Here is a 57,671-nt window from a genome sequence, read left to right as displayed (position 1 = left end):
TTGTAATTGGTATGGGATACCACTTCATCACTAAAAACATTGATAAACCTGATACCTTAAATCAATTATTTGATAACGCACAGTTCTTTTCAGCTTGGCCAAGTCTTATATTGTTATTTATTTTAGGTGCCATTAGTTGCGCACTTATCATCTTCATGGTGGTTATTCGCAGTCAACAATCAGAACCTAAAACAGAAGTAAGTGAATTTAGAGAAAACTTACAAGAGTCTGTTCATCCTAACGAAGTTTTTATTAATATTGAAAATATCGTATTAGCCAATCGCCGCTACAAAGAGATACCAAACCGAACTTATCTTAATTTTGATCCCGTATTAAATGAGCAAAGCCAAGGTAAAGGCTCTTTCTCTGGTGAGTTACTCATAGAAACACAGCCTGAGTTTAAACCGACAGAACATAGTAAAAACTTTAAGTTAGTGCGATTAGCCGCCACCATTTCTGCTCAAGTATTGCTGGTCATTGCTGCATTTGTATTTTTTAGCTTAACAACAGATATTGCTATGGTTGTTGAATATGTACAAAACATGATTAATAACCCTCCTCAGTTATCTGGACAACAAGGGCAATCTGTACTTTCTGACATCATAGCGCAAGGCTCTGTTATTGGCGTTGGCTTAATTACAACATTATTTATGTGGCAAATTGTTGTAACTATTGGTCGTCTGATGGAAAACTTCTCTCATATTTTTTGGGCTGAAATGCAGTTTGATTCTTTATTAATGTATATGAAAACTGAAGGTACATTTGCAGAGTCTAAAATATCAACCGGTATGTCTATTCATGATTCAACGCGAAGCGAAAATGTTGTTGTAAAATCATCAATTACACCTTGGGTTGTAAGCTCACGTATCACAACAAGCACTTTTGCATCTAGCGGCAATAATAATATTGAGATGCAACGTTATGTTATGTCTATGGAAAAAAATGAAAGTGAACTGCAAAGTATTATTAATGAGATTAGAGATTTCTTAAAAGCGCGTGAAAATATCGCAGGCTTTACCAATACTGCTGATTTACAACATGCTGAAAATATTTTAAAAGTTAATCAAGCATCAAGAAATACGCCTGAACAGTTATCATCTCAAGGTGAAGCGGCTGGATTTTTACGAAATGAAAGTGACAGCCAAGCTGATAATGAACGTATCACAGAAGGTGAAAAGTAAACCTTAATTCAATAAGAGATAATAAAAATCAGTGTTTTATTATCTCTTTTTTCAAACTAGCCATTAAACTTATTAAGTGCCGCCGTTAATTTTTCCCAATCAAATTCTTGTTCGATACTATTCGCTAAATGATTAATGCTTTGCTCACGTAATGCTTGGTAATCAACATGTTTAAATTCACAGCCATCCTTTGCATCTGTCGTCCAATTTAAAATTGCAGTCAATGCTGCTGGCGTATCCATTAATCCGTGCCAATAGCTGGCAAATATTTGGTTATCATCTGATATCACACCTGAGCCGAATGATGCTTTTAATTTATCGTTATCAAATACCACTTGTTTAATATCTGCTGTATTTATTGAATTATTTATTAAAGTATCACCTGCATGAATTTCATATCCTTGAATATCGACCTTACTTTGACCAGGCAAGTCTAATATGCCATTTTTTAAGCTCAGTTCTTTATTCGCTTTTAATGTCGTAACAAACGGTAATAAACCTAAACCTTGTGTGGTTTTACATTGTAGGCTTTCGATACCATCAGGGTCTTTAATTTCTTGCCCTAACATTTGCAAACCACCACAAATAGCCAAGACCTTACCGCCATATCTTAAATGGCGTTTTAAGTAGTCTTCCCAGCCTTGCTCTTTAAACCAAGCTAAATCTGCTTGCGTATTTTTAGAACCCGGTAAAATGAGTAAATCAGCTTGTGGTTTATTTGACTGTAATTCACTGTTTGTTACTTGTGCACCAATGAGCTGTGGCCCAACTAATTGTACATTTACATCAGGATGAGCGCGCAAAGAGTCAAAATCGTTGTGATTACTAGCTCTTGGATAAACTGGGATCACAACATTCAATTTAGGTTTATCTACTACTTGCTCTAGCGCAACAGAGTCTTCACTGTCTAAGTGTAAACCTTGTAAATAAGGTAAAACCCCTAATACTGGTTTACCTGTTTTTTCTTCAAGCCAATCTAAGCCTGATGTTAATAAAGCGGGGTCGCCCCTAAAACGGTTGATCACAAAACCGATCACCCGATTTTGTTCAGACTCACTTAAACAGGCTAAAGTACCCGTTAAATGTGCAAATACCCCGCCTTTATCTATATCTGCAATTAAAATGACTGGGCAATCAACTTCTTCAGCAAAACCCATATTAGCAATATCACGATCACGTAGATTGATTTCTGCAGGACTCCCAGCCCCTTCAACTAATATACTTTCAAAATCAGTAGATAAACGTTGATGTGCTTTAAGCACCGCTTCCATCGCTGTTGGTTTGTAATCGTGGTAGTTTTGCGCATCTAATTGTGCTGTAACTTTACCGTTAATAATCACTTGGCAGCCAATATCTGAGCTGGGTTTTAACAATACAGGGTTAAAATCACAGATAGGCTCTAAATCACAGGCTTGTGCTTGTAATGCTTGCGCACGCCCAATTTCACCACCATCAATGGTAACTGCGCTATTAAGCGCCATGTTTTGCGGTTTAAACGGCGCTACCTTAATACCTTTACGTTTAAATACTCGCCCTAAACCACACACTAATGTCGTTTTCCCGGCATCAGAAGTCGTGCCCTGAACCATGAGTGTTTTTGTTTCTATGAGTGTTTTAATATTCATATTTAGCGTTCACACTTAGGTCTAGGGTTAAACTCACTGACTCTAACAGGTAACTTAATAACAGTGCCACAGCCAGGTGGCGCTTGTTTGCCAGTCTCTTCATTTACAAAGGCCCATTTAATCGTGTTTGGTCGTGTTTCAGCAATTGATTCAGGATTCAGCTGTTTTAAATAACGAATATAAAGCTCTAATGCACCGCTGCTACCCGTCAGTGAAGTCGATTTATTATCATCACGGCCTACCCAAATTACAGTAGCTGTATTTTGGTCAAACCCTGCAAACCAGCTATCTCTCAAATTGTTTGTGGTGCCTGTTTTACCTGCTAATTGCATTGTAGGAAAATGAGATTTCAAGCGTTTTGCGGTACCTTCACGCGTTACTTTTTTCATTGCATATCGCGTTAAATAGCTAGATTCTTGATCAAACACTTTTTTAGGTTTTGCTTTATGTTGATGCAATATATTACCAACCGAATCGGTAATGGCAGCAATTGAAGTGAGTTTTTGGTAATAACCCGATAAACCTAGAGTTGTATACATTTGAGCGACTTCAAAGCTCGACATTTCAACCGCACCTAACAATAAAGAAGGGTATGTTTGAATTTCTTGTTTTGCACCGAGCTTGTTTAAAGTGTTAGCAATATTTTCAACGCCGACTTCTAAACCTAAATGCACGGCAGGCAAATTAATACTATTACTAAATGCTTTATACAGCGGCATAGGACCACGGAATTTTCTATCATAATTTGCAGGCTGCCAGTTGCGCCCTGTTTCATCATTAAGTGTTATTGCTTCATCTTGTAATAAGCTCCCTAAGCTATATTCAGGCTCCTGTAAAGCTGTTAAATAAACTGCAGGTTTAACTAAAGAGCCAATATTGCGTTTAGCATCTAATACGCGATTAAAACCTGAATACCCAGTTTTACGCCCTGCAACTAAAGCGGAGACCCCAGCATGTTGTAAGTTCACTGAAATCATAGCCGCTTGCAATTTGTCGGCTTTTTTACGTTTTTCTAAATAATACAGACTATTTACAACAGAATTCTCCATAGCAGTTTGTTTTTGCAGATCAAAATAAGTAAATACTCGCACACCTGCATCTATGGTATCTACATCAGGTAATAAAGTTTTTAGATGACGACTCACTAAATCTAAATACCCAGGATGCGCTACTTTGGCACTGCGCTTTAACGATTGGATATTAAGAGGACGATTTAATGCCTGTTTATATTCTCGTGGGCTAATAAGTTGATTTTCGGCCATTAAACGCAGCACTAAATCACGGCGTTTCATAGCACGTTCAGGATAACGTCTTGGGTTATAAAATGAAGGGCCTTTAACCATGCCGACTAATAAAGCAACTTGATCAAATTCAAGCTCATCTATTGGTTTAGCAAAGTAAAAATCACTGGCTAGTCCCATACCGTGAACACCTTGATTATAAGCTTGCCCTAAATACACCTCATTTAAATAAGCCTCTAAAATCTGATCTTTGCTATAACGGTAATCTAATATTAACGCTATAAAAGCTTCATTGATTTTACGCCTTAAAGTACGCTCACGTTTCTCATATAAATTTTTAGCTAATTGCTGCGTTAATGTGCTGCCACCTTGAACGGTTCTGCCCGCTTTTATATTGGTATATAAAGCACGTAAAATAGAAAAAGGCGATACACCATGATGGGTATAAAAGTCTTTATCTTCTACAATCTGTAATGTCTCTTTTAGCATGTCGGGCATATGTTCTAGCGGCACAAATTCACGATCTTGCCCTGTTGCGTTGCTCAAGCGAGCAATTTGCACTGGTTCTAGTTTTGCACCACCTAGCTGTCTGCCTCTACTATCTTTAATTGTCACCAAACGCTTAGAGCCAAATACTAACTCAATAATAATATCTGACTCAGTACCGGTATGAAATTCAAAAGCACGGCGATGAATACGAATTCGATGCCCGTTCTTACTTTTATTTATGACGTATTGCCCTGTATTGGTAATATGATTCACTTCAGAATAATTAAGTCGGTTTAGCTCCCATATCACTTCATCACTAGATAAATATTGCCCCGGATAAAACGTCATAGCACGGGCATATATTTGTGCTGGTAGCTGCCATTTATTACCTTCAAATTGGCGGGTTATTTTAGAATCTAAATATATAAAATATAAAATGGCACACAAAGAAACTGCTAAAGCCGACTTCCAAGTAACAGAAAAAATCCAACTAAAAATGCGCGACTTTAACGGTGCTTTAGATATTTTTTTGTTAGTTGTTTTTTTTTGAGTTGCTTTTTTAACGGGTGATTTTTTTGCTGTTTTTTTAGCTGCAGGCTTTTTTACTGATTCTTTTTTTTCAGCTGTTTTTTTCACTGCTTTTTCTTTTGCAGGAGCATTTTTATCTGATGTTTTTTTAGTTGCCATCTATTTTATATTACGTCTTTTATTTACTAGATAAAATAATTTGAAACAAAAAAATGTAACCATTTTGCATCACTATTTAAATTTAGTGTCTAGGATACAGATGTTTTAGCAGATAGAATAGATTTGCTTAGCTGCTCAAGAAAATAATTAAGGAATACGCATGAAATATGTTCGTTTAGGTAGTAGCCCATTAGAGGTATCCCGCATTTGTTTAGGCAGTATGACTTGGGGGTTACAAAATAATCAACAAGATGCTAATGCCCAATTAGATTACGCTCAAGAACAAGGTATTAACTTTATTGATACAGCAGAAATGTATGCAGTACCGCCATCTGAAGAGACTTACGGAAAAACAGAAGCAATAATAGGTAATTGGCTTAATGCTAACCCATCTCGCCGTAAAGAAATCGTACTGGCATCAAAAATTGCTGGTCCTGGTTTTTCTTATATCCGTGAAGGCAGTAAAATTAGTGGTAAAACCGTAGTACAGGCGGTAGAAGACTCCCTAAAACGACTACAAACTGATTATATCGATTTATATCAATTGCATTGGCCAAACCGTACATCGCCACATTTTGGCAATCAATGGCCTGGCAATATCACTTACACAGATGTAAATGCCACTGAACAAACAGAGCAAATGTTAGATATTTTGCAAGGACTTGATAAATGCGTAAAAGCCGGAAAAATAGGTTATTGCGGTTTATCTGACGATACGCCTTGGGGAATAAATCAATATTTACGTTTAAGCGAGCAGCATAACCTACCTCGCATGGTATCAATTCAAAATGAATTTAGCTTATTACATGCTAAAGACTGGCCATATTTAATTGAAAACTGTGTAAACGAAGATATCGCTTACCTTCCTTGGTCACCGCTTGCTACTGGTTTATTAACGGGTAAATATCAAAATGGTGCCCGCCCAGAAGGGAGCCGTTGGACCTTCATGCAACGCAATGGTTTATTTAGAGATACCGAACATTCAAGTAAAGCCGTTGATGCTTATTTAGAAGTTGCAAAACAACATAATATTTCTCCAGCAAAGCTTGCATTAGGTTGGTGCGACCAAGTAAATGGTGTGACTTCTACCATTATTGGCGCCACTAATATGACACAACTTGAAGAAAATATAGCAGCATTTAGTGAGCCGCTGAGCGATGCTGTGTTATCGGATATCAAACAAGTATTAAAACAATACCCTATGCCTTTCTAATTTATTTAAACTTGTTAAAACCCTAGTATTTATAGGGTTTTAACCTATATTCACCTGATTCTTAAATTAATACATATTTTTAAATTAAACACTGTAAAAATAGCTCGCAGACACGTAAAATGCGCGGGTTTATTGATTTCAGGTACCTAAAAATTAGCTATGTTAGATTTTAATCCGTTAAGAGCTCAACCAAAACCAATTCATATTGGTATTATTGGTGGTGGAATAGCAGGTTCAACCATAGCATTACGTTTAGCTGAACTTAATATTCAAGTGACACTTATCGAGAAAGGTCCTTCATTAGTAAATGGTCCGCCAATTTGCCATTTACACGCGGGCGGTAATTTATATCGAGAGATATCAGAAGAGCAATGCATCACGCTTTTACGCCAATCAATTGATACTTTAAAGCTTTATAAACACAGCGCAAATATTCGCCCTACCGTTGTAGCTATCCCTAAAGCAGATAAAGGCAACCCTGAAGATTTAATGTCACGTTTGGAAAAGCTAAGAACTGAGTATGCACAATTGATCACTCAAGATGACTCTAATCAGGTTTTAGGCCCAGCAAACGATTATTTTGCGCTGTATAGTAAAAGTAAATTAATAAAACTGGCTAAAAAAGACTTACCTGAGCAAGCTGAAACTTTAGATGATTGGATGATACCTGTAGCCAAAAACATCGATTTTGATGCTGTTAAATTCCCATTAGTGTTAGTTCAAGAATATGGTTTAAGTGCCTTTAGACTCGCAGCCTCAGCTATTTTAGCCACAGAAAAACTAGAAAGTTGCCAAGTGCTTACAAACACCAAAGTAATTAATATAACTAAAGAAGATAAACATTGGCTATTAGAAACGGATAATCAAGCATCTATAAAAGTAGATTATTTAGTTAATGCATGTGGTTTTAAAACAGGTGAAATTGATGACATGCTAACGTTAAAGCGTGAACGTATGGTGGAGTTTAAAGCAGCTTATATAACCCATTGGCAACAATGTGAAGGTCAGTGGCCTGAAGTTATTTTTTATGGTGAACGCGGCACACCTCAAGGTATGGCGCAATTAACTCCTTACGCCAATGGTTATTTTCAACTACATGGCATGACACAAGATATTACTTTATTCAAAAATGGCTTAGTTGCAACAACTTCAAAAAGTGCTCAACCTCAGTTAGAACAAGAGTTTATTACAAAGATAGAAGATGCTTGGCAAGCTGAAAATATTTATGCCAGAACAAATAAATCGATTTCACATATGAGCCAATTTATACCTAATTTTAGTAGTGCTGAAATGGGCGGAAACCCTTTATTTGGCGCACAACAAATACCCGGTGCTGATGCTGATTTACGCGCTGCTGATGTGACTTTCAGTGGAAATAGCTACGCAAGAGCTGAGATTGTAAAAGCTTCATCGGCGATAGATGGTGCAAACTTAATTGTTGAAAAGTTAGTAGAAGTTGGTTTATTAGATTCAAAATTAGCATACCAAACGGAACACTATCCAGTGACCGATTCATTAAATCAAAGTGAAGTAACAAACCTTGCAGTTAAATTAGCAAAACAAAGAAATTACCCCATTGATTTAGCTAAAGTGGTAGGTCAACTTAACAAGTAAACAGCTCAATAATGGGTATATAATTAATTTATAAACGCTTGCGCTGTATCTGCTTTTTAGAGTGCGCAATTATAACTGCTGTATTAAATAATCAGAGCCAATTACGTCCCATTAGATTGTGCTTATTTTTATAAACACAATATCATATCAACGCCGACTTTACACAACTCAAGCCAAGCGCTTATACTTGACTTATAAGCGTCTTATCCTAACCTTAATATCATAATAGTTAGTCATTAACTAACTAATTTCCGTCAAGTTTCAAGCATTATAAAAATCAATTTCAAAACTGCGATTTGTTGATTTAAAGAGAAAATATGACTCAAAAGCATCAAAAAATTAAATCGAGAACTTTGGTATTGTTAAGCACATTTTTGGTTAATTCATATTGTATTGCACAAAATAATGAATTTGATATGTTGCTTAATCTTAGTTTAGAAAACTTGCTTGATGTAAGCGTATCATCTGCCTCTGGTGTAGAAGAAACCCTGCGAGATGCACCCGCAGCAATGGTGATCATTACATCAACAGATATAAAACAACGCGGATACACCAGTATTGATGAAGTCATTGTTGATTTACCCGGCTTTGACAGCACGGTTACCAATGGTAATGGCGGTGTCATTACTTATCAACGGGGATATCGTACACCCTTAACACAACGCACCTTAATGTTAGTCAATGGCATTGTAGATAATCACTTGTGGTATCACGAAGCAACGCTTTCAAAAAACTACCCTTTATCAAACATCGACAGAATTGAGGTCTTATATGGCCCTGCAGGTGCAGTCTATGGGCCTAATGCATTTTTAGGGATCATTAACATAATTACATTTGATGCCAAAGATACCCACCCGAACGACGATTTTATAAAAGTAAATATACAGTCGGGTAGCTATGATAGCCAAAGTGTTGATTTAACTGCTGGCGGCAACAATGATAATTTCACCTATAACTTTTCAGCTAAATATTACTCAAGTGATGAAGCTGGTATTGATGATTTATCGTCTTGGGGCTTTGTTAATGAAGATCTTCTGAGCAATAAGGATATTTGGGGCCCTGTTATCTACGACACCGCACTGGCCAGCAATTGTAATGCTGATGGCTGTCCGCATAGCTCAAAAAATAATGACTTTGGCAGTTATCATGATCCGCAAAACGAATGGGGCATTCTTGCTGATATTAGCTTCAATCATTTTACTTTAGGTATGATTATGTGGGATATGCGCCACAGCTGGGGACCACAATATCCGCATGATAGAGCCCAGCCCGGCGCACAATGGTACCGAGACTCTCAACAATATTATGTACGTCATCAAAAACCTTATAACGATAAACTGCAGATTAATACGCTTTTACTAACAAGAAATAGTGGCAATGGTGGTTATTGGGTAGAGTCTTTTCCTGGTTCTGATGCTTTAACTGGTCCAGATGTCGTGTCATACCTGACTATTTCAGATTGGCGAACCAGTAATGAAAGCTGGTTATTTAAGCAAGATTACGAATATGACTTTAGCGATACTTTAAAGATAAGCGGTGGTATTAAATTTGAAAGTAAAGAATTAACCAAAGCTTATGATGCATGTGGGTATTATGGGGAAGCTTTTTGTTCATCTGATACGCCAGACACCGCAGGTAATGGCGTGGCACTGAACACAGATGACACAATTAATATTCAGCCAGATACCTTAAGTAAAATGCCGGATGAAAATTTAGCAACACTCAATGATAGAGGCGTTTACGCACAGGGTATTTGGAATATAAACGATTGGCGGATAAATGCAGGCCTGCGTTATGATAAAAATAGCTTATATGGCAGCACATTTAACCCTAGGATCTCCGCTATTTATTATCTTTCTGACAAATCTACCGCTAAATTAATATATGGTTCTGCTTCTCAAGAGCCAGCTCCAATACAACTTTGGGGTGGCTGGAGCGGTCGTTCAGCAAACCCTAATTTAAAACCTGAAAAGGCGCAGAACCTTGAATTTATTTACATGTATCAGCAAGAAAACTGGTTACATGATTTATCAATATTTACCGCTAGATACGATGATGTTGTAAAAGAAGAAGCTGAAAATGCAGGTGAACGCAGTACTATCGGTTTAGAGTATAGAGGTAAATTTCAATACCCTAACTTTATTGATGGCGCCAACAATATAACAGGTCACTTTTATTATACTTATACAAAATCAAAAAGCAGCGTACGCTATGACCATACGTTAGGTTTATGGGTAGGGCAAGGCATTGAAAACTGCCAGGAAGTGTCACAAAATAATACGATAACATATAACCCTTGTGCTGATATGGATGCGGAACTTGGAGATATTTCTCCGCACAAGGTAAATGCAAGTATCAATTTGCCAATCAACGAGTCTCTCAATGTAAACGTTAAAGCTAATTGGATAGCAAGCAAGCCGCTTTATTTAAGGAATGCATTGCGTGCAAAAAATACAGAAAACAAAGCTTATTTAACAGTAGATGCCAATATTACTTATCGATTTGAGCCGTTTCAAATTGGATTTAAAGTGAAGAACTTATTCGATGAAGATTATTATCATTCTGGTGCTGAGGCTGCCGCTAGTGGTGACGATTTTGAAAAACGCTCACAAGGTTGGGCTAATTCGCTGATCCCTCAAACAAAACGTAACTTCATGTTAACTATGAGCATAGTTTTTTAATTGCTAAATAAAGCACTATGTTAGAAAGCCCGATAACAGCTTACATACTGTAACCGGGCTTCAAACTAAAATACCGACTTAAAATTAAAAATTAAAGCACAGTTAATAAGTCTGCAAAATCAGTTAAAACTAGTTCAGGCTGATAAACATCTATCGCTTCACCATAGTTATAACCATACGTTAAACCAACACTTTGCATATTGGCCGCTTTGGCAGCCAAAATATCATTTTTAGAATCGCCTATCATAATACATTCATTAGCAGTAACGGCTAGTTGTTCACATGCAAAATTTAACTGTAACGGATCAGGCTTACGTTTAGCTAAAGTATCACCACCTATTATTAGCTCAAATAAACCATTTAAACCTAAACCCGATAAAATTGGCGCAATAAAACGCTCTGGTTTATTGGTAATAATCGCTAATCTAAAACCTTTTTCTTTTAATGCTTTTAACGTGTCACCTACGTTGGGGTAAGTCACAGTTTCCACACATACATTCGCTTCATAAGCTGCTAAAAAAATAGCTAATGCTTTTTCACTCAGTGCCGAATCAAGTGTTTTAGATACTTCAACTGAGCTTGATAAAGCGCGATTGATTAATACTTGTGCGCCATTACCAACCCAACCATGAATGATATCTTGATCAAATGTCGCCATACCAAGTTCAGTTAATGTTTGGTTTACCGCTAATGCTAAATCAGGTGCGCTATCAACTAAAGTACCGTCTAAATCAAAAAGTAATACATTTTTATTTTCAAATTTCAATTTGGTTTCTCTGATAAAAGAAGTGTGTATATATTAACATCAGGAAGCTAAATTTATATGACATTGTTAATACTAAAGCTCTTTTTGCCGTTTTATTTTAAAACACTTTTAAATCGTTACGCGATAAACCCGTGTTTTAATAAAATAAATACTTTATTATCTAGGTTAATAAAAAAAATAATTTTACATTTGGATAATTTCAAAAATGAGCAATAAATCTATATTCCGCAGCCCTGAAATGATTATCGCTTTATCAGCACTCTTTATCAGTATTATCACAGCAGGTGTTTCTATCTATTCAGCAGCAACTGATCGTGCTTATGCTAAAGCTTCAGTTTGGCCTAGGCTTGAAATATATAAAAGCTTTCATCCAGAAAATTTTTTTGAATATGGCGTGACAAATAACGGTACTGGACCTGCATTAATCAAATATGCAAAAGTGAGCCATGATTCAAAAATAATTAAACAATGGACAGACATATCTAACTTTAAGAACTTCATTCAATCACATACTGGCACTCGTATTTTACCTTCTCAGGGCGTAATAACATCACTTAGATATAAAGGAAAAAATACAAAGTTTTTTTTTGATGCTGATAAAAAAATATCTATCGAACTTTGTTACTGTTCTATTTATGATGAATGTTGGGTAACAGATAGAAGCAATCAACCTACAACTGTCGAGCAATGTATTATCGATGACAAAGAGAAGTTCTTACAGTAACGTTTTTATTCACATTAAAGAAAACAATGAAAAATCAATTATCAATCTACAAAACTTTTACTGTGATATTTTTACCAATAGCAGTGGTTTATCAACTTTTATGGGGTCAAATTTTCACTCATGTATTAGCTGAAAACTGGACGCAAGATAAACAAAATTTATTAACGCAAATAAAGTTCTCTAGTGAGCTCATGATTTATAGTTTAATGCTGTTTATTTTAGTTAAATTTACACACAAACCAAATAAGTACATGGCATATAGTATTTATAGCATTTTGATATTGGTATTATTTATTACAGCTAAAGCCTTAGCTGTATCGCTTAAATTGATATAACTATAAGGAAACCATTAGAAATGGACATTCAAATTAGACATAGTAATCAATCTGATTTTATCGCTATTAAGCAAATTTATGAACAAAAAAGTTGCTATGCTGGTACTTTACAGTTGCCTTTTCCTAGTGAAGATATTTGGCAAAAAAAGTTAGAAAACTGGCCTGATAATGTTCACAGCTTAGTTGCCATGGTAGATAAAAAAATATGTGGTCAAATTAACATTGAACACTTTATCTCTCCAAGGCGAAAACATGTCGCCAGTCTTGGCATGGGTGTCAGCGAAGCTTATCAAGGAAAAGGAGTAGGCTCAAAATTATTAGAGGCAATTTTAGAGCTAGCAACTAATTGGCTTGCAATTACTCGTATAGAGCTTGAGGTTTATACTGATAATCAAGCAGGGATAGCACTTTACGAAAAATTTGGCTTCAGCATCGAAGGTACAGCAAAATCATATGCTTTTCGAAATGGTGAATACGTTGATGTTTACTTTATGGCTAAGGTCACACTTTAAAAATGGACTTAGAATTTATACAAGCCACTACCTCAGATAAAGCCTATTTAATGAGCTTACGTAAGCTCACTATGACTGAGCACCTTGAACGTGCTGGAAGAGTTTATTCTGATGAACAACACCTCGCCCGTATTGAAATGCATTATGAATTTGCCAAGATAATTTTTTATAAAAATAAAAAAGTAGGCACGATAAAATATTTAACTCATGATGCAGCGTTCGAAGTTTTGCAAATTCAAATTCATCCTGAATATCAGGGCAAAGGTTTAGGAAAAATAGTTATAAACTACATAATAAATCAAGCCAATAACAAACCAGTTAAGCTAAGTGTTTTAAAAGGAAATCCCGCTAAAAAACTATATGAAAGTTTAGGGTTTAAAGTAATAAATGAAAATGAACAAGAGTGGTTTATGCAAACTTAACTTTGTTTGTTAAGTTATAAAAAACTAATACACGGAATCAATAAACGGAAAAAAACATGATAAGAACAATCAGCTTCATCCTCTCTATATTTTTTATTTTGCTAAGCCAAAGTACGCTAGCAACTCACTTTAACTTAGGTGAAAGAGTTAAAATCAACTCAAAAGTTTTGAATGAACAACGTGAGCTTCAAGTTTTATTACCTGAAAACTACCAAGCGAACCCAACTGCAACTTACCCAGTGATCTATTTATTAGATGGCGATTATAACTTTCATGCGGTTTCTGGCATGTTAGATTTAATGGCAAATAAAGCACAGTTAATACCTGATGTAATTTTAGTCGGCATTGCTGATAAAGGCACAGATAAGTATCGTCAATATATGACACCTGAAGGATTAACTTCACCTTTAAAAGCAGAAGATAAAGGCAAAGCAAATGAGTTTTTATCTTTTATAAATAAAGAGCTTAAACCTTATATCAATAAACACTACAGAACTGCTGATAATAATATTTTAGTTGGACACTCTATTGCAGGTTTATTTGTTTTAAATGCGCTAGTTGAACAGCCTGACTCATTTAATAATTATATTTCGACAAGTCCATCGCTATGGTTAAACAAACAAGCATTCACTAAAACCGCTAACGATAAAATTGCTAACAGTAATCACAAATCTGTTTCATTATATTTATCTCTAGGCGATGAAACACGTATGAATCAATATGGCTTTATAAATATATTAGATGAACTACAACCTGCCAATATCAATTGGAAATTCACGCATTACCCAGACGAAAATCATAATTCTGTAGGTTTAATATCATTAAGAAACAGTTTAAAATCAATATTTAAAGGCTGGTTCATTGCTGAAAAATTGTTGAGAAAGAAACATACTCCTAACTCTATTGTTTCACACTATGCAAAACTAGTTTCTGAACTAAATATAAATCAAGCTATTCCTACGCCTAGCATTAAATCTGCCATTCGTTACTTTTATATGAATAAAAAAACAGATGAACTCGCACCATTTATGGAACAAACAATCAAATCTCTCCCCGCATCTGAACAAGCATTTATTATCATGCAAGCAAGTTATGTTAGTCACTTTAATTCACCTAAAGCTGCCCTATCGTTACTCAAGTCACTTGAAAGTAAGTTTGAAATGTCAATTGAATACTTAAAAAATATCGCTACGACCTATGAGCAATTAAAAGATGATAAATCAGCTATTTCTTATTTTGAAAAAGCGCTAAAACTTGCTAAAAAGCAACAAGCGAATCAATGGCAAATTAGTATTATAGATGCGAAATTACTTAAATTAAGAGACTAAACGTTACAAAAACAGTTAGCTTATCAACTAGGTTAAACGCTATTGGTAAGCTATAATCTCGCCCTTTTAATAATCCTCAAGAGGCGATAAATGTTTATCAATCCAAACTGGCGAATTTTAACCATAGGCGATGGTGACTTATCTTTCTCTGCTTCAGTATTTAATCATCATAAACCTAAAAAATTAACAGCGACTATTTTTGATTCCTTAAAAACAATCACAGATAAATATGATGACAAAGCTTATCAAACATTACATCAAAATAATTGCGAAGTGCTTACACTATTTGACGTAACAAATAACGACTCTTGGTCAACTTTAAGTAAACATTCATATGATTTAGTAATATTCCAATTCCCGTTAATACCCGCTTTTTCATCTAAAGAAGACTTTCAACAACAATGTGGTCAAACTCCTATTTCAGTTAATACGCTTAATAGACATCTACTACGCTCTTTTTTAACTAACGCTTTTAGCCACTTTTTAGATCCTAAGGGTGAAAATTTATGTTTCATTACTTCTAAGGATGTAAAACCTTATAGAGAATGGGATATTGAAAACTCACTATTATTAGGTCTTAAAAATGACAAAAATCCAATCGCATATTTAGGACAGATGAATTTTGATATCACTAACTTTCCGGGATACAAAATTCGAAATGTTGATAGAGATAAACATGTAAAAGATACCCAAGGTATTACTTATGTTTATAGTAATCAAACCCATACTGAGTTAAGTACAAAACTCACAATACCTCATTATGCTAAAACAAGTTTATCGGATAAGTATTGTGCCTTTTGTCGCGTAGGCCCATTTTTTTCTGCACAAGATAAAATTGATCACCAACAATCAAAACGCCATAAAAAAATGTCTCAATATCATGCTCAATGGCTTCAATCTTTAAATTTAAACTAGAATAACGCTGTAAATATTTCCAAAAAGTCTTTATATTCATTGATATCACCTAATATTCATCTGTTTATTCCCATATGAATACTCAAGAATGTCATTGTTTTTTAAAGATAAAGGAAATAACCCATGACATTAGGTCAAAAAATAAAACACCTCAGAACAGATAAAGAAATGAGCCAACCTGAACTTGCTCAACTCATAGGTATAGAGCAATCTTACTTATCTAAACTAGAAAATGATAAAGCCTTCCCCTCTGATGAGATGTTTAATCAAATTTTAAATGCCTTTGAAATTGAATTTGATAATTTTATAAATCAATTTGAACCTGAGTATATTAAACAAACCTTAAGCAAACTCAGTGTTGTGAAAAGTAACTTAAAACAATATCAAACCCAATCAATGAAATACATGCTACGTTGGATTTGGATTTCTTCATTATTGATTATTTTAGGTGCTACGGCTTTAATATCTGGCGAACAAGAATGGATATATAATCCCGATACCACCCGAACTTTTAGTTATGAATCCTTAGGCATAGTTAAAAAAGATGAGCCTTTACGTATATTTACAGCACATAAAAAACAAATGACTGATGATGTGTTGGCAAGGTTGAATTTTCATCAGTTAGAATTAAAAGAATCAAATGGTGAGTATTTTGTACAAGATGTTGATGGCGGTAAACGGTTTTACTATTTAAGCCGCAAGCAAAAATTTGATACTAATAAAGGTTTTAATAACTGGTTACGTATATTAGGTTTATTTACCGTATTATCAGGTGTGATTGGTCTGTGTATTGAACATAAAGTGAGACAAGTAAAACTGCAGTTTTCACAGTAAGTTTATGACCAACTAATCATTACACTCTCAAACATAAAGCGGTTCCAACCAAGAAAAAGAAGGCTAAGCCTTCTTTTTTATTACTTTAAATAATCACATTTTACTTTTGACGCGATTAGTCGCCTGTACTGTAGCTGGTTCATCTAGCCAAATTGCTTGAGTGATAATGCCCTCTCATTCCTATTACAACATTAAAGCTATCACATTTTACTTTTTACGCGATTAGTCGCCTGTGCTGTAGCTGGTTCATCTGGCCAGAAATGTTTAGGGTATCGTCCCTTCATTTCTTTTTGAATTTCCTTATAACTGCCTTGCCAAAAAGTGGCTAAGTCTTGTGTTAATTGCAGTGGGCGTTTTGCAGGTGATAGTAACTCCATTAGCAATGGTAATTTACCTTGTGCCAGCATAGGCGTACTTGCTAACCCAAACACTTCTTGCATGCGTACAGCCAGTTTTGCAGGACCATCAAGTTGATATTCAATACGTACATTTGAACCACTTGGCACCGACATCCGTAATGGCAAAATGTCATTTAAACTACTTTGCATTTGCCAATCAAATACATTTTTTAACGCTTCTAGATAATTGAATTTTTTTAGCTGTTCTAACTTTTTAATATCCGATAAATATGGCGCTAACCAAGTTTCTAGAGAATCTAATAATAGATTCATATTTATTGGTTTATATTGCTCAGGAAAATACTTAGCAGCTAGAGACATACGTATAAATAGCTGTTTGGCATCTTTATTTTCGACAAATATTTTAAAACCCTGCTTTTTAACTAAGCCTAGCCAGGCTTGTACTCTTAAGCTTTGATCTATGCCTGTATGAATTTGTTGTTCAGTTACACTCTGAGCACCTAACATAATACGGTTTTCATGAATAAAACGCCCTGCTTTTTCATCAAATTCGCAGATTTCTATTTCATTAAATAGGTGTGGTAAAGCCTCTTCAAGCAATGCCATATCACAAGGCGTTGCACTGAAAACTTTACTGCCTTTTAACCCGCCCATTTGTGCAATACAAATAAACTCATCTTCATGCCAATAGTCTTGAGATAAATCAGCACCTGCACCATTGGCAAGTAAATACCCATTGCCACGCCTTTTAGCAAGGCGATCTGGATATGCCAAAGCAAGCAATATGCTTAAATAAGATGATTCTAATTCATATACAGGTTTTAACTTCAAGCGTTTAAGCCAATAACTTAATTGTTTTTTAAATACAGGATGTGGATTTTGCATTTGACTATGTAAAGCAATAGACAGTTCGTCACTGCTTTTGACACGACTTTCTAATAAGGCAGTTAAATACACTGCTAAAACTGTAATGCCGGGATATTGGCTTTCTAATGTTTGCGCTTTTACTAACATATGCGCTAAACGAATATCAGCGCCAAAAGATAATACCTTTTGCCCTATTGTTGTTAGTTTGCCATTTTCATCAATAGCCTCAAGCATGTCTAATAATGATTGTGCTTGTACAATTTGCCCTACTAAAGGTTTATCTAATAAACATAATTCATTTATATCTGCGCCCCACAGCTTTGCTTCAAGTACAAAGTTACTAATATCTGAACTTAATATTTCAGGTAAATCATGGCTATTACGGCGCTCAAAAGTTTGCTTAGAACCTAACCTATATACAATGCCCGATTCAATTCGACCTGCACGTCCCGCTCTTTGCACTGCGGACGATTGCGATATATTGCTGGTAATAAGCTCTGTGACGCCAGTTTTTAAATTAAACTTAGCCGCACGTTTTTTACCGCTATCAATTACGATGCGAATACCCGCTATAGTCAAACTGGTTTCAGCAACATTGGTTGTTAATACCACTTTACGTTTACCTGACTCGGCTGGTTTTATTGCTTGTTGTTGGGTATTTTTATCTTGTTCACCAAATAAGCTAAATACACTTGTATCGGCATCAAGCTCATTTAAATTACGCGCAACAAAATTTATTTCTTTTTGGCCCGGTAAAAAGACTAAAACACTACCTGTTTGCTCTGCTAATGCTTGTTTAATAATACTTGGGATCTGCTCTAACCAGCGAGTTTCGTCTTTTAAAGGAATATATTTTTCATCAATTGGGTAACTGCGTCCTTCACTTGTGATAACAGGACAATCATGATCAAAGGAAGTCAGTTTTTGGGTTATATGTTCAGCATCTAATGTCGCCGACATTAATAATACTTTTAAATCATCTCTTAAAGCAGATTGTGTTTCTAAAGCAAAAGCTAATGCAGTATCTGCAGCAATTGAACGTTCATGAAATTCATCAAATATAATTAAATCTACACCTGTTAATTCCGGATCGTTTTGTAGCATACGTGTGAGCATGCCCTCAGTTACAATTTCTAAACGGGTATCTTTGCTGATTTGTTTTTCTTGGCGTATGCGTAAACCAATACTTTGACCAACCTTTTCATTTTGGCATTGCGCCAAATACCCAGCGATATTACGCGCAGCTAAACGCCTAGGTTCTAACATAATGATATGTTTAAAGTGATTATCTCTAATAAGTTGTAACGGTAACCAAGTTGACTTACCCGCACCTGGCGGCGCTTGCAATAAGGCCATTGTATTATTATTTAAGGTTTCAACTAATGAGGGATAAATTTCTTCAACAGGTAACAAGGTTATTCAACACATAAAAATAGATTTAAAACATTGTAACCCATACATTGCTCTGTTTTACATATTTTGAAACATTTCAACTATGAACTTTTTATTCTTTGTGTGGCCTACTCATATAATCGCATTAGAAAAACTATAAATAGGAAACATCACTTTATGAGTAAATTAAAAACTTTTTGGAAAAATAATAGGCAACTTGTTGTGTTTATCGTTTTAATGTCAGTATTTAGAAGTGCTGTAGCCGATTGGTATACAGTGCCAACAGGTTCAATGCAGCCAACCATTAAAGAAGGGGATCGTATTGTAGTAAACAAAATGGCTTATGATTTAAGAGTGCCTTTTAGTCAAACTTCAATTGTTAGAACAGGAGAACCAAAAAGAGGTGAAATCATTGTTTTTGAATCTGATGCTGCACAAAACAGATTAATAAAACGTGTTATTGGACTTCCGGGTGACAAGGTCAGCTTAAAAGATGAAGTCTTATTTATTAATGGTGAAAAGCTTAACCACACTGTAACAACTCAGAATAGTAATGAACTCTTTGCCAATGAAACAATTAACGGTTTTACCCATAAAATTCGTATCGAAAAAAATGCCAGTGATCAGTTCAGCAATTTTGGTACAACTATCGTGCCCGATGATCATTATTTAGTGATGGGAGATAACCGTAAGAATAGTGCTGACTCACGTGCTTATGGTTTTATACCAAGAAGTGAACTAAAAGGTAAAGCCATGACTGTTGCCTTTTCATTAGATTACGATGATTATTATATTCCTCGTTCAGACAGGTTTATTACAGATCTTTATTCCGAATAAATGAAAAACTAAAGTTTAAAAAAGGCCATTCATTAATGGCCTTTTTTTGTGGTTGGTAACTTTATAGTAAAACCTTTTTACAAGAGTCAAACGTCATTAACTTTGTTAAATAGCTTTCCACTTCAGTGTGCTCTGATAACAGCTTAAAATCACGTGTAACAGTATTTATATAGTGAAGCATTGGCGCTAATAAGGCATCAGCAATGCTTAATTGCTCACCATTTATAACCTGATTATTACTTGCTAGTTCTTGCCCTATAACCCTTAAAGCATTATGAACATTAGGTATTCCCGCTTTAACAACATCCATACGTACAGTGCCGTTTTCTCCTTTTGGGAATGCAAATTCGACTAAAAAATCTCTTAAAATTGCCTTGTCTATATCAATCGATGCAATTGCACAAAAAGCATCATGATATGCTGATTTTTGTTCTTGTTCGAATTGCACTTTAGTACCAGTAAAATTATTATCTAAATAACGACAGATTGAAGCTGTTTCAGCTAATGCAAAATCATTATGCAATAAAATTGGGATCTTGCCATAAGGGTGCATTTTTAAATGTGCTTCACTTTTAAACTCGACAGGTTTGCCTTTTACTTCAAACCCCACTGTATATTTAATTCCTTTTTGTTCACAGATCAGCATAACTGTGCGAACAAAGTTAGATTTAGGTAAACCAAAAATATGTACTGGATCTGAATTAATATTTAAGCTCATTTCTTTTCTTCCTTTATTGTGAATAAATATTAATCTAAGCTGATTTAAAATATGTTCAAGAACATATTTTAAACTTGTGACATAATTCATAAAACTACAAACAAAGAGTATTGATAATGGCTTGGCATAAAGAACATAAACAGCAAACAAAAAATAAGATTTTAGCCAGTGCGGCTAAATTATTTGCTCATAATGGTTTTGAAAAAATCTCTATCGATCAAGTTATGCAAGATGCCAAACTCACCCGAGGCGCTTTCTATTCACATTTCAAATCAAAGAGCGACTTATACTCACAGTCTTTAATTAAAGGCGCGCAAACCGCACAAACCCGTAAGCCTAAAAACAGCAATGCTAGTTTAGTCAATATTGCACAATATTATTTAAGCCAAACTCATAGAGATGAATGCGAAGAAGCCCCCTGCCCCTTAGCCTTTTTAGTATCTGATATTTCACAGCAAGATGAAGAAATAAAAAACACGTATACAAAAATGTTCAAAGGCTTTGTTGAGCAAGCCAATACACATACTGAAGATCAGCAAAAAGCGTTGCAAAGCGTGGTACTTATGATTGGTGGTTTAGCGATTTCTCGAGCACTAAACGATAAAGATTTAAGCAATAACCTTTTAACTGCGTGTCAAAAGGCCATTACTGAAATTTAACAATTAATGATAAATTAGTGAGTTGTTTTATTGGCTAATCTGATACTGATCAATACACATAAAGCGATTAAAATAAAGCTAGTCCATATGGTGCTTTGAAACCCGTATTGCTGATATAAAAAACCAGATAAGATCGTGCCCAACAACCTGCCACTGGCATTAGCCATATAATAAAAACCCACATCTAATGAAGCATTTTCACTATTAGCATAATGTACAATTAAAAATGAATGAACCGCAGAGTTAATAGCAAAAACCACTGCAAAAAATAATAAACCAATAACTACTACATTTTGTGCGCTAAGGCCTATAAAGTTTGCGACTATCATGCTTAAAGGCGCCGCAAGTAATGCTAATGCACTTTTCACTGCGGTATTGGCATTTGGATGTTGCGTTTTAAAGCCTAATAAATTGGGTGATATTGACTGAACAATACCATAAAGAATAACCCAAGAAGCCATCAAAACCCCCACAGAGCTGTGATGCCATTCAAGTTCAGATATCAAATATACCGGTAAAGCGACAACAAACCAGATATCTCTAGCACTAAACAAAAAGAATCTCGCTACAGACAATAAATTAATTGATTCACTTTTTGAAAATAACTCACTGAATTTTGCTTTATATTTATTAGATTTTAAACTCGACTTTAAATTTAGCGCACATAAAGTAGCGACTAATAGTAACCCTATGGCCATAATATACAGTGCATTTTCATAGCCAAATACATTTAGTAAAACACCGCCTAAAAAGAAGCCTATACCTTTTAATGCATTTTTAGAACCGGTTAAAATACTCACCCATTTAAACAGGGTTGAACCATCATTTTCTGGTACTAATTGTTTAATGGCTGTTTTAGCACTCATTTTATTTAAGTCTTTGGCGATACCTGAAATTGCCTGCATCAGCATTACAAAAACAATACTTAGCCACTGAGTTTGTGCTAACAAAATAAGCGCTACAATTTGTAATGCCAAACCACTAAACAAGGTGGTTTTCAAACCAAACCTTGCCCCTAACCAGCCACCAAATAAATTAGTCACTATGCCAAAAAATTCATAAAATAAAAATAATGAAGCAACTTCTAACGGGCTATAGCCAAGCTGGTGAAAGTATAAAACCACCAGCATGCGAAGTGCGCCATCGGTAAGAGTGAACCCCCAGTAAGAACCAGTGATCCACATGTAATCTTTAATACTTTGTTTCATTCAATTAATACTCTGAAAAGTAAACCATCTAAGCTAAGAGCCTGTGATTTACTTGTAATCTTTAATGCTATGTTTCATTTGTTACTTGTACTCTATTTTAGAAAATCAGCATAAACTTAAAAAGCATAACAGGGACATCTTCGAAGTGTCTTATCGGAGATCTCTGTTTAAATTACACCTTTCACTACATCTAATTAAATTGCCAAAAGATTCCCGATAACAGACCTCGGGAATGACTAATTTGATCTAGTTGCTATTTAAACTAATGACTTTTTTGATCTATTAAATCAACAATATCTTGCATGCGACTTACATAGTTAATTTCGTTATCGTACCAAGCAAGTACCTTAACCATAGTTTTGTTGATCACTTGAGTAGATAAGCCATCAACTATGGCACTATGCTGATCACCAACAAAATCAACTGATACCAGTGGACGATATTCAATATCTAAAATACCTTTTAAGTCACCGTTTTTAGCATCATCAAAAAGTTTGTTGATTTGTTCAACTGATGTTTCTTGCTCTGTTTCAATCACTAAATCAACTAAAGACCCACTCAATAATGGCACTCGAACAGCTAAACCTTCTAACTTGCCTTGTAGATCAGGGAATATTGTCATAATTGCAGTTGTTGAGCCTGAACTTGTCGGAATAAGAGACTCGCCACACGCACGTGCACGTCGTAAATCTTTATGTGCTTTATCAACAATTGTTTGCGTATTGGTAATATCGTGAATCGTTGTCATTGCACCATGTTTGATGCCTACAGACTCTTTTAAAACTTTAATTACAGGTGCTAAACAGTTTGTTGTACATGAAGCAGCAGTGATCACATTATGTACATTAGCATCATAATCTTGATGGTTTACACCATATACTAAGTTTATTGCACCATCATCTTTTACTGGACATGCAACTAAAACTTTTTTAAGGCCTTTATTTAATAACTCTTGAAATAATACTGACTGGCGATATTTACCCGAACAATCAATTAATAAATCGATATTATCTACAGGTAATGCATTTAAATCAGCAGTGCTTATTACATCAATTTTTGAATTTTCTATGATGACTTGTGACTCTGAAGAGGTAATTTCATTATCTTTAAAACGCCCTTGAACTGAATCAAACGCTAATAAGTGCGCAACTGTTTTTGCATCACAAGCAGGATCATTGATATACACGATTTCATGAGTGCCTTGCTCGATTAATAAACGAGTTAGTAATTTACCCATACGGCCAAAACCATTAATAGCAACTTTCATTTTTTGTTCCTTAATCACAACAACTTGTTTTAAATTGATTTATATCTGCACAGCATTGCTCATCTTGCAAAAGCTGCACTTTTAATATTGCCAGCACATCTTGCTTATCTGCTGATAATTTTGAGTTTATTTCATAATAACGCCAAGTCCCCGAACGGCTTACGGTAACAATATTGGCATTTTTTAAGTAAGTTAAATGTCTACTGATCATACTCTGTTGTAAATCGAGTGTAGTCACCAGATCACACACACATACTTGTTGATTATTTAACAGTATATTTAAAATTCTTAGCCTAACTGGCTCACTGCACGTTTTATAAAATTGAGATATTTCAGTTAACATTCGTATATACGGATAAGCAAATATAGATAAGATTATATTGAAATTTTAAAAAGGCGCAATGCGTATTTTGTAATCTATGAAATAAAAATTATAAACCTTTAATATGACAGTAATTTTATATCGAGCAAGATAAAGATATTTTAATGGGTATTACTTTAATTGCTTTTGAAAATCCTGCATTACATCATCTAATGATGAGATTATATTTAAATGACTATCAGCCATTTGCTCAAACTTCAGTAATGTTTTTTCTGTTACCTCAGTGAGATTTAATTCTTCTTCATCGGTTAACTGCAGCTGACTAAATATTTCAAAAAAGATTAAAGATTGCTCTGTATGAATGCGATTAGTTTCTGCTGTGAAGTTTTTCATTTGTTTTTTTATTTGATTTAATTCAGATTCAATTTTACAAAAATAGAGTTGTTTCACTTTATCTTTATTTAAGGCATTTAGCTGGCTTTCAGCACACTCAATAAATGCAGCTAACACATCTAATAACTGACCTTTTTTAACCTCATCTTCAGGAATGTTTTTAATTAAAAAACTTAAATTTTCTGTTTGAATAAAATAACGACGACCAACATTTAACACTCTCTTCCCTGTTTGCATCGCCAATTTAAGTAAGTCTTCTTCCATACCTGTTGCGCCATCAGTTGGACTATCCCAAAAACTTAGATGTTGATTCTCATTAATAGCAATGGATGCAATTAAATCTAAATCATTGAAGTATTTAAAAATTGTATTAATAAAAGAATTAATATTACGACTTAATAAACTCGATTGTATCGCTTTAGCTGTTGTGCCCCATACAAATGAATCTGACATGGCAGCAAAAACAACTTCATTAGAGGATTTTTCAGCCTGTCTTATCGCATCGAATGAGTTTTTTACTTTTAATGCAACATCAATTTTATGGGTTAGTATTGCAGGCTGAAAACTTTTTTTATCTATCCATTCAATCGCTCCGCTATTAAAAGCAGCCATTTTTATATCTAAGTCATCTGAGGCACTAATAAATACTATAATGGGCAGTGTATTTTGAGATTTTAGGCAATTGGCTATATCTATGCCTACACCATCTGGTAAATAATAATCAAGCAGAACAACATCATAATTTTTCTCTAAAATAAGCTCAGATGCTTGTTTGACTGAAAATGCTTTATCTATGAGGTAACCATCACCTAAAGACAAAGCAATAAGATCATTTAAACAAATATCATCTTCAACAACTAAAGCCGATATAGACATAATCGTAATCTCTAAAAATCACTCTTTTATAAGATTAGCAAAAATAAAAAAATCCCCACTATAAATAGTGAGGATTTTAAGGATTAATCATATTTCATGATTCTATTGGATATATTCTATTTTTATCGTACTAGTTACGCATTGAAACAAATTCTGGATATGCATCAATTCCACAATCATGTTGATCCATACCGTTTAATTCTTCTTCTTCGCCAACACGTATACCCATTGTCTTCTTAATTATCATCCAAGTAACAAATGACGCAATAAATACAAAGCTAAAGATACAAGCGATACCGATTAACTGTTTTACTATTGTTGCTTCAGCATTTGAAATTGGTACTAATAATAAACCTAAAATACCACATACACCATGAACTGAAATTGCACCTACTGGATCATCTATTTTAAGTTTATCTAGCATTACGATACTGAAAACTACAAGAGAACCACCTAAACCACCTAATAACAGAGATAAAACAGGTGAAGGCGATGCAGGATCTGCGGTAATCACAACTAAGCCAGCTAATGCACCATTTAATACCATAGTTAAATCAGCTTTACCCCACTGTAACTTACATACTAATAAAGCAGCTATTGCACCTGCTGCAGCTGCTGCATTGGTATTAACCATAATCTTACCAATCGCAGTCGCGTTTTCCATATCAGATAAAAGTAACTGTGAACCACCGTTAAAGCCAAACCAACCCATCCATAAGATAAATGTCCCTAATGTGGCAAGTGGTAAGTTAGAACCAGGAATCGGATAAATCTCTCCTTTTTTACCGTATTTACCTTTACGGGCACCTAATAAAATAACGCCTGCTAAAGCTGCGGCAGCACCTGCCATATGCACAATGCCAGAACCTGCAAAATCAACAAAACCTAGCTCTGATAAAAAGCCGCCACCCCAAGTCCAATAGCCTTCTAAAGGATAAATAAAACCAGTGAGTACCACAGTGAAAATTAAGAAAGACCAAAGTTTCATACGTTCGGCTACAGCACCTGATACAATTGACATCGCTGTTGCAACAAAAACAACTTGGAAGAAAAAATCTGATTCTAAAGAATGATCAGCACCTTCGGCTTGAGTACCAATCAAAGCACCTAAACTTGGAATAAAACCACCTTCAGCGTTATCTACATACATGATGTTATAACCAACTAATAAAAACATGGTACAAGCGATAGCATAAAGCGCGACATTTTTTGTTAAAATTTCAGTGGTATTTTTAGAGCGCACTAAACCTGCTTCTAACATGGCAAAACCTGCAGCCATCCACATTACTAAAATACCAGATACTAAAAAGTAAAAAGTATCTAAGGCAAATTTGAGTTCTAATACTGTATTTTCCATGATTCTATCCCCTTAAATTGCTTCATCATCTAGTTCACCAGTACGAATACGTACGATTTGATCTAAGTCATATACAAATATTTTTCCGTCACCAATTTTTCCTGTTGAGCCAACACGTGTGATCACTTCAATCAAACGGTCTACATTTTCAGTTCTGGTAGCGATTTCTAATTTTATTTTTGGGATAAAATCAACTTGATACTCTGCACCGCGATAAAGTTCTGTATGGCCTCTTTGACGACCAAAACCCTTCACATCTACAACTGTCATACCTTCAACACCTAAGTCTGAAAGCGCCTCTCTTACATCATCAAGTTTGAAAGGTTTGATAATGGCAGTGATCATTTTCATGGTTAATTCCCCTTATGTTCAATTTTTTGCTAGTTAAATAGGTTACTTTTTAGTTCTAAACTGCTAATTATTTTGTAACTAACTATATTTATAAACTAAGTAATCCAACCTTTATGCCAGAAATAAAAAGAACTAAATTTCAAATGGTTGGAATAAAAAAAGACAATAATACAAGTATCAATGCACAGAGTTGGTGCATAAATAGGCGTATATGGTGCGTCAAATTAAAAGGGAAGTGACTAATACGGATACAAATTAGATAAAATGTGGCATTATTTACTTATAGACTCAATATCTGGCTTGAGCATAAATAAATATCCAATAAGAATAAATAATAAAGGATTTTGATTTTCAATGAGTTACTGGATTATTCAGGCACTAACTGCATGTATTCTGTTTGCGCTTCAATTTCTACCTATGAGACAATATAAATTTGCTCTATATCCAGAATGGGCGATTTTCACGCTATTTATCATCAACTCAGTCTTACTTGTTGCTTTAACGCACTTTGTTATTCGTGGCGCAATTAAATATCAACAGCAAGCAGGCATTACAGGTAAAAAGCTGTTTGCCACTGTGATCGGATGCATTTTAATGTCTTGTTTGGTTGATAGTACACTGGTCCTTAATTTACAGTCTGTACTTTCTCCTGATATTGATAGCGCAACTAAAGCATTACGTATTGGTAATGAATCCCAAGCTTATTTAGAAAACATGGGCGCTTATAGCCCACGCTGGCAATTTACTTACGCATTAACCATGCTGTTTGCTACAACGCTATTATATAGTGCCTGGAGTACATGGTATTTTTTACTAACCAGCATCAGAAATCGCGTACAAATTAAAGAAAAAGTAAAATCAGGGCAACTCGCCTTATTAATGAGCCAGCTCAACCCACACTTTTTATTCAACTCGATGAACAGTATCAGAGGGATGATTTTTGAGGATAAAGCGCTAGCAAAAGAATTAGTTGATAAACTAACAGAGCTATTTAGATATAATTTGAGCTCAAATCAAAAAATAACAGCCTCATTAGAAGATGAATTACGTGTATGTGAGTTTTATTTAGATATAGAGCAAACGAGATTAGAAGAACGTTTATTAATAGAAATTTTTATAGAGCCTGAAATTTTAAAGTTTCAAGTTCCGACCATGGGCTTATTAACCTTATTAGAAAATGCAATCAAGCACGGTATTGCTCCACGTATTGAGCAAAGCTTATTATCAATTAAAGCCCATAAAACAAATAAACATTGGCATCTATCTGTTACTAACCCGCTATACCATGGAAAATATAAAGCCCAAGGTACTGGCACGGGTTTATCTAATTTAGAACAACGCTTATTATTAATGTACGGTGACACTGCACATATAAAGGTAGATAAAACAAAAGATTTATTTACAGCCACCCTTACTTTACCGCTAAAGGATAAATAATGAAGTCTACTTATTTAACGCAAGTTGGTAAAAATTACTGGCAATATCAAGGGATATATTTTTTAGTTTTTGCAATCATGAGTACAATTTCTAGCTTAACAACACTGTCCTTAATAGCAAGTAAACCTCAAATAATGTCATTTGTCTTAATCAGTATTGTGAGTATGTTTTTAAGCTGCCATATAATTGCTAGAGGTATCTACAAGTTTGCTGAAAAGAGAAATAACGGCATATTTAAAAATATTCTATGGCTTTTATTAAACTCACTTATTTGTGGTTCATGTTATTTTTTAGTGGATATGTCTTATTTAAAGTTAGGTCCTCCTACATTTACTTTTACTGATATGTATGAGGCTATGAATTCTGAAGTCTCTGACATATCCTTTGAAATGAAAATTTTATTAACTTGGTCCGGTTATTGGACGACTTCTGGAGCATGGCTAGTACTTTATAGTTTTATTTCATCAAGCCGCTTTTATAAGCAACTAAAAGAGCAAAGCGATAGTCAAGAATTAAAATTATTACTTAATCAAATTAATCCTGAGTTTTTATATGCCACTATGGATGCCATTAAAACTTCAATTGATAAAGATACCGAATTAGCAGCTGACATTGTCACGCAAGCTTCTGAATTGTTCAGATATAACTTAATGTCTAGTAAAACAAATCATGCAGATATCAACGAAGAATTAATGAGTCTCAATAATTATTTAGGTTTATTAAAAGAGCAAAAAAGATCTCCTGACACAATACATATTTCACTAAAAAACCAAGAAGACATTCCTAATTTGCCCGCTATGAGCATGATTTTTATGTTGTCACACATATTAAATAATGCTAAAAATCAAACTCATGCATTAAGTATTGACGGTTATATTGTAAATGATAACTATAAAATAGAGATGTTACATACTTCAGTTAAAAAGTATAAATCAGATTTTAGTTATCTTAAAAATTTAAGATTAAGACTGCAATATATGTATAAAAACCAAGCGCGATTGGATGTAAAAAAAGACTGGCAAAGTCATAAACTTATTTTAACCTTGCCTTTAAAAATAAAATCAGCGACTAATGCTATTACCACTTAACACCAATATTAACCCTTTATCATTTAACATTAGGCATAAAGCAATTTTAAATTTAGACTGATGATGATCGATAATAAAAAAGAAACGTTATACTACTTTCGAGAAAATATGGATAAAGCTATTTATGTTCAATAAACAACCTGATTCTGCACTTAATCCTCATTTCATATTTAATAGTATGAATGCGATTCGCTATACTATTTTTGAGGATCAGGACAAAGCAAGTGAACTACTCAGCGAATTAGCTCATCTATTACGTTACAAATTAGCTGATGGTAAAATTGCCACTTCAGTACACAATGAATTAAGTCATATCACCCAATATTTAAGCCTTGAACAACTGCGCTTAGAAGAACGTATTACAGTTAAGTTAGACGGAATGCATTTAGGCGAACAATTAAAACTGCCATGTTCAGTTTTATTGCCTATAGTAGAAAAAATACTACATGAAAAAGATGCCTATAGCGTGTTTGAAAATACCCTTAACTTAACCTGCTCTACAACCGATTCTGGGGTTTTATTTTCGCTATACTTAACGCAATCACCTAAATTAAAGCAAGGCGATATCGACTTTAGCAATGAGCTATCACCACTTGATGGTGCAGTGAAATATACATTAAAACAAGAATTAACAACTAACAGCTACAAGATGGAGTTAGAGCTTAATAAGCTTTAAATAAAAAAATGACAAGTATGAAAGTGATTATTGTAGATGATGAACGTTTGGCAAGAAACGAATTAAAACGTCTATTATCAAAGCATTCTAACATTGAAATTATTGATGAAGCTAAAAACGCAGATGAAGCAGCTATAAAAATCAAAGAGCAACAGCCAGATGCAATATTCTTAGATATTCATATGCCAGGCTCAACAGGTTTGGAACTTGCTGAATCTCTAGGTGATGACGTAAACATTATTTTTTGTACCGCTTATGACCAATTTGCTGTTGATGCATTTTCTTTAAATGCGATGGATTACTTAGTAAAACCCGTAAACCCTGAACGTCTTTCAGATGCAATCGCTAAGTTAGAAGCTAGATTAGAGCAATCTAAACAACAAAAAGGCTTACCTGATGACCATAAATTAATGGTGAAATATGGCGAAACTATGCGCATAATTCCACTGAGCGATATTATACGTTTTGAGTCTATTGGTAATCATGCAGCAATTTATACGCCTCACGGTAAAGCTTTTTTACATAGCTCACTCAATAAAATTGAAGCTAAACTAGATGCAAGTCATTACTTTAGAGCCAGTCGTTCAGATATTATTCGTTTAGATGCAATTGAGAGCATGGAGCAAGCAATTAGCTATGGATTAGAGGCTAAACTAAGCAATGGTCAAACAGTAGAGATCTCTCGCAGACAAGCAACTAAACTAAAGCAGCTTTTAGAATTTACCCAGCTTTAATAAAAAACAAAAAACCGAGCTAGGCTCGGTTTTTTTGTATCAGTCTATTATATTTAACTTAAGCTATTTCAAGATCATCACATACTTCCATTTGATATTGCACAACCTGATTTCTTCCTTGGCTTTTAGCATCGTATAAAGCAGAGTCTGCAATATTTATCAATTGAGATAACTCTTCATCTTCTGATAATGCAATACCAGCACTAATTGATACACCAATAGGCTGACCAGAAAAACTAAAGCTTGTATTTGAGATTTGAAATCTAAACTCATCAACAAATTCATATGCCTGCTCTAAGCTTAAATCATTTAATAAAATAGCAAACTCTTCACCACCTACTCTAGCGACTAAATACTGAGAGAAATACTTTTGCATTGCATTTGAAACTTCAACCAATACATTATCACCCGCTTGATGGCCATAAGTATCATTAATTGGTTTAAAGTGATCGATATCTACCATCACCATTATTACTGATTCACATTTCTGCTTTAATGATTTAAGAATGCGCTCGGATTGGTTATAAAAATATCTGCGATTATAAAGATTTGTTAAGTAATCTCTATTCGCAGTATCTTTGATTTCTGCAATCAGTTTAAGTTGTTCCATGGTTTGCATTACACGACAATGGAATTCTTCAGGTAAAAATGGTTTAACTAAAAAATCATTTGCACCATTTTTTATAAATTTTGCAGATAAGCTTTGACTACCTGAGCCTGAAATACCGATAATGGCAAGCTCATCTCTGCCCCGCTTATTACGAATTGCTTTTACCAGTTCAAAACCATCCATTTCTGGCATGGCATAATCAGTCATCAACAAATTAATCGTTTGATCTTTTGATAAAACCTCTAGCGCTTGAGCACCATCTTCAGCTTCGATAACATCATAAAGCAATTGCTCTAACATATGCTTCATCATTTTCCGGCTAGTTTTAGAATCATCTGCAACTAATACTTTACGACCTTTGTTTTCAAGTAATTGCGTGATTAATTTAACAGCAAACAAATAAGAGTCGCGGTTATCTTTTAAAACATAATCAACAACGCCCATTTCTAACATTTGCTGACGCTTATACTCATCAATTGTTGAGGTAAGCACAACTGTCGGAATTTTTTGATTTAAGGTAAGTTTTGCAACCTCACCATTTGGCGCATCTGGAAGCGTTAAATCAACCAAAGCTAAGTCATAAGTATGATTTTTAAGAAAAGTTGCAGCTTCGCGTAAAGACCAAGCAAAATCTATTGGCACATCTAATTGTGCAGTCAAATGACGTAATACTTGTTGTACTACTTTACTATCTTCAACAATTAACACCCTTTGCATTAGATATACTCCAAACTTATCTAGAAATGAGCATGCACATTAACATTATTGCGTTGCAAAAAACACAACTTGTTACAGTTTGTTATCATTCAAGGGAAGTATGTAAAAAGATACAACCTACATACAATATTACCGCTTATATTTTAAATGGAAATATTTACACAAAAGACTAACTAAACAATTATGTATTCGGAGTCATCTATTTCAAACTATACTTCTATTCAATACTTTGTTCATAAAACACATATAAAGCTACTATTTCTTATTAAACTTTTTTAGAAAAGTACATTGATGCTGTTGTGCTAATTTTAACGCGTTTATTGGCTATTCAGTCTCAAGAGTTTTGCGGTTATAAATTGGATATTGCATGCTAATGTCACTTTGATATATTTAGGACACACCATGAAACTGGTTAAAACCCTTGGTTTTATCGCTTTATGCACAGTTAATACGGCTTGGGCCGCGACTGATAGTAATAAAGAAAATAATAACAGACGTATAGAAGCTGATAACACTGTTGTTACTGAGCATAAAGTTAAAATATTAGGCGAAAAAATAGCTTATAGCACAACAACTGGCACTCAACCTGTATGGGATGAGAACGGTGATGCTGTTGCAAGTCTACATTACAGCTATTACCAGAAAAAAGGTGTTAAAAATAAAGCAAAACGCCCTCTTCTTATTTCATTTAATGGTGGTCCAGGTTCAGCATCTGTATGGATGCATATCGCTTATACGGGCCCACGTGTATTAAATATCGATAGTGAAGGTTATCCTGTACAGCCGTATGGTGTGCAAGATAATCCATTTTCTGTATTAGACATTGCAGATATTCTTTACGTAAATCCGGTAAATACTGGGTTTTCTCGTGTTTTAGAAAACGAAAAAGGCGAATTACCTTCAAAAGCGAAACAAAAAGAAATGTTTTTTGGGGTTAACGCTGACGTTAAATATTTAGCGCAATGGGTAAATACTTTTGTTAGTCGCCATGACCGTTGGTTATCTCCTAAATTTTTAATAGGTGAAAGCTACGGTACAACACGCGTTTCTGGTTTAGCACTAGAATTACAAAATAGACAATGGATGTATTTAAACGGTGTTGTTTTAGTATCACCAACAGATATTGGTATTAAACGTGATGGACCTGTTAAAGCGGCTAATCGCCTACCTTACTTCACCGCTGCAGCTTGGTACCACAAAGCCTTATCAAATGACTTACAACAGCAAGATTTAGAAGCGCTATTACCTGAAGTTGAATCATTCACAATTAATGAACTTATCCCTGCTATTTCAAAAGGTGGCTTTATTTCTGCTGAAGAAAAACAAAAGGTCATCAAAAAAATGGCGCATTACTCGGGTCTTTCTGAACAATTTGTTGCACAAAACAACTTAGATATTCCAGCGTCATTTTTCTGGAAAGAACTACTTCGTGATAAAGGTGTCACATTAGGTCGTCTTGACTCTCGTTACTTAGGCATAGATAAACGTGATGCTGGCGAACGCCCTGATTACTCTGCTGAACTGACATCTTGGTTGCACTCATTTACACCTGCTATCAATTCTTATTTACGTGATGAGTTAAACTACAAAACAGATCTTAAATATAATATGTTTGGCCCTGTTCACCCTTGGGATCGCACTAAAAACAAAACAGGCGAAAACTTACGCCAAGCTATGGCACAAAATCCATACTTAAACGTGATGGTTCAAGCGGGTTACTACGACGGTGCTACTAACTACTTTGATGCTAAATATACCATGTGGCAGTTAGACCCTAGTGGTAAAATGAAAGACAGAATGAGCTTTAAAGGTTATAGAAGCGGACACATGATGTATTTACGTCGTGCAGATTTAGAAAGCTCTAATCAAGATTTAAGAGAGTTTATTGAAACAGCTTTACCTAAGAAAGGTGAATCAGCAAAATACTAGATTGATACATTTTATTCAAAAAGCCGATTTTTAAAATCGGCTTTTTTTATGTAATTAAAGACCTTATACCACATTCTCTTCAATTAAATTTCGACAACTGACATAAACCCTATATAATTTCTATATCATTCATACGAAAATGCATATCGAGACACACTTCATGAGTTTAAGCTTTAAAATAACTTTTGAGTCATTATCTAGTAAGCTTAGTGAACTACAAGCTAAAGATATTTTACAAACAAAATTAAAGTTAAGTTCTGCAGTCGCTGATAAATTCCTGCAAGGCGAAGAAGTATTTAATGCCATTAGCCAAGAAAAAGCCTTAAAGCAACAAAAGGTATTCGCAACGATGGGCATCAATGTCAATATTGTTGATATCACAGCAAAAAACACTAAAGAAAAGGTTAAAAAAAACACACCTAGCTCAGCAATTAGCCAAGCGGAAAAAGATGCTAAAATAATGAGTGCACTTGATTACATCACAACAAGCCTTATTAGATTAGAAGAAAAGGTAGATGAGCTTTCTCAAAATACATCAGCACAATTACCCTCTTTAGATGATGATAATGACTTATTAGAGTCTCCAGAACCTTTGGAGTTTGATGAAGATTTTGATTCTCCTATAAAAAAAGGCCCTAACCGCCTCTTTTTGGCGATTACCTCCTCAATTCTTGTACTCTTACTAATCGCGCTTGGCATTAGTTTAGCTTACCCTGATTTATTAAAATTTTAAGTGACTCAGCCTTGAAAAGATCAGAAATTAGAGATTTAGTTCGAAAAAAACGCAATTCATTATCACTTAAAGAACAAAAAATTGCCGCGAACACCATTAAAGTGAATTTATCTCAACTATTAAACAGCCATAACAACGCTAAAATAGCACTCTACTTAAGTAATGATGGCGAGCTAAACACATCGAAATTAATAGATAAATTACAACAAGATAACCATGAAATATACCTCCCTGTAATTCATCCTTTTACACCCGGGAATTTACTATTTCAGAAGTATGAGAAAAACTCACCCATGAAAGCTAATCGCTATGGTATCTTTGAACCCGAATTAAATTGCAGTCATGTTTGTCCTGTAAGTGAGTTGGATATTATATTTACACCGCTCGTGGCGTTTGATGATTCAGGTAACCGATTAGGTATGGGTGGTGGGTTTTATGACCGCACACTCGCTAGGTATAATACAGAAGGTTGGCAAAAACCTTTATTAATTGGCATTGCACATAATTGTCAAAAGGTAGAGTCATTGCCAATTGAAAGTTGGGATATCCCACTAAAAACCATCGTAACCCCTGAAAAAATCTACCGCTGGTAGCTTAATAGTTAGTATAATGCCGAAGCAAAAAATACCGTTCTTAGATTATAAACTCTGAAGTATATTTAAAAAATACTTTAAAGCCGGAGACACACATGACGCAAGATGAAATGAAAAAAGCTGCAGCTTGGGCTGCACTAGAATATGTTGAAGAAAACAGCATTGTTGGTGTAGGTACGGGTTCAACCGTAAATCACTTTATTGATGCGTTAGGCACAGTGAAAGATACACTTATTGGTGCTGTATCAAGTTCAGAAGCTTCAACTGAAAAGCTAAAAGCACTGGGCATCGAAATTTTTGATTTAAATAGCGTTGATAATCTAAGTGTTTATGTAGATGGCGCAGATGAAATTAATCATCAAAAAGATATGATCAAAGGTGGTGGCGCAGCATTAACAAGAGAAAAAATTGTCGCTGCAGTTGCTAAAAAGTTCGTTTGTATTGTAGATAGCACAAAACAAGTTGAAGTAATGGGTGATTTTCCATTACCTGTTGAAGTGATCCCAATGGCTCGCAGCTATGTTGCACGTGAACTCGTTAAGCTAGGTGGTGATCCGACCTACCGTACAGGTGTGATTACAGATAACGGCAATGTTATTTTAGATGTATACAATTTACAGATTACTGATGCTAAAGCATTAGAAGAAAAAATAAACCAGATTGTTGGTGTAGTTACAAACGGCTTATTTGCACAACGCGGTGCAGATATTGTTATTGTTGGTACACCTGACGGTCCACAAACAATTAAATAATTGATTAATAGGCTCAGGCAATGAACAAAATATCTTTGGCAAAAGAAAAAATTAAAATTCTATTATTAGAGGGTCTACACCAAAGCGCTGTAGAAACACTAAAACGCAATGGTTACACTAATATTGAATATGTCAAAACGTCATTGCCTGAAGCTGAACTGATTGAAAAAATAAAAGATGTTCATTTTGTTGGTATACGCTCTCGTACTCACCTTACATCAGATGTATTAGGTGCAGCCGAAAAATTAATTGGTATTGGTTGTTTTTGTATTGGTACTAATCAAGTTGATTTACTTGATGCACAAAAACGCGGTATTGCCGTTTTTAATGCACCATTTTCAAATACTCGCTCAGTAGCTGAGTTAGTATTGGGTCAAATGATCATGTTACTTCGTGGCATTCCAAAAAGAAACGCGATGGCACATCGCGGAGAGTGGTTCAAATCTGCAGTTGGTTCTTATGAAGCGCGTGGTAAAACATTAGGAATTATCGGTTATGGCCACATCGGTACGCAATTAGGGATCATGGCTGAACATATTGGTATGGATGTGCAATTTTATGATATCGAAGATAAATTAACCTTAGGAAATACAAATCAAGTTCATAGCTTAACAGCATTATTGCAAACTTCTGATGTGATCAGTTTACATGTGCCTGAAACGGCTCAAACTAAAAATCTGATAGGTGCAGCTGAACTTGAAGTAATGAAGCAAGGTGCGATTTTAATCAACGCCTCTCGCGGTACTGTAGTTGATATTGATGCATTAGCGCAAACTTTATCTGAAGACAAACTTGCGGGCGCTGCAATTGACGTATTCCCTGTTGAACCTAAATCAAATGATGAAGAATTTATCTCGCCATTACGTGAGTTTGATAATGTTATTTTAACTCCGCATGTTGGTGGTTCGACGCAAGAAGCACAAGAAAATATCGGTATTGAAGTTGCGGGTAAACTTGCTAAGTACTCTGATAACGGCTCTACAGTATCAGCTGTTAACTTCCCTGAGGTATCATTGCCTGAACTTCAAGGTCGTAGTCGCTTATTACATATTCATCAAAATCACCCAGGTGTATTAACTCAAATTAACCAAGCCTTTGCACAGCATGGCATTAATATCGCTGCGCAATATCTGCAAACAGATGAAAATATCGGTTATGTTGTAATTGATGTAAATACAGAGCATTCTGATGTTGCATTAAAAGAGTTACGCGCAATCGAAGGCACAATTAAAGCCCGTATCCTTCACTAGACATACCTATTACAAAAAATATTGATTTAGCCATGCAACCGCATGGCTTTTTTAATGTAAAATACGCGTTGCATTTATAAAAGTTTAGAGGCACAAGCGGTGTTAACAAAAATTATCATTACTATTTTCATCATAGTATCTGTTATGTTTTATCTTAGAAAAAAGAATCAAACATCTTCCAAATCAAAACACACAAAAATAGCTGTGCCTTCACAATTTAAATACCTGACTTTTGGATTTGTCGCTTTATCATTATGCCTCAGTGCAGCCTATATATTTATGCAATGGCAAGATGATAATAAAGTGGTTAACGTTACTATCATTTCACCTACTTCGACCAATGCAAAATCATATCTCGTTAGAAAAAAAGATATCTCCATAAACGAAATCAAAACATTAGACGGCATAACTATTAGGCTATCAAACCAAGAGCGCATTGAAATTGCTGACGCTATAAATTAAGACTACGTCCTTTTCTAGAACCCAATACAGATACAGCTCTGATCGCCTTTATGTTTTCACTTTTTTCTTCGCTAGATAAAGCCTGCCAAACGCCTTGTTTATTTTTAAACTCAATAGGCAGATTTGGATAGAGCGTTTTAGTGCTTAGCTTTCCTTCATCGACTTTAGTGGCTACAGAAGGAATACGATAAAATATATTTGCCATTTCTAACTTGGCCAATTCCTTCTTACCCACGATAGAGGCAAATCGCTGCCAATCAACTTCGCGTAACCTTTTAGCTTCTTCGCTAAAGTACTCACTACTTTTATCAAAATGTATACCTTGATAGTTATAATCTAATTCCCAGCCTGGTTTGTGCCATGCTCGCTCTGAAAAAGCTAATAATCGAGGGAAAAGCATATATTCAGCTTGTTGATCAGAGCGGATCATTTCACTCCAAAGGTGTGCTTGTATGCCTTTAAATTTAACGCCACTATCGAGCTTACTGCGACTATCATTTGCTTGATATGATTGATTTTTAACGTCAGTCCAAATTTGAGCATGGGCAGGCAAGTTATCAGGCATAAATTCAAATACTTTTCTGCTATCAATGTTACGGGCAGCCCAATGATTACCCCGCTCTTTTGGATGTGCTTCATAGGGGAAGTCAAAATAAGTGACTTCAGGTGTAGATAACACAGTTTGCCACTCTAAATTAGCTTGATTATGCGTCACTTTATGACCTTCTTCAAATAACAGCGCCCAAGAATTTGTTTGTACGTTTTCGGGCATTTTTTCTGGACGAGTTTCTCCCATGCCATCATTCCAACCAGCGACTTGTATTCCTTTTTTATCCAGCATATTGGCTACTTTCTCGATAAAGTAACCATTCAAAGTATGTAATCCTTTAAGTACATCACCCTCTGTTTTTTTCAAAGCAATACAAGCAGGTGATTTCACCCAAGCCCCTGCAGTTTCATCCGCACCTATATGATAAATGCTTAATGGCATACCTGACTTTTTATGAAGCTTTTGTACTTCTGTGATCACTTTATCAATAAAATTGTAAGTACTGTCTAAACACACATTTAATGTATTATCATTGTAATGCTGAATCGAAGCGTATTGCGTTTTATCTTCTGGCTCTGTTAACCAATATTGCTCGGCTTTATTCTTATCTGTTGAGATATATTTTTGATATCTTGCCTGCATTGAAACCACAGCAGCCCGGCTATGCCCTGGCATATCTAAAGAAGGGATCACTTGAATATGACGATGTTTGGCATAAGCTAAAATATCTAGATAATCTTGTTTAGAATAAAAACCATCTAAATGGCTATTACCAGTCACGCCAACCCCTAACTGCGGTAAAAGACATGATTGTTCTGATAAGTCAAAACAACGTTTCGCACCTATACTGGTAAGCTCTTCTAAGCCCTCTATTTCTAATCGCCAGCCTTCATCATCTGCCAAATGTAAGTGTAACTTATTGAGTTTATATGCAGCCATTTGATCTAAGGTTTTTAAAATAAAAGCTTTAGAGCGAAAGTTTCTAGCAACATCTATATGAAGCCCTCTAAAATCATATCTAGGAGCATCTTCAATCGTTAAAAAAGGAATAGTTAAATTATCAGTTGATACCAAGCCCGAGACTGACATCAAACCATAAAATATACCAGTTGGATGTGATGCCTTTATTTCTATGCCTTCTTTATTAGCACTTAATTGATATCCTTCAGGATCCGATTTTAAGGATTTATTTACACTGAGTTTAATTGCCACACCTTTTTTATTTTGTGGTATACCTAAAAACTTCAACCTTGAGATTGCTGCTTGAATATCAGAATCACTTAAACCCGTTAAAGCAAAGTTAACACCTAAAGATAAATCTAGAACATCAAAACTTACATCAACTTGCAAATTTTTTGGCTTCGGTATTAATTGTGCGCTTATATCTATATTTTCATGTATTTCAGGTGTTGATAAATATAAAGCCTGACTACTGGCCCAAACAGTTTTATCATTTTTAGATAATTTAAATTGTTTTGTTTTATCCGTAAAAGGCAATAAATAAGGTTGGGTTTCTAATCCTGAATCAGGATCAATGCCTGTTTTTGTACTTTCAATAATTTTGGCTTCTAACCCTTTATAATTGGCGATAAAGTTTGGCATAAACTCTGAACGAGAGATTTGAGAGCCTGAACTATAAAAAGTCACTTCCTGTGTATCGTCTGATTTAAAACCATTAAATAAAGGTGTTGGCACTAACTTTTGTAAATCTCCATTTATATGGATAATATCAAAATATTGCGATTCATCGGCTATAACCGGTGTTAGCTGACTAAAATAAATCTCCCAATTGTTACCTTTTAAATCATAAGGAAGCGTTATTTCAATCTTTGAGTAATAACATTGTTGTAAATCATTCGGACATAATTTTGGCAAAGAGTTTAATAGCCCATACTTTACCTTCACGGAACTTGAAAAGTCATTTAAGTTTTGCTGAGTGAATGGAGTTGTTTTTTCTATACCTTGACATGCAACCAATAAACAAAATAAAGCTAACATACTAAAATAACGCATCATTCTTCCTTCTACTTTTCATCGATAAATATTTTGTAAGCACCTAATAAAGCGGCATGTTCTAATTCACTTTGCACAACTTGTATATTTTTGAATAAAATTGGATGTGCCAAACCTTTTAAAGTTTGCATCATTGAATTATGAAAAAGTTTAAAACTTTTGCTTACCGAGCCACCTAAAACGACTTTATCCGGATCAAAAGAAAGAATGACTTGATGTAATGCAGCCCCAACATGGCAACCAAGCTGTTTAAATATTTCCATTGTTTTATCACATCCTTCACTTGCTTTTGTAAAAGCCTGAGCGCCTGAAGTGTTAAAATAATTGGTAAACAATTTACCAGAGCAATAATCTTCAATCGTTGCATCTAAATAAGGAAAGCTACCAAACTCACCTGCAGCGCTATAATTTCCGGTATATAGCTTGCCGTTTAATATCAATCCAGCACCTAAACCTGTGCCCATACATACACCTATAATGTTGTTACACGGCTTCCCTAAACCATAATGATATTCACCAACAGCAAAACAATTTGCATCATTATTAACAATAACAGGGATCTTAAACTGACTTTCCAATAGCGATTTAATTTCAATATTCTGCCATGCTGGAATATTGACCGTTTCTAGAACTTTACCTGATGACATATCAACTAGACTAGGTACCCCGATAGAAATGCCATTTACCTCATTAGTCACAAAGGGCGCGATTGCATTAAACAAAAATTGATTAAACTCAGATAATGATACAAGTGAGGGTACTTTATAAGTTTGTTGGTTTGTAATATCACCATTAGATACATGTGCCAAACTTAATTTAGTACCACCAAGATCAATACATAAAACTTTACTATCCACTTTAACTCCAAATAAGACTTTATTACTTACACAGTTTGAATTTTCTTTGATTTCGAAAACTGAATTCTTTGATTTTTTACTAATGGGTTAGCCCAAATTCCCACACTAAAGATATAAATGAGTGGTACTAAAATAATTAACATACCTACCCTTAAACTATCAAAAGATTCGGCTAATAAACCAATTACTGGGGAAGCAATCGCACCACCTAAAATACCTGTACATAATATGCCCGAAAATGAACCATGATCTTTTGGTAAAGAATTAAGTGCTAATGAAAATAATACTGACCACATAATAGATAAAAAGAAGCCAATTGCAGGAAAAGCAATGACGCAAATTTCAGCACTCCCAAATAAAGCACCACTAAAACTCAGCATTGCCATCAAACTAAATGCAATTAGCACATGCTTGGCATCAAATATTTTTAATAAAACCAGGCCTAATAAACAGCCAAAAGTTAGTGCAAGCCAAAAATCACTAACTACTCCGGCACCCACAGAGTTTGGATCTAAACCATGATATTGCTGTAAAAATAGTGAAATTGAATTCGCAATACCTTGCTCTACCGCGACATAACAAACAATCGCAAAGAAAAATTTGATTACAACTGGTTGCTTAAGCAATTGAGGATAAACTTGCCAAGGTGCAATAAGTTCTTCTTGTGTTTTCTTAACATTTTTAATTGAGATAGATAACACAATAATGATCATTAATAACGAAAGCGCTGCAAAAATCCAGTACATAGATAACCACATCATATTACTGGGAACTAAAGCATTAAACATATTACCTAACGCTGTTTGTTTCGACATTTCTTGTATCACATTTGAATAGACTAAAGGTGTAACAACACCTGCTAAGCCAAAAAATAACTGTGCTGATACAGATAAAAAAGCAAAGTTTTCACTGCCTCCGCTGGCTCTTAATAATGGATTAATAGCAACTTGCAACATAGACATAGCACAACCAATCAAAAATAAAGAACACATAGCGATTGAAAAGCTTGGAAACAAGGAAAATAAACTGGCACCTATAAAACTTAAAATGAAAGCACTTAAAATAACGCGCTTTTCACCAAATTTATGTACCAACATCCCCGAAGGTACAGACATCAACCCATAAGCAATAAAAAAAGAAAAAGGAAAGAAACCCGCTAAAACAAAACCAATGTTAAAACTTTCTATCAATGCAGGAAAAATAGGTCCTAAGATATTTGTTATAAATGAGATAACAAAAAAGGTTAATAAAACCAAAATAACGACTACTTTATTTTTATTCATGATTTTCTCTCGGTTTTTTAAATTAAACAACCTGAGCTTTAGTTTATTTAACTAAAGCTCAGGTTTAACAAAGAGAAAAACTATATATGCACTGGGCAGAACATATAAGGGGATTAACCAAGTAACTCAATATCAAGTGCTTGGATATCGTTAATCTCTATTTTCAATATTGCATGCAAACATCATCAAAAGAGATACTAACCTATTCAATAATTATACTTTTCTATCACAGCCCCTTTAAACCTGTAAAAATAGAGTTAAAACAAGGTTATCAACTTGATAGAAAAATACTAATAAAGGCTAAAATAGTATCACTATTTATTCGCAATACTCTGCACACTAAGGTTGTTATTTCCAAAATAACTAAACATAAACATAATTTAAAAATAACTACCGATAACTAGGGGAATGGAATAAATGAATACCAACCTAAAGACAGCGCTGTCAGGAGGCGTTTCTTTCAAAAAATCAGCTCTATCACTAAGCATAGCAGCAAGCTTATTATCATTTGGTGCTATCGCAGAAGAAAAACAAGGCACTAAGGGCGAGAACCTTGAAGTAATAGAAGTAAGAGGTATTCGTGCCTCTACAGAAAAGAGCTTAAATACAAAACGTTTTGCAAATGGTGTTTCTGACTCAATTACTGCAGAAGACATAGGTAAACTACCTGATATTACAATTGCAGATTCATTGCAACGTGTCCCAGGGATTCAAATTCGTCGCTCTGCTGGTGAAGGTGCAACTATCAATGTACGTGGTATGCCTCAAGTTGGAACTTTACTCAATGGCGAACAATTCTTAAGCGCAGGTTCAATCACAACAACCCAACCAGACTTTACTGATATTCCTTCTTCATTAGTATCAGGTATGGATGTATTAAAATCACCTACATCAGATATTCTAGCAGGCGGTATATCTGGTACTGTGAATCTGCAAACAAGACGACCTTTTGATCTAAGTGAAGGATTTACTGTTGCCGGTTCAGCAGAAGCGACTACAGGCTCTTTTTCAGAAGAAAATGATGGCAAATACACAGGTTTTGTTGGCTATAATGGCGATGAAATAGGTGCCTTATTTTCAGTTTCTTATGATAAAAATAATCTAGCAAACTACCGTTATGGTGCGCCTCATGAAGGCTGGGCTATGGCATATGGAGAAGGCGATGATTGTGGTTTCCCTTGTGCATCAAGTGCTACTGATGTAAATGGTGATGGTGATACAAACGATAGTTACTTTGGATTTATTGATTACGGAATTATGAACCGTTTTTCTGAGCGTGAACGTTTGGGTTTAAGCTCTAGTTTTCAAGCAACGCTTACAGAGTCACTAGAACTCACCGCTGATGTGTTTTATACAGAAATGGAAGATGCTGATCGTAGTCAAGGTTTAGTTGCTGATAATGCATGGTCTGATTATGGTTGGATAAAACCTCAAAATCCTGTAGAGCGTGGTCCTAACGACTTTGGTGGTTCTTTATATACATCCGATGTTGTTATGTTAGATGCACCTCGTGTAAATGCTTACTCTGAAAGTCAAACGAATGATAGAAACTCACTCAATATCAACTTAGGTTTAGCATTTGATAATGGTGGTGACTTTTCTGGTTCAGTACGTTACTTACATGGTGAAGCAGAAAGGACACATACAGAAAATGTTGCCCAAGGTTATTTAACAAGTGGCGCACAGCACGGACTAAGTCGTAATGATGGTTCTGGTGCTGAGCCTGTGAACCCTAGAGGTTACGGTCCTGAACGCCCACAAGTAACATACGATATAACAGGCGCTCATCCATCATTATCATTCCCTAGCGTAAATGGTGAAGCATTTGGTTCTGATTTAAGCCGTTACAATTTAGTATCAACTTATTCAGAAAACAACTTTGAAGAAGATGCCACACTCGATGTATTACGCTTTGATGGTAATTACAGTTTAGAAGGAGACCATTTATCATCAGTTGATTTTGGAGTTCGTTGGGGAAAACGTGATGTAGAACGCAATACTTGGATCATGGTTGCACCTATGACAACTGGGGATATTACAAGAGATGTAATGTGGAAAGACTCAGGTGGTGCATTAGGTGATACCAATGGAGATGGTGAATTAAGTGTTGCAAATGGTGACTTAACATTAGGCTCTACACAATATTTCACTGATTTACCTAGCGAATGGATCACACAAACAAATGACTTTGGTCCTGCAAGTTCTGGCAGCTATTATTTTATCGACCCTAAAGTAATGGATGATCCTTGGGCATTCCAAAATGCAATTTATCCAAATAACAAAAAGCTATCAAGCCCTAAAGACTCTTATCAAGTAACAGAAGAAACTCAAACTGCTTATTTTAAAGCTAACTTTAATGGAGATGATTATCGCGCAAATGTTGGTTTCCAATACATCAAAACTAATTTAGATATTCTACAAAATGAGCTTGGTGCATCACCTTGTGTGCTTTGTACTGCTGATGGTGATGATGGTGATATAAGAACTGAGCGAGACTATTCTGACTTCTTACCAGCTGCAAATATTGCTTTTGACTTAAGTGATGAGTTTATTGTACGTGCCGCATACGGTAAAACAATGACACGTTTAGATTTGGGTCGTTTAGGTCGAGGTTTATCTGTGGGACGCAGTCGTGCAGGTGATCGTGCTGATGAGCTTGGTGTATCACCAGATCTTCAAGTTGCAGTTACGGGTGCGCTTAACGGTAATCCACAACTTGACCCATGGCGTTCAACTAATATGGATATCGGTGCGGAATGGTACTTCGCTCCAAGTGGTTTAGTTTCTGTCGCTGTATTTAGCATGGAAATCGATTCATTTATTGAAACTGGCTCTCAAATGATGGGCTTACCAGATGGTGATGGCGTAGTGCGTCGAGAAGTTGTCGTTACTGGTGAAGTAAATGGTAATGGTGGTACGATTTCAGGTGTTGAATTTTCTTATCAGCAAGGATTCGATTTCTTACCCGGCTTCTTAAGTGGGTTTGGCGCACAATTAAATTATACATATGCACCAAGTGAAAGTGGTAATGAAGACTTTGCAGGTAAAACCTTACCTATCGTTGATAACTCAAAAGAGTCAGGAAACGCTGTTTTATGGTATGAAAAATCAGGCTTCCAATTCCGTATCGCAGCTAACTATCGTAGTGAACGCCTAGCTGAAAATAGTAATGTATTTGGTATTGGCACGCTTCCTATCTGGACTGAAGCAACAACCTACATCGACCTTTCTGCAAGTTACGACATTAATGAAAATATAAGTGTTTATGCATCTGGTAGTAATATGACAGAGGAATATGAAAACAACTATTCTCAGTGGTCAGGTAATACTATTTCACAAAATATTTATGAACGTCGTATGACTTTAGGTATTAGAGGTCGTTTATAAACCTCTAATAAATGACTTAAAGTAGAACAAAAGTCGTATATAAAAACAATAAAGCCTCTATACACTCTATGGAGGCTTTTTAGGTAATTATTACATGAGGCTGTCATGCCAAATAAAAAAATAATAGTACTTGGTGGAGGTACTGCTGGTTGGATGTCAGCTTTGATATTCGCCCATGCATGGATAAAAAAAGAATTTGAGATCACCTTAATCGAGTCAAAAGATATTCCTGTCATAGGTGTTGGCGAAGGCTCTACACCTGCATTAAAAACATTTTTTAAAAAACTCAATATTGCAGAATCCGAATGGATGGGGCAATGTAATGCAACATATAAAACTGGCATTACATTTAACAATTGGTCAACCAAACCGGGATTTGAAAGTTACTTTCATCCTTTTCCTTCACAATTAGATGATAAATTTACTTCTGCTTTTTATTTCAATACACAAGTGAGACGAAAAGGTTCTGATGTAGTAGCTCACCCTAATGATTTCTTTTTTGCCCATTATTTAGCTAAAAATAATTTAGCTCCCATTGCAGATTATAATTTTCCTTTCGAAACGGAATATGGCTACCACTTTGATTCTCACTTACTAGGTCAATTTTTAAAAAATAAAGCTCTCGCAATGGGAATTAAATATCAACAAAGCAAGATTAGCAGCGCTGAATTAAAACCTGATGGCAATATCAAACATCTCATATCAGAAGATAGCCAAATTTTTCAAGCTGATTTTTTTATTGATTGTTCTGGTTTTAATGCAACATTAATAGACAAAACGCTAAAAGTGCCTTTTGTTGATTATAGTAACTTACTTTTTAATAATGCAGCAGTTGCTATTAGTACTCCTAAACAAACCATTTTGAAATCTGAGACAACTTCTAGCGCGTTAAAAAATGGCTGGGCTTGGAAAATACCTTTAACTAATAGAACTGGTAATGGCTATGTATATAGCACTGATTTTTGTAGTCCCGATTTAGCAGAAACCGAACTCAGGTTACAATTAAATTTATTAGATGCAGATGTTGAGGCAAAACATTTAAAAATGAGGGTAGGCAGACGTGAGAGTCATTGGTATAAGAACTGTCTTTGTATTGGTTTATCTCAAGGTTTCATAGAACCATTGGAAGCAACTGCATTATTTTTAGTTCAACAAACGGCTGCCATTTTTGTCGACGAATTCGAAAAAGGTCAGTTTACACCTAAGAATCAAATCATTTTCAATGCAAATATAAATCAATATTTTGATGGGATCAGAGATTATATAGTCACTCATTACAAAACTAATTCCCGCAAAGATACGCAATATTGGCGAGAGAATGCAGCAAACCCTCACCTAATTTCCGACTCATTGAAAAACATATACTCCTGCTGGGGAAAAGGTGAGAATTTAACCGCTCAATTGAATCGTCAGAATGTAGATAAATATTATACAAGTATGTCATGGCACTGTTTATTATCTGGCATGGGTTTATTTCCTGACTCAACTACATTACAGCGCCCTCAACCTCATGAAGTTCAGATAAGAATGGATTCAATTAAAGCGTTTTATTCTCGATGTGCTTTGAACTACAAAACTCAAAATGAGTTTTTAGAAAAAAGATAAATGGATTTATTTTTATGAAACCTATGTGTGAAAAAGTACTACCAAGTAGCAATTGCTCTTGGCGTTTTGTTAAATACACTGTGCCAAATATAGATTTTAATTGGCACTACCATCCAGAATATGAAATTTGCCTTACTTTAAATAGTAAAGGGATCAGGTATGTCGGTGACAATATCGCATCATACCGCGAAGCTGACTTAGTACTTGTTGGTCCTAACTTACCCCACACTTGGCACTCTAAAGAAAATCTAGATAAAACAGAGCAAATTGTTTATGTTGCTCAAATCCCTTTAAAATGGATGGATAGTATTATAGATGACAATGTTGAGTTAAATATACTTAAAGAAATGTTTAAATTATCTCATAGAGGCATAGAGTTTAGTCATCAATCAGCCATAGAAGCAATAGCGCTATTTAAAAAAATGCCAGATGCTTCACCTTTATCACGATATGTTTTACTTGTTCAGTTATTAGATTTAATGTGTGTAGATCAGCAAACTAAACTATTATCTAGTAGTCAATATAGTTACGGTTCAAAAGGTCGGAGTGAGATTGATAAATTAGATAAGGTTATCAAATATATTCAAGAAAATTACACTGTGCAAATTTATGCTGAAGATTTAGCCGAAATGGTTCATATGAGTACCAATCATTTTCATCGTTTCTTCAAAAAACGCACTGAGCGTACATTAACTGAGTTTATTAATCAGTTAAAAATTGGTCAAGCATGTAAACTACTCATTAGTTCCAACTCACCTATATCCGTGATCAGCGATCAATGTGGTTTCAATAATATATCAAATTTTAATAGACGTTTTTTAAAAATGAAGGGCTATACACCCAGTCGCTTTAGAAGCAATATAAAAGCACCTTCAATTGATTAGCACAGCAGCTTTTTAAAAGATACTGTGCTTTAAAGATTAAACATTACCAATCTCTAATCTACTTTTCTATTATTTTGCAGCTACTGTTAAATTGAAAAACTTCGCCATTTCTTCAGGTGAAGCCAGTTTTTGTAACGTTTCTGGTTTTTGAAAGTCTGCAACGCTCATATTATCAGGCACTGCAATGGAAATATTTAAAGAGCCTAAGTTATCTATAAAAGTTGTTAACCCCTCTTTTAATACCTGAGGTGCTGGTGAAAATGATAGCTGTTGCTTTATCATTTCTTGTAATTGCACTAATTCCATTTGCTGAGCAGAAGCTAACTGAGTCAAAGCTAACTCTAACTTTCCTAGATTAGCAATTTCAAAGCTCACTGTTTCAGGTTTTACACCCTGAATAACATTCATAAGTTGTGTTTGTTGTTGGAATTGCTGTTCTAGTGTTTGCTCTTTTCCTGATACAACTTGAGCTCTATGCTGTTCATTCATCTTCACTGATAAATCAAACAATTCTTTTACATTAGCAAGCGATAAATCAAACTTAAAACCAGCAACACCTGATGATTGTATTTCATTTTTAAAATCAGCATGATTATTACTTTCGTCATATTTCATACTAGACAGTAAGTTGATTTTTGAGTTGATAAACTCATCAGCAACCCCTGGTGGTAACTGTTGCTTTACTGAATCTGAAATGACTAATTCTTTTAAATTAAATTCGGCATAATCTGTTATTTTTTGAGGATCATAACCAATAACTTTAACTGATTTCACATCCGCAAAATGACTACCATCTGGGGCGGCCAACTTAATTTGTTCAATTAAAAATGATTTTTCTAATACATTCACTGATACGTCTTGATAATCTATCTTAACCCCTGACTCAGAATTTATCATCGCAAGTTGCTTATCAAGTTCAGCTTTTGCATCTAGCATTAATGAGTGATTTGCATAGCCAATACCGCCGGCAATGGCTGCTACAACTGCTGTACCAATTAATAGTTTTTTCATTTTCTCTCCATAGATCACAGATATACTGCTTCAGTAAAATTTAAACTAAGGTGAATATAAACGGAATTCATTGAGAAGTCATATAATTAGATATTTTAAGGCATATTTTTTGCTTGTTTTATATTTTTATGACTATTAATCTCTTTTTAAAATACATTATTAGTTTTAACGACAATTAATTGCCGCTATTATAATAAATAATAACAATAAACTTACTTTTATATAGATGATGGAACCTTTTGTATGGCTGATGATGTACTGCTTAGACATCAAGATTTAATCCAAGACCTTAAATCTGATTTAGGCAAAGCAAAATTTGATACTGTTTTTAAAAATAAAACAGCTCAGCTATCTAAACCTGATCAATTTCTATTAAAAATGGAAATGACTCGCTTATCGCAACCTGTTGCACGCTTTATTGATTTAAGAGGCCAAGTTACAGGAGAGGTGAGATCTTACGAATATAAAGGTAAGCAACACTTTATGGATAATTTGGCCATTGAAGTGTTTGAAAAAGCAATAAAACAACACGGTGATTATACATTAGCTGTATATGAAGCGGTTACTAATACAGACAATAATCATAAAGTACTGCAAAAAAAAGCAAAAGTACAAGCGTTAAATAAGCCAAAATCTGATCCGGAACAATCCACGGATACGAATTGCCACATGGTTAAGTTTGCTTCATACGAGACCCGTATTGAAGAGAGAATGAACTATGCGATAAAAGTTAAAATTCAATTATCCCCCTCTGATTCTATAGAAGCTAGCACCTCCGATATTTCAGTGAGTGGGTGTAAAGTAAAAATGCCTGTTAGATATCAGTTTAAACGTGAACAAAAAATAAAAATGCGTTTAATTGGTTTAGAACAAGATTTTGAACTTGGTTTAAAAGAAGGTGTTGAATATGAGGTGGTTGCAGTAGACGCTATCAATGATGATACAAATCACGTTCGAATGAAACGCACTTTCTCTGAAAACAGCGCCAGTTTTGATGATTTTTTAAGAAGCTTTATTCATGGTAATAAGCGCCGCTATAAAGTAAATTTAGACAATACTCTGGACGCTGTTATTGTTAAAGGCTATGAACAATATTATTTACCGAGGATCACATCACTGTCTGTATTTTTTAGTGAAAGTGACCATACATTAGTACCTAGCTTACTACTCAGTAACGAAAATAATATAGATACGATTCGTTACTTTAATGATGAAAATAAAAACTTCATTTTAAGCTCTATATTACATAAAACGAGACTCACTGAGATTTTGTCTCAACCAGGACATGTGAAAGAGGGTTTATTTTATTGTTTCACACATATTTCTGGAGGAAAAATATATTATTATTCAGCCACTGATTATGAGTTACAAAAAACACCTGCCTTAAAAAGTTTATTTTTAGGTTTTGCTAGCAGTAAAACAAGCTGGCGAACTTTTAAAATCCAAGTAATGCCGACCCATACTGATGATGCCTTCATTCCTTTATCGTTACCTGAAACCGCAGACTCTGAAATTGCAAAGTTAAACAAACCCCCCTCGCCTCGCGTCAAAGGTGTGATTAAAGATATAAAATACCTGGCTTTATTAACTGACATTACAACAAAACAATCACAAGCTGAGTATCAAAAAAATAAGTTTAATAAAGAGCAAGCCAACGCTTTAAAACAATTTGGTCATGCAAAACAAGCGCGTTATCCTAATATTGATGTCGTTTCTTTAGAGTATGTAAACTTAAGATCTGAAACTCGTTATTTATATAAAACGTCTGTCGTTTTAGAGCAAGAAGAAAAAGGCAAGCTAACAGGTACAACCCGAGACTTCTCAGAAAATGGTTTGCAAATTGAACTCGCTAAACCGACTCAATACGTCAATGGCGATCTATTATTGATGGCTTTACCTGAACTACAAAAAATCACTAAAAAACATGACTTACATAATTTACCTTATGAAGTTATGGCGGTTAGTAAAACTAAAACCATCATTAACTTACGAAGCTATCGCCCGACACTTGAAAGTGAACATATCGGTACAACATTTTTCACTCAATTAATTTCTCATAATAAATCTAAATTAAAAGCATCGGAAGAATCACCTAAGATACCAGGCTTATCAACTGCATTAAGAAATATGCAAACTAAAGCTGTGTGCCAATTTCCATTCTATATCCATAAATTAGGACCTAGTTATTCAGTCGGCGCAATTGCTCATGGCTTATATGCGAGTCCATTACATTTAATTTTAAGTCAATTCGGTTTACTTGATTCACATTTTAATATTGAAAGTATTTTTCCAAGCCATGTACTCAATGACTTACTTATGCCTAAATTAAGAGATATGAAGCGCCAAGACAAGCCATTTCAATTAGAATTATATTTGCGCTTTAATCCTGCCGCAAAAGATATTAAATCAGCAATCATTATTGATTATATACCGTTAGATACCAATGAAATTAATAAAAAAAGCTTTGTAACCGCTTGCATTAAACGAGAGTTATTTTTTGGTTTTAGAGTATATATTTCTAGAACTGGTCGTCCTGATACCGATTATTTATCAAAAGAATTAAGCTATATCACACAGTATGCCCTGCACAAAGCGAAAGTTTTAGAGAATGAGCTGTGGTCAGTTGTTGGTGTGGGTGAAATGTTAGATATTTCTAATGAGTTAATGCAAAGGTTTAATATTGAAGCCAGTTTAGTTTCAGCCATGCAACAAAGAAAAAAACAATGGTTACAAAGAATAAGCTAAAGTTAACTAAACTTTAGCTTATTGACTCTATCTGTTTGGTATTGAAATAAAATATGCAACCTGAAGTAATGAACCGTCATTTATTGCAACATCAGCCTCTTTAACCACTGTAGGTTTACCATGTACCGCAATACCCAAACCTGCAGCAGACATCATTTTTAAATCATTTGCGCCATCACCCATCGCTAATGTTTGCTTTATATCTATTTTTAGCTCGTTAGCCATTTTATTCAAAAAATTAGCTTTTTCTTGCGCATCTACAATTACACCTAATACATTGCCTGTTAATTTATCATCTTTGACTTCAAGTTCATTTGCATGAATAAAATCTAAGCCTATTAGCTGCTGAACACGCTCAGCAAAAGGAATAAAACCACCTGAAGCAATTGCTAATGTCCAGCCTTTTGATTTTAGATATTCACATAAATCTAAAACACCTGGCATTAATGGCAGCTGTTGTTTTAACTTTTCAATTAATTTTAACTCTATGCCTTCAAGTTTTGATACTCTTAACTTCAAGCTATCACTGAACTCTAAGGCGCCGCTCATAGCTTGTGCAGTAACAGAAGCGACTTCTTCATATACATTAGCTAATCGCGCAATTTCATCAATGCATTCAATTGTAATTGCGGTTGAATCCATATCCATTACTAGCAAGCCTGGTTGTGTTATTTTTGGAGCATCATCAAATACAGCGAGTTGGCAAGAAAGTACTTGTGAAAGCGCTGCTATTAGAGGTTTTAAGTGAGCAATATCAAATTGACACTGAATCACCAAAGCGGGCTCTAGTTTAGGATCTGGTTGAAAATAACAAATATTTGCATCATCTATTTTTTTTGATTTTAAAAAATCTGTAATTTTATTTATGTGAGATGTAGTTATTTCACAACCAAATGCCAATAAATAATTCATTTGTGAACACGGCTGTAGTGCATTTTCAGTTATAATTGACTCTCTGATAGATAACCTAAACCATTGATCTAATTTTAATATTGATGATAGTTTTTTGCCTTGAGTTTCAGACAAATTATAAGATGACATTTATAGCTCCAAGTAATGCACTTTTATACATAAGTTAAGTATTTGCATTTTTACCAAGAAATAGAGAGAATGTCTGCAACATAGTGAGCAATATGAAAAAAAAACAACTTAACAACCCAGCCATAGCAACAATATATCAACGAGTCTCTCGCTTGGCGCTTACGCTTATCTGTTTATTTTTACTGATTAATTTGGGTTTAACTTCAAGTTTTGATAGCCACGAAATCATCGCCAAACAAACTCATCACACCGCAAGAAGCTTAGCCTTGCAAATGTCTTATTCTGCAAGCGATGCAATAAATAGCAACCAAACCAAGCAATTAAAATCAATAGTAAACAATATGGTAAAAGACCCTTTTATTGTTTCAGCGTCAATTTTTGATAAACATGGCACTTTAATTATTCAAAGTGAGGGAAGTGTTTTATATCAAGAATATTTAAAACAACCTAATGCTATGCCTGGGATCTCAAAGCTATCATCACCTGTCATTCAACCTATGTTTGATGGCAAGAATCGCATAGGATTTGTAAGAATAACGTATTTATCTCGCGCTGCAATGAATGAAGGACATAACCATTTTCATCAATTAGGCAGACAAATAGGTTTAATGCTAATTTTAAGCTGCATCTTAACTTGGTTAGCGGCACGAACGATTAAACGCTGGCAAGTTAATCGCTATACAAAAAAGATTTTAAAACAATAATCAATTAGTTTAAATTAAAAGTACTTAGGCTATTTTTATAAAGCTGCTTGGCTATTTCATCTTTATTTTCATCTCTAAGCGATGCTAACTGCTCAAAAATAGTAATTAAAGCAATGGGTGTATTTATTTCACCTTGCATGCCACTTATAGGCATAGAAGGGGCATCTGTTTCAAGTAATAAAGATTTTAATGGTAACTGACTAATGGTGTTTCGTGTTTTTTTAGCTCTTTGATAAGTGATCACTCCCCCAACACCAATTTTAAAACCCATTTTAATATATGTCTTTGCTTGTTGTAGACTGCCACTAAAAGCGTGTATCACACCACCAAATTTAGGTTGATTTTGCTTAAAAGCTTGAGCTATTAGATGATGACTCTGCCTGTGATGCACAATCAAAGACAATTGGTATTTATTTGCTAAGTGAATATGCGCTATAAAAATCTGTTTTTGTTTTTCTATATCGCTGATACTGCTGTCAATTCCACACTCTCCTATCGCAACGACTTTATCACGATTTAATATATAAAGTTGTTCGAGTGCTTCAATATGATCAGTTTGATGTTCAGATAAAAAATAGGGGTGTAATCCAATTGCATAATATAGCTGAGGCAACTTTAACTTTGCTAACTGTGAGCCCAAGAGATGTTTTGATTGTTCCAACGTGATCCCCGGCACTAACATTTTATTGATACCTGAATTTAGAGCTTGCTGTAATAGCACTTCTCGATTGCCATCAAACTCAGAAAAGTCTATATGGCAATGTGAATCAAAAAATTGATCTTCAGGCATCATTTAGTTTCATATATTAAGGATTTAAACGTTCAACTTGCCATGTACTATCGGATTGCTTTTGATACATAAATCTATCATGCAAACGATTCGCACCGCCCTGCCAAAACTCAACTTTATGCGGTTCAATACAATATCCGCCCCAAAATGAAGGCAGTGGTACTTCACCTTGTGCAAATTTACTTTTAACTTGCGAGAATTTTTCCATCAATATATTTCTTGATGAAACTGGACGGCTTTGCGCTGAAGCCCAAGCAGCGATTTGACTCTCTTTTGGTCGCGATAAAAAGTATTTAGTAACAGCCATTTTTGACAATGGCACGGCTTTACCATAAACAATGACTTGTCTCTCTAAATTATGCCAAGGAAAATGTAAGCACACTTGATTGTTTTGTGCGAGTTCTTGCGCTTTTCTAGATTCTGTATTGGTAAAAAAGACAAAGCCATTTTCATCTAAATGCTTTAATAAAACGATACGTTGAGAAGGCTGACCATTTTCATCAACTGTTGCCACTACCATAGCTGTTGGATCAGCAAGCTCTGCATCAACAGCTTGCTTTAACCATGATTCAAACTGTGAAATAGGATCATTAGCCAATAGATCTCTACTTAAACCGTCTTTTAAATATTCTCTTCTAATATCTTCTAATTTCATCTTTGATCCAGTGTAGGTTTAATACGGACTCTTTATGTTAATGGTGTAATAATACCTTATTTTTTAAATTAGAATTTAAAAATTTAATGCTATTTCGAAAACAAAAAAGCTTCCAACAAAATCGTTGAAAGCTTTTCAAATAATAACAATCAAATTTTTAAACTATTTAAGCAGTCCGAGACTCTTTTCTGATTTAGCCGATGAACATACATCTGGTATTTTTCAAACTATTTGAGTTTAGACGAGGCATTTAAATACCTTATCCTTATGAGCAGACGCATAAATAAATCTGATACCTTGCCTGCCTACAATTATATGAGGAATTAACAAGGCTAATTTAGCTTTCAATCCGATGAGCATACGTTTTCTATATGATTCGGTTGAAAGCTAAATTTAACGCCGTTAAAACGAAATATAAGCAGTAGGTTACATTTGTTCCATTACTTCTATGCCGAGTAAATCTAAACCCTTAGCAAGTGTTTTAGCAACTAAATTACACAGTACTAAACGACTTTCTTTAACTTCAGTTTCTACACCTTCTTTAAGTACAGGGCATGCTTCATAGAATGTCATGTAAAGGCTAGATAATTCGTATAAATAAGCACATAAAACATGTGGTGTTGCATCATTGATCATTTGATCTAATACTTCTTCTAGTTGAAGAAGTTTTAGTGCTAATGCTTTTTCTTGAGGCTCATTAATAATTATATCCGCACTAAAAGTAGCAGTATCAACATCTGCTTTACGGAAGATACTACGAACACGTGTATAAGCGTATTGTAAGTAAGGTGCTGTTGCACCTTCAAAGCTTAACATCGTATCCCAGTTGAAGATGTAATCGCTCGTACGGTTTTTAGATAAGTCAGCGTATTTAACTGCGCCGATACCTACTTTACGTGCTACTTCGTTACGTTCTTCTTCTGACATATCCGATTCACGCTCAGCTAGTTTAGCTGTTGCACGAGTGATAGCTTCTTCTAATAAATCAGCTAGCTTAACAGTGCCGCCAGTACGTGTTTTAAACGGTTTACCATCAGCACCCATCATAGTGCCAAATGGACAAAATTCATAGCTTGTTTCTTCTCGTAATAAATCTGCTTTACGCGCCGCTAACTCTACTTGATTGAAGTGTAAGCTTTGGCGTGCATCTACAAAAATTAAAATACGATCTGCCATTAACTTGTTTGAACGATAATCACATGCCGCTAAATCAGTTGTTGCATATAAAAAACCACCACCTGATTTTTGCACGATAAATACTGATGGTTCGCCATCTTTATTTGCTAATTCATCAAGGAATACAACTTGTGCACCTTGTGATTCTTGTGCAATATTTTTATCTTTTAACAAGGTGATAATATTGTTTAATTCACCATTGTAAGCACTCTCAGCCATAATATGTTCAGGCTTTAGAGTTACATTTAACTTTTGGTAAACTTCATTAGAATGTTTAACTGAAGTATCAATGAATAACTTCCATAGTTTATTACAATGCGCATCTCCACTTTGTAATTTAACTACGTAACCACGTGCACGATCAGCAAAACCTTCTTCATCATCAAAGCGCGTTTTAGAATCTCGGTAGAAGCTTTCTAAATCAGCTAATGCCACTGATTCTAAATCAATTCCTTGCTCTAATAAATCTTCTAAATGCGCGATTAGCATACCAAATTGCGTACCCCAATCACCCATGTGGTTTTGGCGAACAACAGTATCACCTCTGAACTCAAGCGCACGAACAACTGAATCGCCTATTATAGTTGAACGTAAATGGCCAACGTGCATTTCTTTGGCTAAGTTAGGAGATGAATAATCTACAACAACTTTTTTATCATCTTTATGTTCTACTACACCTAATTTTTCATCAGTATTTGCAGCAACTAATTTTTCAGATAAAAACTCAGGTTTTAAATGAATATTGATAAAACCAGGTCCTGCAATTTCAATTTTTGCAGCAATATCATCTACTGATAAGTTATCAATAATTTTCTG

48 protein-coding genes (2 of these 48 cut by a window edge) are annotated in these 57,671 nt (G+C 34.8%); 28 read left to right on the top strand and 20 right to left on the bottom strand.

Going from position 1 to position 57,671, the window contains the following annotated elements:
- Nucleotides 1–1,181: the 3' portion of a hypothetical protein gene (locus KO527_RS07410; RefSeq protein ID WP_216039692.1), read on the top strand. It extends 736 nt beyond the left edge of the window; the window shows 1,181 of its 1,917 coding nt (coding positions 737–1,917); its start codon lies beyond the left edge, outside the window; it ends in the stop codon at nucleotides 1,179–1,181.
- 56 nt (nucleotides 1,182–1,237) lie between these two features.
- Here the strand turns inward: KO527_RS07410 and KO527_RS07405 are convergent, their stop codons facing one another.
- Both KO527_RS07405 and mrcB read right to left on the bottom strand, forming a co-directional pair.
- Nucleotides 1,238–2,806, bottom strand: coding sequence for a cobyric acid synthase (locus KO527_RS07405; RefSeq protein ID WP_216039691.1), 1,569 nt, complete (start codon nucleotides 2,804–2,806; stop codon nucleotides 1,238–1,240).
- A gap of 2 nt (nucleotides 2,807–2,808) precedes the next feature.
- The gene (gene mrcB, locus KO527_RS07400; RefSeq protein WP_216039690.1) at nucleotides 2,809–5,223 is read right to left on the bottom strand and encodes a penicillin-binding protein 1B; all 2,415 of its coding nucleotides are present in this window, start codon (nucleotides 5,221–5,223) and stop codon (nucleotides 2,809–2,811) included.
- A 160-nt stretch (nucleotides 5,224–5,383) separates the two neighbouring features.
- On the opposite strand from mrcB, the gene KO527_RS07395 reads away from it, so the two are divergent.
- The 3 genes from KO527_RS07395 (at nucleotide 5,384) to KO527_RS07385 (ending at nucleotide 10,731) form a co-directional block, all read left to right on the top strand.
- On the top strand, nucleotides 5,384–6,436 hold the full coding sequence (locus KO527_RS07395) for an aldo/keto reductase (RefSeq protein ID WP_216039689.1): 1,053 nt from the start codon (nucleotides 5,384–5,386) through the stop codon (nucleotides 6,434–6,436).
- Between the two features lie 159 nt (nucleotides 6,437–6,595).
- Entirely contained in the window at nucleotides 6,596–8,050 is a 1,455-nt protein-coding gene (locus KO527_RS07390) for an FAD-dependent oxidoreductase (protein WP_216039688.1), read from the top strand.
- Nucleotides 8,051–8,367: 317 nt separating this feature from the next.
- Entirely contained in the window at nucleotides 8,368–10,731 is a 2,364-nt protein-coding gene (locus tag KO527_RS07385; protein WP_216039687.1) for a TonB-dependent receptor, read from the top strand.
- A gap of 91 nt (nucleotides 10,732–10,822) precedes the next feature.
- Here the strand turns inward: KO527_RS07385 and KO527_RS07380 are convergent, their stop codons facing one another.
- Nucleotides 10,823–11,497: a phosphoglycolate phosphatase gene (locus KO527_RS07380; RefSeq protein ID WP_216039686.1), complete on the bottom strand. Its 675-nt coding sequence runs from the start codon at nucleotides 11,495–11,497 to the stop codon at nucleotides 10,823–10,825.
- Nucleotides 11,498–11,702: 205 nt separating this feature from the next.
- On the opposite strand from KO527_RS07380, the gene KO527_RS07375 reads away from it, so the two are divergent.
- From KO527_RS07375 to KO527_RS07345, 7 genes are all read left to right on the top strand, one after another.
- Nucleotides 11,703–12,221: a hypothetical protein gene (locus tag KO527_RS07375; RefSeq protein ID WP_216039685.1), complete on the top strand. Its 519-nt coding sequence runs from the start codon at nucleotides 11,703–11,705 to the stop codon at nucleotides 12,219–12,221.
- A 26-nt stretch (nucleotides 12,222–12,247) separates the two neighbouring features.
- A complete protein-coding gene (locus KO527_RS07370; RefSeq protein WP_216039684.1) occupies nucleotides 12,248–12,556 on the top strand; it encodes a hypothetical protein in 309 nt (102 codons plus the stop codon).
- 20 nt (nucleotides 12,557–12,576) lie between these two features.
- Nucleotides 12,577–13,068 (top strand): GNAT family N-acetyltransferase, encoded by a 492-nt coding sequence (locus KO527_RS07365; RefSeq protein WP_216039683.1) that lies wholly within the window; start codon nucleotides 12,577–12,579, stop codon nucleotides 13,066–13,068.
- Nucleotides 13,069–13,070: 2 nt separating this feature from the next.
- Nucleotides 13,071–13,490 (top strand): GNAT family N-acetyltransferase, encoded by a 420-nt coding sequence (locus tag KO527_RS07360; protein WP_216039682.1) that lies wholly within the window; start codon nucleotides 13,071–13,073, stop codon nucleotides 13,488–13,490.
- A gap of 56 nt (nucleotides 13,491–13,546) precedes the next feature.
- Entirely contained in the window at nucleotides 13,547–14,818 is a 1,272-nt protein-coding gene (locus tag KO527_RS07355; RefSeq protein ID WP_216039681.1) for an alpha/beta hydrolase-fold protein, read from the top strand.
- Nucleotides 14,819–14,908: 90 nt separating this feature from the next.
- A complete protein-coding gene (locus KO527_RS07350; protein WP_216039680.1) occupies nucleotides 14,909–15,733 on the top strand; it encodes a class I SAM-dependent methyltransferase in 825 nt (274 codons plus the stop codon).
- Nucleotides 15,734–15,856: 123 nt separating this feature from the next.
- Nucleotides 15,857–16,567 (top strand): helix-turn-helix transcriptional regulator, encoded by a 711-nt coding sequence (locus tag KO527_RS07345; RefSeq protein ID WP_216039679.1) that lies wholly within the window; start codon nucleotides 15,857–15,859, stop codon nucleotides 16,565–16,567.
- A 200-nt stretch (nucleotides 16,568–16,767) separates the two neighbouring features.
- Here the strand turns inward: KO527_RS07345 and hrpB are convergent, their stop codons facing one another.
- The gene (hrpB, locus tag KO527_RS07340) at nucleotides 16,768–19,206 is read right to left on the bottom strand and encodes an ATP-dependent helicase HrpB (protein ID WP_216039678.1); all 2,439 of its coding nucleotides are present in this window, start codon (nucleotides 19,204–19,206) and stop codon (nucleotides 16,768–16,770) included.
- 156 nt (nucleotides 19,207–19,362) lie between these two features.
- On the opposite strand from hrpB, the gene lepB reads away from it, so the two are divergent.
- Complete coding sequence (gene lepB / locus KO527_RS07335) at nucleotides 19,363–20,022, top strand: signal peptidase I (protein WP_216039677.1); 660 nt, start codon at nucleotides 19,363–19,365, stop codon at nucleotides 20,020–20,022.
- Between the two features lie 61 nt (nucleotides 20,023–20,083).
- Here lepB and KO527_RS07330 read toward each other — a convergent pair whose 3' ends face one another.
- The gene (locus tag KO527_RS07330) at nucleotides 20,084–20,740 is read right to left on the bottom strand and encodes a glutathione S-transferase family protein (RefSeq protein ID WP_252733522.1); all 657 of its coding nucleotides are present in this window, start codon (nucleotides 20,738–20,740) and stop codon (nucleotides 20,084–20,086) included.
- A 116-nt stretch (nucleotides 20,741–20,856) separates the two neighbouring features.
- Here KO527_RS07330 and KO527_RS07325 point away from each other — a divergent pair, with 116 nt between their 5' ends.
- Nucleotides 20,857–21,399, top strand: a complete 543-nt coding sequence (locus KO527_RS07325) for a TetR/AcrR family transcriptional regulator (RefSeq protein ID WP_216039676.1) — start codon at nucleotides 20,857–20,859, stop codon at nucleotides 21,397–21,399.
- A 14-nt stretch (nucleotides 21,400–21,413) separates the two neighbouring features.
- Here KO527_RS07325 and arsJ read toward each other — a convergent pair whose 3' ends face one another.
- The 6 genes from arsJ to KO527_RS07295 all read right to left on the bottom strand — a co-directional run bounded on the left by arsJ (nucleotide 21,414) and on the right by KO527_RS07295 (nucleotide 27,173).
- Nucleotides 21,414–22,607, bottom strand: a complete 1,194-nt coding sequence (gene arsJ / locus KO527_RS07320) for an organoarsenical effux MFS transporter ArsJ (protein ID WP_216039675.1) — start codon at nucleotides 22,605–22,607, stop codon at nucleotides 21,414–21,416.
- 262 nt (nucleotides 22,608–22,869) lie between these two features.
- Nucleotides 22,870–23,874, bottom strand: a complete 1,005-nt coding sequence (locus KO527_RS07315; RefSeq protein ID WP_216039674.1) for an ArsJ-associated glyceraldehyde-3-phosphate dehydrogenase — start codon at nucleotides 23,872–23,874, stop codon at nucleotides 22,870–22,872.
- A gap of 10 nt (nucleotides 23,875–23,884) precedes the next feature.
- Nucleotides 23,885–24,217 carry a metalloregulator ArsR/SmtB family transcription factor gene (locus KO527_RS07310; protein ID WP_216039673.1) on the bottom strand — a complete coding sequence of 111 codons (333 nt, stop codon included), beginning with the start codon at nucleotides 24,215–24,217 and terminating at the stop codon, nucleotides 23,885–23,887.
- A gap of 150 nt (nucleotides 24,218–24,367) precedes the next feature.
- Nucleotides 24,368–25,465 (bottom strand): response regulator, encoded by a 1,098-nt coding sequence (locus KO527_RS07305; protein ID WP_216039672.1) that lies wholly within the window; start codon nucleotides 25,463–25,465, stop codon nucleotides 24,368–24,370.
- 130 nt (nucleotides 25,466–25,595) lie between these two features.
- Nucleotides 25,596–26,822, bottom strand: coding sequence for an ammonium transporter (locus KO527_RS07300; RefSeq protein WP_216039671.1), 1,227 nt, complete (start codon nucleotides 26,820–26,822; stop codon nucleotides 25,596–25,598).
- 12 nt (nucleotides 26,823–26,834) lie between these two features.
- Nucleotides 26,835–27,173 carry a P-II family nitrogen regulator gene (locus KO527_RS07295; protein WP_042142657.1) on the bottom strand — a complete coding sequence of 113 codons (339 nt, stop codon included), beginning with the start codon at nucleotides 27,171–27,173 and terminating at the stop codon, nucleotides 26,835–26,837.
- 354 nt (nucleotides 27,174–27,527) lie between these two features.
- On the opposite strand from KO527_RS07295, the gene KO527_RS07290 reads away from it, so the two are divergent.
- The 4 genes from KO527_RS07290 (at nucleotide 27,528) to KO527_RS07275 (ending at nucleotide 31,108) form a co-directional block, all read left to right on the top strand.
- The gene (locus KO527_RS07290) at nucleotides 27,528–28,610 is read left to right on the top strand and encodes a histidine kinase (protein ID WP_216039670.1); all 1,083 of its coding nucleotides are present in this window, start codon (nucleotides 27,528–27,530) and stop codon (nucleotides 28,608–28,610) included.
- Nucleotides 28,610–29,698: a sensor histidine kinase gene (locus tag KO527_RS07285; RefSeq protein ID WP_216039669.1), complete on the top strand. Its 1,089-nt coding sequence runs from the start codon at nucleotides 28,610–28,612 to the stop codon at nucleotides 29,696–29,698. Before KO527_RS07290 ends, KO527_RS07285 begins: the two co-directional genes overlap by 1 nt.
- A gap of 124 nt (nucleotides 29,699–29,822) precedes the next feature.
- On the top strand, nucleotides 29,823–30,374 hold the full coding sequence (locus KO527_RS07280) for a histidine kinase (RefSeq protein WP_216039668.1): 552 nt from the start codon (nucleotides 29,823–29,825) through the stop codon (nucleotides 30,372–30,374).
- Nucleotides 30,375–30,391: 17 nt separating this feature from the next.
- Entirely contained in the window at nucleotides 30,392–31,108 is a 717-nt protein-coding gene (locus tag KO527_RS07275) for a LytTR family DNA-binding domain-containing protein (protein ID WP_252733520.1), read from the top strand.
- Between the two features lie 58 nt (nucleotides 31,109–31,166).
- Here the strand turns inward: KO527_RS07275 and KO527_RS07270 are convergent, their stop codons facing one another.
- Nucleotides 31,167–32,435, bottom strand: a complete 1,269-nt coding sequence (locus KO527_RS07270; protein WP_216039666.1) for a response regulator — start codon at nucleotides 32,433–32,435, stop codon at nucleotides 31,167–31,169.
- 402 nt (nucleotides 32,436–32,837) lie between these two features.
- Between KO527_RS07270 and KO527_RS07265 the strand changes: the two genes are divergently transcribed.
- From KO527_RS07265 to KO527_RS07240, 6 genes are all read left to right on the top strand, one after another.
- The gene (locus tag KO527_RS07265; RefSeq protein ID WP_216039665.1) at nucleotides 32,838–34,364 is read left to right on the top strand and encodes a carboxypeptidase; all 1,527 of its coding nucleotides are present in this window, start codon (nucleotides 32,838–32,840) and stop codon (nucleotides 34,362–34,364) included.
- Nucleotides 34,365–34,524: 160 nt separating this feature from the next.
- Entirely contained in the window at nucleotides 34,525–35,097 is a 573-nt protein-coding gene (locus tag KO527_RS07260; protein ID WP_216039664.1) for a hypothetical protein, read from the top strand.
- 11 nt (nucleotides 35,098–35,108) lie between these two features.
- Entirely contained in the window at nucleotides 35,109–35,690 is a 582-nt protein-coding gene (locus KO527_RS07255; RefSeq protein WP_216039663.1) for a 5-formyltetrahydrofolate cyclo-ligase, read from the top strand.
- 95 nt (nucleotides 35,691–35,785) lie between these two features.
- A complete protein-coding gene (gene rpiA / locus KO527_RS07250) occupies nucleotides 35,786–36,442 on the top strand; it encodes a ribose-5-phosphate isomerase RpiA (protein ID WP_042142677.1) in 657 nt (218 codons plus the stop codon).
- 20 nt (nucleotides 36,443–36,462) lie between these two features.
- Nucleotides 36,463–37,692, top strand: coding sequence for a phosphoglycerate dehydrogenase (serA, locus tag KO527_RS07245; RefSeq protein WP_216039662.1), 1,230 nt, complete (start codon nucleotides 36,463–36,465; stop codon nucleotides 37,690–37,692).
- Nucleotides 37,693–37,791: 99 nt separating this feature from the next.
- Complete coding sequence (locus KO527_RS07240; protein ID WP_216039661.1) at nucleotides 37,792–38,154, top strand: hypothetical protein; 363 nt, start codon at nucleotides 37,792–37,794, stop codon at nucleotides 38,152–38,154.
- Here the strand turns inward: KO527_RS07240 and KO527_RS07235 are convergent.
- The 3 genes from KO527_RS07235 to KO527_RS07225 are packed head-to-tail and all read right to left on the bottom strand — an operon-like array spanning nucleotide 38,144 to nucleotide 42,857.
- Nucleotides 38,144–40,717, bottom strand: coding sequence for a family 20 glycosylhydrolase (locus KO527_RS07235; protein ID WP_216039660.1), 2,574 nt, complete (start codon nucleotides 40,715–40,717; stop codon nucleotides 38,144–38,146). The genes KO527_RS07240 and KO527_RS07235 overlap by 11 nt on opposite strands.
- Before the next feature lie 11 nt (nucleotides 40,718–40,728).
- Nucleotides 40,729–41,574, bottom strand: a complete 846-nt coding sequence (locus KO527_RS07230) for an ROK family protein (RefSeq protein ID WP_216039659.1) — start codon at nucleotides 41,572–41,574, stop codon at nucleotides 40,729–40,731.
- Nucleotides 41,575–41,600: 26 nt separating this feature from the next.
- Nucleotides 41,601–42,857, bottom strand: a complete 1,257-nt coding sequence (locus tag KO527_RS07225) for an MFS transporter (RefSeq protein ID WP_216039658.1) — start codon at nucleotides 42,855–42,857, stop codon at nucleotides 41,601–41,603.
- A 417-nt stretch (nucleotides 42,858–43,274) separates the two neighbouring features.
- Here KO527_RS07225 and KO527_RS07220 point away from each other — a divergent pair, with 417 nt between their 5' ends.
- The 3 genes from KO527_RS07220 to KO527_RS07210 all read left to right on the top strand — a co-directional run bounded on the left by KO527_RS07220 (nucleotide 43,275) and on the right by KO527_RS07210 (nucleotide 48,733).
- Nucleotides 43,275–46,244 (top strand): TonB-dependent receptor, encoded by a 2,970-nt coding sequence (locus tag KO527_RS07220; RefSeq protein WP_216039657.1) that lies wholly within the window; start codon nucleotides 43,275–43,277, stop codon nucleotides 46,242–46,244.
- A 105-nt stretch (nucleotides 46,245–46,349) separates the two neighbouring features.
- Nucleotides 46,350–47,849 (top strand): tryptophan halogenase family protein, encoded by a 1,500-nt coding sequence (locus KO527_RS07215; RefSeq protein WP_216039656.1) that lies wholly within the window; start codon nucleotides 46,350–46,352, stop codon nucleotides 47,847–47,849.
- A gap of 14 nt (nucleotides 47,850–47,863) precedes the next feature.
- The gene (locus tag KO527_RS07210) at nucleotides 47,864–48,733 is read left to right on the top strand and encodes an AraC family transcriptional regulator (RefSeq protein WP_216039655.1); all 870 of its coding nucleotides are present in this window, start codon (nucleotides 47,864–47,866) and stop codon (nucleotides 48,731–48,733) included.
- A 69-nt stretch (nucleotides 48,734–48,802) separates the two neighbouring features.
- Here the strand turns inward: KO527_RS07210 and KO527_RS07205 are convergent, their stop codons facing one another.
- Nucleotides 48,803–49,744: a hypothetical protein gene (locus KO527_RS07205; protein WP_216039654.1), complete on the bottom strand. Its 942-nt coding sequence runs from the start codon at nucleotides 49,742–49,744 to the stop codon at nucleotides 48,803–48,805.
- 243 nt (nucleotides 49,745–49,987) lie between these two features.
- On the opposite strand from KO527_RS07205, the gene KO527_RS07200 reads away from it, so the two are divergent.
- On the top strand, nucleotides 49,988–52,489 hold the full coding sequence (locus KO527_RS07200) for a PilZ domain-containing protein (RefSeq protein WP_216039653.1): 2,502 nt from the start codon (nucleotides 49,988–49,990) through the stop codon (nucleotides 52,487–52,489).
- A 27-nt stretch (nucleotides 52,490–52,516) separates the two neighbouring features.
- Here KO527_RS07200 and serB read toward each other — a convergent pair whose 3' ends face one another.
- On the bottom strand, nucleotides 52,517–53,530 hold the full coding sequence (serB, locus tag KO527_RS07195; protein ID WP_216039652.1) for a phosphoserine phosphatase SerB: 1,014 nt from the start codon (nucleotides 53,528–53,530) through the stop codon (nucleotides 52,517–52,519).
- 92 nt (nucleotides 53,531–53,622) lie between these two features.
- Between serB and KO527_RS07190 the strand changes: the two genes are divergently transcribed.
- Nucleotides 53,623–54,234: an AhpA/YtjB family protein gene (locus KO527_RS07190; protein ID WP_216039651.1), complete on the top strand. Its 612-nt coding sequence runs from the start codon at nucleotides 53,623–53,625 to the stop codon at nucleotides 54,232–54,234.
- 4 nt (nucleotides 54,235–54,238) lie between these two features.
- On the opposite strand, the gene KO527_RS07185 is transcribed toward KO527_RS07190, so the two are convergent.
- The 3 genes from KO527_RS07185 to argS form a co-directional block, all read right to left on the bottom strand.
- Nucleotides 54,239–55,027, bottom strand: coding sequence for a TatD family hydrolase (locus KO527_RS07185; RefSeq protein ID WP_252733518.1), 789 nt, complete (start codon nucleotides 55,025–55,027; stop codon nucleotides 54,239–54,241).
- Nucleotides 55,028–55,040: 13 nt separating this feature from the next.
- Nucleotides 55,041–55,679 carry a pyridoxamine 5'-phosphate oxidase gene (gene pdxH / locus KO527_RS07180; protein ID WP_216039650.1) on the bottom strand — a complete coding sequence of 213 codons (639 nt, stop codon included), beginning with the start codon at nucleotides 55,677–55,679 and terminating at the stop codon, nucleotides 55,041–55,043.
- A 426-nt stretch (nucleotides 55,680–56,105) separates the two neighbouring features.
- Nucleotides 56,106–57,671: the 3' portion of an arginine--tRNA ligase gene (gene argS, locus KO527_RS07175; protein ID WP_216039649.1), read on the bottom strand. 177 nt of this gene lie beyond the right edge of the window; only the last 1,566 of its 1,743 coding nucleotides appear in the window; the start codon falls outside the window, past its right edge; it ends in the stop codon at nucleotides 56,106–56,108.

The organism is Pseudoalteromonas sp. C2R02 (assembly GCF_018860845.1).
Taxonomy (GTDB): domain Bacteria; phylum Pseudomonadota; class Gammaproteobacteria; order Enterobacterales; family Alteromonadaceae; genus Pseudoalteromonas.
This window is presented reverse-complemented; position numbering and strand designations above follow the sequence as displayed.

What these genes read in the sequence shown, in the direction of transcription:
- lepB (WP_216039677.1), top strand. Translation starts at nt 19,363, where the DNA reads ATGAGTAAATTAAAAACTTTTTGGAAAAATAATAGGCAACTTGTTGTG.
- KO527_RS07385 (WP_216039687.1), top strand. Translation starts at nt 8,368, where the DNA reads ATGACTCAAAAGCATCAAAAAATTAAATCGAGAACTTTGGTATTGTTA.
- KO527_RS07225 (WP_216039658.1), bottom strand. Translation starts at nt 42,857, where the DNA reads ATGAATAAAAATAAAGTAGTCGTTATTTTGGTTTTATTAACCTTTTTT.
- KO527_RS07350 (WP_216039680.1), top strand. Translation starts at nt 14,909, where the DNA reads ATGTTTATCAATCCAAACTGGCGAATTTTAACCATAGGCGATGGTGAC.
- KO527_RS07215 (WP_216039656.1), top strand. Translation starts at nt 46,350, where the DNA reads ATGCCAAATAAAAAAATAATAGTACTTGGTGGAGGTACTGCTGGTTGG.
- KO527_RS07355 (WP_216039681.1), top strand. Translation starts at nt 13,547, where the DNA reads ATGATAAGAACAATCAGCTTCATCCTCTCTATATTTTTTATTTTGCTA.
- KO527_RS07285 (WP_216039669.1), top strand. Translation starts at nt 28,610, where the DNA reads ATGAAGTCTACTTATTTAACGCAAGTTGGTAAAAATTACTGGCAATAT.
- KO527_RS07200 (WP_216039653.1), top strand. Translation starts at nt 49,988, where the DNA reads ATGGCTGATGATGTACTGCTTAGACATCAAGATTTAATCCAAGACCTT.
- pdxH (WP_216039650.1), bottom strand. Translation starts at nt 55,679, where the DNA reads ATGAAATTAGAAGATATTAGAAGAGAATATTTAAAAGACGGTTTAAGT.
- KO527_RS07405 (WP_216039691.1), bottom strand. Translation starts at nt 2,806, where the DNA reads ATGAATATTAAAACACTCATAGAAACAAAAACACTCATGGTTCAGGGC.
- KO527_RS07290 (WP_216039670.1), top strand. Translation starts at nt 27,528, where the DNA reads ATGAGTTACTGGATTATTCAGGCACTAACTGCATGTATTCTGTTTGCG.
- rpiA (WP_042142677.1), top strand. Translation starts at nt 35,786, where the DNA reads ATGACGCAAGATGAAATGAAAAAAGCTGCAGCTTGGGCTGCACTAGAA.
- KO527_RS07295 (WP_042142657.1), bottom strand. Translation starts at nt 27,173, where the DNA reads ATGAAAATGATCACTGCCATTATCAAACCTTTCAAACTTGATGATGTA.
- serB (WP_216039652.1), bottom strand. Translation starts at nt 53,530, where the DNA reads ATGTCATCTTATAATTTGTCTGAAACTCAAGGCAAAAAACTATCATCA.
- KO527_RS07375 (WP_216039685.1), top strand. Translation starts at nt 11,703, where the DNA reads ATGAGCAATAAATCTATATTCCGCAGCCCTGAAATGATTATCGCTTTA.
- KO527_RS07210 (WP_216039655.1), top strand. Translation starts at nt 47,864, where the DNA reads ATGAAACCTATGTGTGAAAAAGTACTACCAAGTAGCAATTGCTCTTGG.
- KO527_RS07265 (WP_216039665.1), top strand. Translation starts at nt 32,838, where the DNA reads ATGAAACTGGTTAAAACCCTTGGTTTTATCGCTTTATGCACAGTTAAT.
- KO527_RS07220 (WP_216039657.1), top strand. Translation starts at nt 43,275, where the DNA reads ATGAATACCAACCTAAAGACAGCGCTGTCAGGAGGCGTTTCTTTCAAA.
- KO527_RS07330 (WP_252733522.1), bottom strand. Translation starts at nt 20,740, where the DNA reads ATGAGCTTAAATATTAATTCAGATCCAGTACATATTTTTGGTTTACCT.
- KO527_RS07315 (WP_216039674.1), bottom strand. Translation starts at nt 23,874, where the DNA reads ATGAAAGTTGCTATTAATGGTTTTGGCCGTATGGGTAAATTACTAACT.
- KO527_RS07185 (WP_252733518.1), bottom strand. Translation starts at nt 55,027, where the DNA reads ATGATGCCTGAAGATCAATTTTTTGATTCACATTGCCATATAGACTTT.
- KO527_RS07275 (WP_252733520.1), top strand. Translation starts at nt 30,392, where the DNA reads ATGAAAGTGATTATTGTAGATGATGAACGTTTGGCAAGAAACGAATTA.
- KO527_RS07360 (WP_216039682.1), top strand. Translation starts at nt 13,071, where the DNA reads ATGGACTTAGAATTTATACAAGCCACTACCTCAGATAAAGCCTATTTA.
- KO527_RS07310 (WP_216039673.1), bottom strand. Translation starts at nt 24,217, where the DNA reads ATGTTAACTGAAATATCTCAATTTTATAAAACGTGCAGTGAGCCAGTT.
- KO527_RS07395 (WP_216039689.1), top strand. Translation starts at nt 5,384, where the DNA reads ATGAAATATGTTCGTTTAGGTAGTAGCCCATTAGAGGTATCCCGCATT.
- arsJ (WP_216039675.1), bottom strand. Translation starts at nt 22,607, where the DNA reads ATGAAACAAAGTATTAAAGATTACATGTGGATCACTGGTTCTTACTGG.
- KO527_RS07365 (WP_216039683.1), top strand. Translation starts at nt 12,577, where the DNA reads ATGGACATTCAAATTAGACATAGTAATCAATCTGATTTTATCGCTATT.
- KO527_RS07190 (WP_216039651.1), top strand. Translation starts at nt 53,623, where the DNA reads ATGAAAAAAAAACAACTTAACAACCCAGCCATAGCAACAATATATCAA.
- KO527_RS07270 (WP_216039666.1), bottom strand. Translation starts at nt 32,435, where the DNA reads ATGCAAAGGGTGTTAATTGTTGAAGATAGTAAAGTAGTACAACAAGTA.
- KO527_RS07205 (WP_216039654.1), bottom strand. Translation starts at nt 49,744, where the DNA reads ATGAAAAAACTATTAATTGGTACAGCAGTTGTAGCAGCCATTGCCGGC.
- KO527_RS07280 (WP_216039668.1), top strand. Translation starts at nt 29,823, where the DNA reads ATGTTCAATAAACAACCTGATTCTGCACTTAATCCTCATTTCATATTT.
- KO527_RS07370 (WP_216039684.1), top strand. Translation starts at nt 12,248, where the DNA reads ATGAAAAATCAATTATCAATCTACAAAACTTTTACTGTGATATTTTTA.
- KO527_RS07325 (WP_216039676.1), top strand. Translation starts at nt 20,857, where the DNA reads ATGGCTTGGCATAAAGAACATAAACAGCAAACAAAAAATAAGATTTTA.
- KO527_RS07345 (WP_216039679.1), top strand. Translation starts at nt 15,857, where the DNA reads ATGACATTAGGTCAAAAAATAAAACACCTCAGAACAGATAAAGAAATG.
- KO527_RS07305 (WP_216039672.1), bottom strand. Translation starts at nt 25,465, where the DNA reads ATGTCTATATCGGCTTTAGTTGTTGAAGATGATATTTGTTTAAATGAT.
- mrcB (WP_216039690.1), bottom strand. Translation starts at nt 5,223, where the DNA reads ATGGCAACTAAAAAAACATCAGATAAAAATGCTCCTGCAAAAGAAAAA.
- serA (WP_216039662.1), top strand. Translation starts at nt 36,463, where the DNA reads ATGAACAAAATATCTTTGGCAAAAGAAAAAATTAAAATTCTATTATTA.
- KO527_RS07235 (WP_216039660.1), bottom strand. Translation starts at nt 40,717, where the DNA reads ATGCGTTATTTTAGTATGTTAGCTTTATTTTGTTTATTGGTTGCATGT.
- KO527_RS07260 (WP_216039664.1), top strand. Translation starts at nt 34,525, where the DNA reads ATGAGTTTAAGCTTTAAAATAACTTTTGAGTCATTATCTAGTAAGCTT.
- KO527_RS07390 (WP_216039688.1), top strand. Translation starts at nt 6,596, where the DNA reads ATGTTAGATTTTAATCCGTTAAGAGCTCAACCAAAACCAATTCATATT.
- KO527_RS07300 (WP_216039671.1), bottom strand. Translation starts at nt 26,822, where the DNA reads ATGGAAAATACAGTATTAGAACTCAAATTTGCCTTAGATACTTTTTAC.